General features: G+C 69.9%; 53 protein-coding genes and 2 pseudogenes (1 of these 55 running past the window's edge). 37 read left to right on the top strand and 18 right to left on the bottom strand.

Annotation, left to right across the window (positions count from 1 at the left end; translation table 11 throughout):
• From ileS to EGM46_RS05720, 5 genes are all read left to right on the top strand, one after another.
• On the top strand, positions 1-364 hold the end of the coding sequence (ileS, locus tag EGM46_RS05740) for an isoleucine--tRNA ligase (protein ID WP_125099210.1). 3,026 nt of this gene lie to the left of the window's left edge; 364 of the gene's 3,390 nt are visible here — the last part of the coding sequence; its start codon lies beyond the left edge, outside the window; the stop codon is at positions 362-364.
• Positions 361-1,710: a bifunctional folylpolyglutamate synthase/dihydrofolate synthase gene (locus tag EGM46_RS05735; protein WP_125099209.1), complete on the top strand. Its 1,350-nt coding sequence runs from the start codon at positions 361-363 to the stop codon at positions 1,708-1,710. Before ileS ends, EGM46_RS05735 begins: the two co-directional genes overlap by 4 nt.
• Positions 1,707-2,183: a DUF4233 domain-containing protein gene (locus EGM46_RS05730; protein WP_241156206.1), complete on the top strand. Its 477-nt coding sequence runs from the start codon at positions 1,707-1,709 to the stop codon at positions 2,181-2,183. Before EGM46_RS05735 ends, EGM46_RS05730 begins: the two co-directional genes overlap by 4 nt.
• A gap of 99 nt (positions 2,184-2,282) precedes the next feature.
• Positions 2,283-2,699, top strand: coding sequence for a nucleoside-diphosphate kinase (gene ndk, locus EGM46_RS05725; RefSeq protein WP_125099207.1), 417 nt, complete (start codon positions 2,283-2,285; stop codon positions 2,697-2,699).
• Between the two features lie 99 nt (positions 2,700-2,798).
• Positions 2,799-3,422 carry an endonuclease III domain-containing protein gene (locus EGM46_RS05720; RefSeq protein ID WP_164512818.1) on the top strand — a complete coding sequence of 208 codons (624 nt, stop codon included), beginning with the start codon at positions 2,799-2,801 and terminating at the stop codon, positions 3,420-3,422.
• Here the strand turns inward: EGM46_RS05720 and ilvD are convergent.
• The gene (gene ilvD, locus EGM46_RS05715; protein ID WP_125099205.1) at positions 3,419-5,278 is read right to left on the bottom strand and encodes a dihydroxy-acid dehydratase; all 1,860 of its coding nucleotides are present in this window, start codon (positions 5,276-5,278) and stop codon (positions 3,419-3,421) included. The genes EGM46_RS05720 and ilvD overlap by 4 nt on opposite strands.
• 73 nt (positions 5,279-5,351) lie before the next feature.
• Here ilvD and EGM46_RS05710 point away from each other — a divergent pair, with 73 nt between their 5' ends.
• Together EGM46_RS05710 and EGM46_RS05705 are read left to right on the top strand one after the other, a co-directional pair.
• Positions 5,352-6,239: a helix-turn-helix transcriptional regulator gene (locus EGM46_RS05710; protein ID WP_125099204.1), complete on the top strand. Its 888-nt coding sequence runs from the start codon at positions 5,352-5,354 to the stop codon at positions 6,237-6,239.
• A 10-nt stretch (positions 6,240-6,249) separates the two neighbouring features.
• A complete protein-coding gene (locus EGM46_RS05705) occupies positions 6,250-7,446 on the top strand; it encodes a winged helix-turn-helix domain-containing protein (RefSeq protein WP_125099203.1) in 1,197 nt (398 codons plus the stop codon).
• Between the two features lie 358 nt (positions 7,447-7,804).
• Here EGM46_RS05705 and EGM46_RS05700 read toward each other — a convergent pair whose 3' ends face one another.
• Positions 7,805-8,332 (bottom strand): DIP1984 family protein, encoded by a 528-nt coding sequence (locus EGM46_RS05700; protein ID WP_125099202.1) that lies wholly within the window; start codon positions 8,330-8,332, stop codon positions 7,805-7,807.
• Between the two features lie 136 nt (positions 8,333-8,468).
• On the opposite strand from EGM46_RS05700, the gene uvrB reads away from it, so the two are divergent.
• Positions 8,469-10,559 (top strand): excinuclease ABC subunit UvrB, encoded by a 2,091-nt coding sequence (gene uvrB, locus EGM46_RS05695; RefSeq protein ID WP_125099201.1) that lies wholly within the window; start codon positions 8,469-8,471, stop codon positions 10,557-10,559.
• A gap of 50 nt (positions 10,560-10,609) precedes the next feature.
• Positions 10,610-11,392, top strand: coding sequence for a helix-turn-helix transcriptional regulator (locus tag EGM46_RS05690; protein WP_125099200.1), 783 nt, complete (start codon positions 10,610-10,612; stop codon positions 11,390-11,392).
• On the opposite strand, the gene EGM46_RS05685 is transcribed toward EGM46_RS05690, so the two are convergent.
• Together EGM46_RS05685 and EGM46_RS05680 are read right to left on the bottom strand one after the other, a co-directional pair.
• Positions 11,368-11,769, bottom strand: a complete 402-nt coding sequence (locus tag EGM46_RS05685; RefSeq protein WP_125099199.1) for a VOC family protein — start codon at positions 11,767-11,769, stop codon at positions 11,368-11,370. The genes EGM46_RS05690 and EGM46_RS05685 overlap by 25 nt on opposite strands.
• 412 nt (positions 11,770-12,181) lie before the next feature.
• On the bottom strand, positions 12,182-13,045 hold the full coding sequence (locus tag EGM46_RS05680; RefSeq protein ID WP_125099198.1) for a siderophore-interacting protein: 864 nt from the start codon (positions 13,043-13,045) through the stop codon (positions 12,182-12,184).
• A gap of 193 nt (positions 13,046-13,238) precedes the next feature.
• Between EGM46_RS05680 and uvrA the strand changes: the two genes are divergently transcribed.
• The 9 genes from uvrA to EGM46_RS05635 all read left to right on the top strand — a co-directional run bounded on the left by uvrA (position 13,239) and on the right by EGM46_RS05635 (position 23,708).
• Positions 13,239-16,178, top strand: coding sequence for an excinuclease ABC subunit UvrA (uvrA, locus tag EGM46_RS05675; RefSeq protein WP_125099197.1), 2,940 nt, complete (start codon positions 13,239-13,241; stop codon positions 16,176-16,178).
• A gap of 137 nt (positions 16,179-16,315) precedes the next feature.
• Entirely contained in the window at positions 16,316-18,259 is a 1,944-nt protein-coding gene (gene uvrC / locus EGM46_RS05670; protein ID WP_125099252.1) for an excinuclease ABC subunit UvrC, read from the top strand.
• Positions 18,256-19,134: an RNase adapter RapZ gene (gene rapZ / locus EGM46_RS05665; RefSeq protein ID WP_125099196.1), complete on the top strand. Its 879-nt coding sequence runs from the start codon at positions 18,256-18,258 to the stop codon at positions 19,132-19,134. The genes uvrC and rapZ overlap by 4 nt, the downstream gene beginning before the upstream one ends.
• Positions 19,135-19,195: 61 nt before the next feature.
• Positions 19,196-20,176 carry a DNA-binding protein WhiA gene (gene whiA / locus EGM46_RS05660; protein WP_125099195.1) on the top strand — a complete coding sequence of 327 codons (981 nt, stop codon included), beginning with the start codon at positions 19,196-19,198 and terminating at the stop codon, positions 20,174-20,176.
• Positions 20,177-20,299: 123 nt separating this feature from the next.
• Complete coding sequence (locus tag EGM46_RS05655; protein WP_125099194.1) at positions 20,300-20,917, top strand: superoxide dismutase; 618 nt, start codon at positions 20,300-20,302, stop codon at positions 20,915-20,917.
• Positions 20,918-20,944: 27 nt separating this feature from the next.
• Positions 20,945-22,147 (top strand): phosphoglycerate kinase, encoded by a 1,203-nt coding sequence (locus tag EGM46_RS05650; protein WP_125099193.1) that lies wholly within the window; start codon positions 20,945-20,947, stop codon positions 22,145-22,147.
• Positions 22,144-22,977, top strand: coding sequence for a triose-phosphate isomerase (gene tpiA, locus EGM46_RS05645; RefSeq protein WP_125099192.1), 834 nt, complete (start codon positions 22,144-22,146; stop codon positions 22,975-22,977). Before EGM46_RS05650 ends, tpiA begins: the two co-directional genes overlap by 4 nt.
• A gap of 81 nt (positions 22,978-23,058) precedes the next feature.
• Positions 23,059-23,307 (top strand): preprotein translocase subunit SecG, encoded by a 249-nt coding sequence (gene secG / locus EGM46_RS05640; RefSeq protein WP_125099191.1) that lies wholly within the window; start codon positions 23,059-23,061, stop codon positions 23,305-23,307.
• Between the two features lie 35 nt (positions 23,308-23,342).
• A complete protein-coding gene (locus tag EGM46_RS05635; RefSeq protein WP_125099190.1) occupies positions 23,343-23,708 on the top strand; it encodes an RNA polymerase-binding protein RbpA in 366 nt (121 codons plus the stop codon).
• Between the two features lie 146 nt (positions 23,709-23,854).
• Here the strand turns inward: EGM46_RS05635 and EGM46_RS05630 are convergent, their stop codons facing one another.
• From EGM46_RS05630 to tkt, 3 genes are all read right to left on the bottom strand, one after another.
• Positions 23,855-25,474 carry a glucose-6-phosphate isomerase gene (locus EGM46_RS05630; RefSeq protein WP_125099189.1) on the bottom strand — a complete coding sequence of 540 codons (1,620 nt, stop codon included), beginning with the start codon at positions 25,472-25,474 and terminating at the stop codon, positions 23,855-23,857.
• Positions 25,474-26,586: a transaldolase gene (gene tal / locus EGM46_RS05625; RefSeq protein WP_125099188.1), complete on the bottom strand. Its 1,113-nt coding sequence runs from the start codon at positions 26,584-26,586 to the stop codon at positions 25,474-25,476. The genes EGM46_RS05630 and tal overlap by 1 nt, the downstream gene beginning before the upstream one ends.
• A 133-nt stretch (positions 26,587-26,719) precedes the next feature.
• Positions 26,720-28,807: a transketolase gene (gene tkt, locus EGM46_RS05620; RefSeq protein ID WP_125099187.1), complete on the bottom strand. Its 2,088-nt coding sequence runs from the start codon at positions 28,805-28,807 to the stop codon at positions 26,720-26,722.
• A 90-nt stretch (positions 28,808-28,897) separates the two neighbouring features.
• Here tkt and EGM46_RS05615 point away from each other — a divergent pair, with 90 nt between their 5' ends.
• Entirely contained in the window at positions 28,898-29,818 is a 921-nt protein-coding gene (locus EGM46_RS05615; RefSeq protein WP_125099186.1) for a heme o synthase, read from the top strand.
• A 789-nt stretch (positions 29,819-30,607) separates the two neighbouring features.
• Here the strand turns inward: EGM46_RS05615 and EGM46_RS05610 are convergent.
• Positions 30,608-31,543: a COX15/CtaA family protein gene (locus EGM46_RS05610; protein WP_125099185.1), complete on the bottom strand. Its 936-nt coding sequence runs from the start codon at positions 31,541-31,543 to the stop codon at positions 30,608-30,610.
• A 264-nt stretch (positions 31,544-31,807) separates the two neighbouring features.
• Here EGM46_RS05610 and sufB point away from each other — a divergent pair, with 264 nt between their 5' ends.
• The 6 genes from sufB to EGM46_RS05580 all read left to right on the top strand — a co-directional run bounded on the left by sufB (position 31,808) and on the right by EGM46_RS05580 (position 37,558).
• Positions 31,808-33,226, top strand: a complete 1,419-nt coding sequence (gene sufB / locus EGM46_RS05605; RefSeq protein ID WP_125099184.1) for a Fe-S cluster assembly protein SufB — start codon at positions 31,808-31,810, stop codon at positions 33,224-33,226.
• Between the two features lie 2 nt (positions 33,227-33,228).
• A complete protein-coding gene (gene sufD, locus EGM46_RS05600) occupies positions 33,229-34,407 on the top strand; it encodes a Fe-S cluster assembly protein SufD (protein ID WP_125099183.1) in 1,179 nt (392 codons plus the stop codon).
• Positions 34,407-34,739, top strand: coding sequence for a non-heme iron oxygenase ferredoxin subunit (locus EGM46_RS05595; RefSeq protein WP_125099182.1), 333 nt, complete (start codon positions 34,407-34,409; stop codon positions 34,737-34,739). The genes sufD and EGM46_RS05595 overlap by 1 nt, the downstream gene beginning before the upstream one ends.
• Entirely contained in the window at positions 34,736-35,494 is a 759-nt protein-coding gene (gene sufC, locus EGM46_RS05590; RefSeq protein ID WP_125099181.1) for a Fe-S cluster assembly ATPase SufC, read from the top strand. The genes EGM46_RS05595 and sufC overlap by 4 nt, the downstream gene beginning before the upstream one ends.
• A 16-nt stretch (positions 35,495-35,510) precedes the next feature.
• Positions 35,511-35,861 carry a metal-sulfur cluster assembly factor gene (locus EGM46_RS05585; protein WP_025132587.1) on the top strand — a complete coding sequence of 117 codons (351 nt, stop codon included), beginning with the start codon at positions 35,511-35,513 and terminating at the stop codon, positions 35,859-35,861.
• A 98-nt stretch (positions 35,862-35,959) separates the two neighbouring features.
• Entirely contained in the window at positions 35,960-37,558 is a 1,599-nt protein-coding gene (locus tag EGM46_RS05580; protein ID WP_125099180.1) for an ABC-F family ATP-binding cassette domain-containing protein, read from the top strand.
• Positions 37,559-37,567: 9 nt separating this feature from the next.
• Here EGM46_RS05580 and EGM46_RS05575 read toward each other — a convergent pair whose 3' ends face one another.
• The 3 genes from EGM46_RS05575 to EGM46_RS05565 are packed head-to-tail and all read right to left on the bottom strand — an operon-like array spanning position 37,568 to position 39,145.
• A complete protein-coding gene (locus EGM46_RS05575; RefSeq protein WP_241156205.1) occupies positions 37,568-38,476 on the bottom strand; it encodes an SURF1 family cytochrome oxidase biogenesis protein in 909 nt (302 codons plus the stop codon).
• Entirely contained in the window at positions 38,466-38,711 is a 246-nt protein-coding gene (locus tag EGM46_RS05570; protein ID WP_125099179.1) for a hypothetical protein, read from the bottom strand. The genes EGM46_RS05575 and EGM46_RS05570 overlap by 11 nt, the downstream gene beginning before the upstream one ends.
• Entirely contained in the window at positions 38,708-39,145 is a 438-nt protein-coding gene (locus EGM46_RS05565) for a DUF3099 domain-containing protein (protein WP_125099178.1), read from the bottom strand. Before EGM46_RS05565 ends, EGM46_RS05570 begins: the two co-directional genes overlap by 4 nt.
• A gap of 139 nt (positions 39,146-39,284) precedes the next feature.
• Between EGM46_RS05565 and fabG the strand changes: the two genes are divergently transcribed.
• Together fabG and EGM46_RS05555 are read left to right on the top strand one after the other, a co-directional pair.
• Positions 39,285-39,995, top strand: coding sequence for a 3-oxoacyl-ACP reductase FabG (gene fabG / locus EGM46_RS05560; protein ID WP_025134860.1), 711 nt, complete (start codon positions 39,285-39,287; stop codon positions 39,993-39,995).
• Between the two features lie 50 nt (positions 39,996-40,045).
• Positions 40,046-40,855 carry an isocitrate lyase/PEP mutase family protein gene (locus EGM46_RS05555; protein ID WP_125099177.1) on the top strand — a complete coding sequence of 270 codons (810 nt, stop codon included), beginning with the start codon at positions 40,046-40,048 and terminating at the stop codon, positions 40,853-40,855.
• A gap of 15 nt (positions 40,856-40,870) precedes the next feature.
• Here the strand turns inward: EGM46_RS05555 and serB are convergent, their stop codons facing one another.
• A complete protein-coding gene (gene serB, locus EGM46_RS05550; protein WP_125099176.1) occupies positions 40,871-41,512 on the bottom strand; it encodes a phosphoserine phosphatase SerB in 642 nt (213 codons plus the stop codon).
• 75 nt (positions 41,513-41,587) lie between these two features.
• On the opposite strand from serB, the gene EGM46_RS05545 reads away from it, so the two are divergent.
• Complete coding sequence (locus EGM46_RS05545) at positions 41,588-42,373, top strand: ABC transporter ATP-binding protein (protein ID WP_125099175.1); 786 nt, start codon at positions 41,588-41,590, stop codon at positions 42,371-42,373.
• A gap of 113 nt (positions 42,374-42,486) precedes the next feature.
• The gene (locus EGM46_RS05540) at positions 42,487-42,735 is read left to right on the top strand and encodes a type B 50S ribosomal protein L31 (protein WP_125099174.1); all 249 of its coding nucleotides are present in this window, start codon (positions 42,487-42,489) and stop codon (positions 42,733-42,735) included.
• 121 nt (positions 42,736-42,856) lie between these two features.
• Here the strand turns inward: EGM46_RS05540 and EGM46_RS05535 are convergent, their stop codons facing one another.
• Positions 42,857-43,555 (bottom strand): exonuclease domain-containing protein, encoded by a 699-nt coding sequence (locus EGM46_RS05535; protein ID WP_125099173.1) that lies wholly within the window; start codon positions 43,553-43,555, stop codon positions 42,857-42,859.
• A gap of 108 nt (positions 43,556-43,663) precedes the next feature.
• Here EGM46_RS05535 and EGM46_RS05530 point away from each other — a divergent pair, with 108 nt between their 5' ends.
• From EGM46_RS05530 to EGM46_RS05520, 3 genes are read left to right on the top strand one after another with little or no spacing between them, the layout of a single operon-like run.
• The gene (locus EGM46_RS05530) at positions 43,664-44,575 is read left to right on the top strand and encodes an alpha/beta fold hydrolase (RefSeq protein WP_125099172.1); all 912 of its coding nucleotides are present in this window, start codon (positions 43,664-43,666) and stop codon (positions 44,573-44,575) included.
• Positions 44,572-45,438 (top strand): TrmH family RNA methyltransferase, encoded by an 867-nt coding sequence (locus EGM46_RS05525; protein WP_125099171.1) that lies wholly within the window; start codon positions 44,572-44,574, stop codon positions 45,436-45,438. The genes EGM46_RS05530 and EGM46_RS05525 overlap by 4 nt, the downstream gene beginning before the upstream one ends.
• On the top strand, positions 45,435-46,247 hold the full coding sequence (locus tag EGM46_RS05520) for a phosphatase PAP2 family protein (protein WP_241156204.1): 813 nt from the start codon (positions 45,435-45,437) through the stop codon (positions 46,245-46,247). Before EGM46_RS05525 ends, EGM46_RS05520 begins: the two co-directional genes overlap by 4 nt.
• 485 nt (positions 46,248-46,732) lie before the next feature.
• On the opposite strand, the gene EGM46_RS05515 is transcribed toward EGM46_RS05520, so the two are convergent.
• A complete protein-coding gene (locus EGM46_RS05515) occupies positions 46,733-46,969 on the bottom strand; it encodes an Rv0909 family putative TA system antitoxin (RefSeq protein ID WP_206427510.1) in 237 nt (78 codons plus the stop codon).
• A gap of 249 nt (positions 46,970-47,218) precedes the next feature.
• Between EGM46_RS05515 and EGM46_RS05510 the strand changes: the two genes are divergently transcribed.
• Positions 47,219-47,584, top strand: coding sequence for a VOC family protein (locus EGM46_RS05510; protein WP_125099169.1), 366 nt, complete (start codon positions 47,219-47,221; stop codon positions 47,582-47,584).
• Here EGM46_RS05510 and EGM46_RS05505 read toward each other — a convergent pair.
• The 4 genes and pseudogenes from EGM46_RS05505 to EGM46_RS05490 form a co-directional block, all read right to left on the bottom strand.
• Complete coding sequence (locus EGM46_RS05505; protein WP_241156203.1) at positions 47,581-48,159, bottom strand: type II toxin-antitoxin system PemK/MazF family toxin; 579 nt, start codon at positions 48,157-48,159, stop codon at positions 47,581-47,583. The two genes, EGM46_RS05510 and EGM46_RS05505, sit on opposite strands and share 4 nt — an antisense overlap.
• Positions 48,156-48,830, bottom strand: a pseudogene (zapE, locus tag EGM46_RS05500) (AFG1/ZapE family ATPase); the annotation flags it as partial. The gene EGM46_RS05505 and the pseudogene zapE (EGM46_RS05500), both read right to left, overlap by 4 nt.
• A pseudogene (zapE, locus tag EGM46_RS05495) lies at positions 48,818-49,453 on the bottom strand (AFG1/ZapE family ATPase); the annotation flags it as partial. The pseudogenes zapE (EGM46_RS05500) and zapE (EGM46_RS05495), both read right to left, overlap by 13 nt.
• Before the next feature lie 17 nt (positions 49,454-49,470).
• A complete protein-coding gene (locus EGM46_RS05490; RefSeq protein ID WP_125099168.1) occupies positions 49,471-50,688 on the bottom strand; it encodes an alpha/beta hydrolase family protein in 1,218 nt (405 codons plus the stop codon).
• A gap of 84 nt (positions 50,689-50,772) precedes the next feature.
• Between EGM46_RS05490 and EGM46_RS05485 the strand changes: the two genes are divergently transcribed.
• The 4 genes from EGM46_RS05485 to EGM46_RS05470 all read left to right on the top strand — a co-directional run bounded on the left by EGM46_RS05485 (position 50,773) and on the right by EGM46_RS05470 (position 56,040).
• Positions 50,773-51,393 (top strand): DUF3000 domain-containing protein, encoded by a 621-nt coding sequence (locus tag EGM46_RS05485; protein WP_125099249.1) that lies wholly within the window; start codon positions 50,773-50,775, stop codon positions 51,391-51,393.
• A gap of 3 nt (positions 51,394-51,396) precedes the next feature.
• Positions 51,397-52,578 carry an HRDC domain-containing protein gene (locus tag EGM46_RS05480; protein ID WP_125099167.1) on the top strand — a complete coding sequence of 394 codons (1,182 nt, stop codon included), beginning with the start codon at positions 51,397-51,399 and terminating at the stop codon, positions 52,576-52,578.
• A 126-nt stretch (positions 52,579-52,704) separates the two neighbouring features.
• Positions 52,705-53,898 carry a thiolase family protein gene (locus tag EGM46_RS05475; RefSeq protein ID WP_431194068.1) on the top strand — a complete coding sequence of 398 codons (1,194 nt, stop codon included), beginning with the start codon at positions 52,705-52,707 and terminating at the stop codon, positions 53,896-53,898.
• Between the two features lie 6 nt (positions 53,899-53,904).
• Complete coding sequence (locus EGM46_RS05470) at positions 53,905-56,040, top strand: 3-hydroxyacyl-CoA dehydrogenase NAD-binding domain-containing protein (RefSeq protein WP_125099165.1); 2,136 nt, start codon at positions 53,905-53,907, stop codon at positions 56,038-56,040.
• Positions 56,041-56,072 lie beyond the last annotated feature (32 nt).

The following is a 56,072-nucleotide window of genomic DNA, read 5'->3' as shown; positions in this document are numbered from 1 at the left end:
GACCGAGACCACGCCGGAGCTCGAGGCCGAGGGCGTCGCGCGCGACGCGATCCGCGCCGTGCAGGAGGCGCGCAAGAACGCCGGCCTCGACGTCTCCGACCGGATCGTGCTCGCGCTGAACGCCGAGCCGGCGCACGCCGCCGCGCTGCAGACGCACTCCGCGCTCATCGCGGCCGAGACGCTCGCGGTCGGCATCGCGGTCCAGGAGGCGATCGGCATCGACGCGATCGTCGACGATCTCCAGTCGCCTGGCGGGGGCGTCTTCATCACCGGCGCGAAGGCGATCGGCGTCGAGAAGGCCCCGATCGTGATCACCATCGACACGACCGGGCTCGACGCGCCGGACGCGGAGGCCGCACGATGAGCGCGGTGAGCGCCGCGGAGCGCGTGTACGAGGCGCTCCTCGAGCGCGTCGGCGAGGCGAATCCGCGCCCGCGCATCGAGCCGGTGCGCCGGCTCGCCGAGCTGGCCGGCTCGCCGCAGCTCTCCGTCCCGGTGATCCAGGTCGCCGGCACGAACGGGAAGACCTCGACGAGCCGCGCCATCGAGTCGCTGCTGCGCGCGCACGGGCTGCGCACCGGGCTGTTCACGAGCCCGCACCTCGTCGACTTCACCGAGCGCTTCCAGCTCGACGGCGAGCCCATCGCCGGCGAGATGCTCGCGGCCGCGTGGGACGAGCTGCAGGCGCCGCTCGCGATCGTCGACGCCGAGCTCGAGGACGCCGGCCACGGCCGGATCACCTTCTTCGAGGCGCTCGCCGTGCTCGCGTTCACCGCGTTCGCCGACGCCCCCGTCGACGTCGCCGTGATCGAGGTCGGCATGGGCGGCGAGTGGGACGCCACGAACATCGTGGACGCGCAGGTGGCCGTGTTCACCCCGATCGACCTCGACCACACCGCGATCCTCGGGCCCGACATCGAGACGATCGCCCGCACGAAGGCCGGCATCATCAAGCCCGGCAGCGTCGTCGTGTCCGCCGAGCAGGATCCGGCAGCCGCCGAGGAGCTGCGCGCCGCGGCCGAGCGGCTCGACACCCCCTTCGCGCTCGCGGGTCGCGACTTCGCGCTGACCGACGACCGCCTCGCGGTCGGCGGACGCATGATCACGGTCTCCGGCATCGCGGGGGTGACGTACGCGCCGACGTTCGTGCCGCTCTTCGGGCATCACCAGGCCCAGAACGCCGCACTCGCGATCGCCGTCGTCGAGGCGTTCTTCGGCGCGGAGCGCGGCATCTCCGAGGAGGTGCTCGAGGAGGGCTTCGGCCAGCTCACCTCGCCCGGGCGACTGCAGCTCATCGGCACCGAGCCGGTCGTGTACGTCGACGCCGCGCACAACCCGCACGGCGCCGAGGCGCTCGCGCGGGCCGTCGCCGAGTCGTTCAACTTCGACGAGCTTGCGCTCGTCGTCGGCGTGCTCGAGGAGAAGGACGCCGCCGGCGTGCTCGCGGCGCTCGCGCCGATCGCGCACCGCGTGACGCTCACGCCGGTCGACTCGCCGCGCAGCACGGGAGCCGCGGAACTCGCGCGGGTCGCCGCTGATGAGGTGCCGGACACGCCGGTGGAGATCGCCGAGTCGCTGCCCGAGGCGCTGGACGAGGCGCGCGGGTGGGCCGGCCGCGCGCCGGGCCGCGGCGTGCTCGTCGTCGGATCGGTGCTCCTCGCCGGCGAAGCGATCGCGTTTGCACGCGCAGAGGGATGGGGGACCGTATGAACCGCGACCACGCCACGCCGAACGGCGGCGACACCCCCGACGAGCCCGAGCTCACGCTCTCGCCGTCGGAGACCGTCGCCCACAACTCCGCGATGCGCATCTCCGGTGCGCGCCGCGGCGGCACCTCAACGCAGAAGGCGCTCGCGTCGATCGTGCTCGGCTTCGAGCTGATCGTCGTCGTGCTCATCGGCCTCACGCTCTTCGGCCTCGGCACGCTCGAACCGCGCGAGCTCGGCCTGTACATCGGCGGCGCCCTCGCCGTGGTGATCATCGCCGGGCTCGCGACCGTGCGCTTCGGCCGCGTGGGCATCACGATCGGCTGGATCGTGCACGCGCTCATGCTCGCCACCGCGTTTATCCTCCCGATGGCGCTCATCGTCGGCCTCCTCTTCACCGCGCTGTGGGTCTACTGCATGGTGAAGGGCAGCCAGATGGACCGCGACCGCGCCGCCTGGATCGCCGCGCAGGAGTAACGCGCCGAGCGCCGCTAGACTAGTGCGCCGGGCGGCTGAGGCCCACGCACTCGCCCCACCCACACGACCACCCGAACCATTCCGCACGAAGGAGCCTGCATGTCCGCAGAAGAAACGCTCATCCTGGTCAAGCCCGACGGCGTGGCACGTGGCCTGACGGGGGAGATCCTCCGCCGCATCGAGGCGAAGGGCTACCGGATCACCGATCTGCGTATGCTCACCGCCAGCCGCGAGCTGCTCGCCGAGCACTACGAGGAGCACGCGGGCAAGCCCTTCTTCGAGCCCCTGCTCGAGTTCATGTCCTCCGGCCCCGTGGTCGCCGTGCGCGCCGAGGGCAACCGCGTGATCGAGGGGTTCCGCTCGCTCGCCGGCGCGACCGACCCGACGGCCGCCGCGCCGGGCACCATCCGCGGCGACCTCGGCCGGGACTGGGGCGTTGCCGTGCAGCAGAACCTCGTCCACGGCTCGGACTCCACGCTCTCGGCTGAGCGCGAGCTCGGCCTCTGGTTCGCGTAGCGAACGGAGCGCGTGCGGCGGTTCGACCCTCAGCGGGTCGGGCCGCCGCTGTGGTGTCGGGCGGTGCGCGCGCGTGATGCCGCTCGCTACGCTGGGATGATGCTCGATCTCCGCCGCGCCGCCGAACGCCTCACCGCCGCGCTCGGCCGGCAGGACTGGTGGCCGGCCGAGACCCCGTTCGAGATGATGCTCGGCGCGATCCTCGTGCAGAACACCCGGTGGCACAACGTGACACTCGCGATGACCCGGCTGCGTGAGGCTGGACTCCTCGATCCCGATCCGTGGGCTGGCGCGACGGACGAGACGGTGCTGGCCGCGATCCACTCCTGCGGCTTCCACCGCGCGAAGCTCCGCGCCACGCGCGGCCTGGCCGAGTGGATGCGCGCGGCGGGCGGCGCCGAACTGCGGCACCCGGTGCGCCCCGATCCCGAGCTGCGGTCCGAGCTGCTCGCGCTGCCGGGAGTGGGGGAGGAGACCGCGGACGCGATCCTGCTCTACGCGTTCGATCGGCCAGCGTTCCTCTACGACGCGTACGCGCGGCGCATGTTCGGCGCGCTCACCGGTGCGGAGCCTGCCTCCTACGCGGCCGCCAGGCGGACGCACGCCAGTGACGTTGCCGCCGCGGGCTTCACGCTCGACGAACTGCAGCAGCTCCACGCGCTCATCGACGAGTTCGGGAAACTCGTTGCCGACGGCGCGCGGAGCTGGGCGGAGCTCCGTTAGAACGTGTCGGGGATGACCCGCACCGCGCCCTTGTCCGCCGACTGCGCGAACGCGGCATACGCGCGCAGCGCGTCGGTGATGGGGCGCACACGATCCTTCGGGCGGTAGCCGCCAGCGGCCTCGAGCGCGGCACGGCGGCGATCCAGCTCAGCGTCCGGCACGTCGAGCGTGAGCGCCCGCGTCGGAATGTCGATGGAGATGATGTCGCCGTCCTCGACGAGCGCGATCACGCCGCCGCTCGCGGCCTCCGGCGAGATATGCCCGATCGAGAGGCCCGAGGTGCCGCCGGAGAACCGGCCGTCGGTGATGAGCGCGCAGGCCTTGCCGAGGCCGCGACCCTTCAGGAACGAGGTGGGGTAGAGCATCTCCTGCATGCCGGGGCCGCCCTTCGGGCCCTCGTAGCGGATCACCACGACGTCGCCCTCGGTGACCTGCTTGTTGAGGATCTTCTCGACCGCCTCGTCCTGCGACTCGCAGACCACGGCGGGGCCCGAGAACGTCCAGATCGATTCGTCGACGCCTGCGGTCTTCACGACGGCGCCGTCGACGGCGATGTTGCCGCGCAGCACGGCGAGGCCGCCGTCCTTCGAGTAGGCGTGCTCCACCGAGTGGATGCAGCCGTGCTCCTGATCAAGGTCGAGCTCCCGCCAGCGCTCGGACTGCGAGAACGCGGTGGAGGATCGCACCCCGCCCGGCGCCGCGTGGAAGAGCTCGAACGCCTCCTCGCTCGCGCTGCCGCCGCGGATGTCCCACTCGTCGAGCCACTCGCCGAGCGTCTGCGCGTGCACCGTGTGCACGTTCTCGTCGAGCATGCCGCCGCGGCGGAGCTCGCCGAGCAGCGCGGGGATGCCGCCCGCGCGGTGCACGTCCTCCATGTAGTACGTCTTGCCGTTCGCCACGTTGGGCGCCACCTTCGCGAGGCACGGCACCCGGCGCGACACCGCGTCGATCTCGGTGAGGCCGAAGTCGACGCCCGCCTCGTGCGCCGCGGCGAGCAGGTGGAGGATCGTGTTCGTCGAGCCGCCCATCGCGATGTCGAGCGCCATCGCGTTCTCGAACGCCGCCGGGGTGGCGATGCTGCGCGGCAGGACGCTCGCGTCATCGTCGTCGTAGTAGCGGCGCGTGATGTCGACCACGGTCTTGCCGGCGTTCTCGTAGAGCGCCTTGCGCGCGGTGTGCGTGGCGAGCGTCGAGCCGTTGCCCGGCAGGGACAGGCCGATCGCCTCGGTGAGGCAGTTCATCGAGTTCGCCGTGAACATGCCGGAGCAGGAGCCGCACGTCGGGCAGGCCGACTCCTCGATCTTCTGAATGTCCTCGTCGGAGACGTTCTCGTTCACCGCCTCGGAGATGGCGTCGACGAGGTCGAGCGTGCGCACCATGCCGTTGGCGAGCACCGCGCGGCCGGACTCCATGGGGCCGCCGGAGACGAACACCGTCGGGATGTTCAGGCGCAGCGCTGCGAGCAGCATGCCCGGCGTGATCTTGTCGCAGTTCGAGATGCAGATGAGCGCGTCGGCGCAGTGCGCGTTGACCATGTACTCGACGGAGTCGGCGATGAGGTCGCGCGACGGCAGCGAATACAGCATGCCCCCGTGCCCCATCGCGATCCCATCATCGACCGCGATCGTGTTGAACTCGCGCGGGATGCCGCCGGCCTCGGTGATCGCGTCCGAGACGATGCGGCCCACCGGGGCGAGGTGCGTGTGGCCGGGCACGAACTCGGTGAAGGAGTTCGCCACCGCGATGATCGGCTTCCGCCCGAGGTCGGCGCCGTTGACGCCGGCCGCGCGGAAGAGCGCACGCGCGCCCGCCATGTTGCGGCCATGGGTGACGGTGAAGGAACGATAGGTCGGCATGTGACCATTCAGCCACAGTGGGCGCGGGGTGGGGAGGGAGTGTTTGTACTAGTACTGCTGATACTATGATCTGATGATTCGGCCACGGACCCCGCGGGGGGAGCAGCTCGGCGAGTTCCTCACTGCGCGGCGGCGCGCCCAGCCGCGGGCTGAGCACGGCCTGCCGCCCGGCACCCGGCGCAGCGAGGTGGGCCTCAGCCGCGAGGAGGTGGCCACGCTCTCCGGGATCAGTGTCAGCTGGTACACCTGGCTTGAGCAGGGGCGCGAGATCAACGCGTCGCGGCAGGTGCTCGCCGCCGTGGCCCGCGTGCTGCGGCTCACCGACTCCGAGAGCGAGTACGTGTTCGCGCTCGCCGGGCCGGGGCGCGAGCCGGTGTCGGTTCCGGCCGACCGCGCCCCCGCGCACCTGCTCCACCTCATCGCCGCGTTCGATTTCCCCGCATTCATCCTCGCGAGCGACTGGACGATCGTCGGCTGGAACGCGGGCTACGAGTGGCTCTACGGCTCCATCGCCACCACCGCACCCGCGGACCGCAACCTCCTCCGCTTCGTCTACACGGACCCCCGGCTGCGCGACATCCTGCCCAACTGGGAGCTCGACAGCCGCAGCTTCCTCGCCGAGTTCCGCGCGGAGTCCGGCGTTCGATTGGGATCCGCGCGGCACAGCGCCGTGGTGCAGAGCCTCATCGAGGAGAGCCCCGACTTTCGCGCGCACTGGGCCGAGCAGTCGGTGGTGCGCTTCCGCTCCCGCCTGCGCACCTTCCTGCACCCCGAGGCGGGGGAGCTCGTGTTCGAGCACCACCGGCTCGTCCCGTCCGACGCGCCGGAGCTGCACATCGTGATGTACCCGCCGGCGGGGGATGGTCGCGGGGCTGGTGGCGGTGGCGGGGCTGATGGTGGTGGTGGCGGGGCTGGTGCTGGTGTTGATGCTGGTTCTGGTGATGTCGGTGGCCTCCGCTAGCGTTTCCTCCATGACCGACACTCTCAGCGCTGCGGAGGCGCGCCGCATCGCACTCGCGGCGCAGGGCTTCTCCGGCTCCCCGCGGCTCCGCACACGCCGCCCGTTCGATCCCGCGCTCGGCGCGCTGCACGTCCTGCAGATCGACTCGGTGAATGTGTTCTCCCGGAGTCACTACCTCCCCGTGTTCTCCCGGCACGGCGCGTACGCGCACGCGGCGCTCGACCGGCAGCTGTGGGAGAGCGGCGAGTACACGGAGTACTGGGCGCACGAGGCGGCCTTCATCCCGGTGGGCGACCGGCCGCTCTTCGGCTGGCGCATGGCCGACTTCCGCGCGCGGTTCGCGGCGAACGGCCGCGCCGAGCGGCTCGCGCCCGAGATCGCGCGCCTGCGTGCCCTGCTCGCCGACGGCCAGCCGCGCTTCGTGCGCGAACTCGAGGAGGGGCCGCGCGAGAAGCGCGGGCCGTGGTGGGACTGGAGCGACACGAAGCACGCCGTCGAGGTGATGTTCGCGGAGGGCGAGGTGGTGTCGGCGGGTCGCGAGGGCTTCCAGCGCCGATACACGCTCGCCGATCTCGCGCTTCCCGACGCCGCGCTCGCCGAGGTGCCGAGGGCGGAGGCGCAGCGGCGGCTCATCGCGCAGGCCGCGCGCTCGCTCGGCGTCGGCACGCTCGCGGATCTCGCCGACTACCACCGGCTGAAGGCCGCCCCGGCGCGCGAGGCCGTGCGCGCGCTTGAGGAGTCCGGGGAGCTCGTGCCCGTCAGGGTCGCCGGCTGGAACCGCGCGTCCGGCACCCCGGAGCGCGCGTGGCTGCACCGCGATGCGCGGCTGCCCGCGCGCCTCGCGCCCGACGCGCTGCTCACCCCGTTCGATCCGGTGGTGTGGTTCCGCCCGCGCGCCGAGCGCCTGTTCGACTTCCACTACCGCATCGAGATCTACACGCCGAAGGAGCAGCGCAAGTTCGGCTACTACTGCCTGCCGCTCATGGTGGGCGGCCGGCTCGCTGGGCGGATCGACTTGAAGGCGGACCGGGCTGGCCGCGTGCTGCTCGTGCAGGCCGCCTGGCAGGAGGATGGGGCGCCGGCGCGCACCGCGGAGGCGGCGGTCGCCCTGCTCGCGCGCGCTGCCGCGTGGCAGGCGCTTGACGAGGTGCGCGTCTCGGGCGTCGGAAACCTGCGGCTGCCGGCGAGCTTCGCTGCGGCGGAGTGAGCCGTCGGCGCTGCCGTGCCCGGCCGCCCGCCGATCCCGCGCCGAAACCGCGCGGATCTTTCGAGATCGCGTAGATTCAGGCGAGAATGCGAGCGTTCTCGAGAAATCCGCTCGATCTCACACGCGGAGAGTCCCCGATCCCACCCTCCCGACTCAATCCCGACACGCGGTTGTGCGCGGTGCGCGGTGGCTGGTCACCTGTGCGCAGTGCTGGGCTGCACTGTGCGGTGAGGGCTGCCCGCCACCCAACAAGAGCCAGAGTTGCCCGTCTGGCGCGGGGTGTGCCCGCTGATCGAGTCGGTACCGACTCCGCCATATGCAGTTGTGTCTGGATGCGCGGTTCGCGCCGAGCGCGTGCCTAGTCGGCAATGAGGTCGTTCGCCCAGTTGGCCTGCTGCACGCGCGCATCGAGCTCGCGCAGCTCCCTGGCGAGCTCGTCGGCCTGCGCGTGGAGGGCCGGCACCTCGAGCGCGCTGACCTCGCGCAGCTCGGAGCGCATCTGGCGGAAGCCTGCCCCGCTCTGCGCTGCCTCGGCGGCCTCGATCGTGATCGCGTGACGCAGACGCAGACTGTCGCGGCGTGCGAGCGCGTCGGTCATCGTGACCGTCTGCGCCGGTGCCGTCCCCGTGTCGCGGCGGCGACCGCCAGTGCCGCGCGTGGGCGTCTGGGGGAGCTCGAGCTCGATCGCCGAGTTCGTCGCGTTGATGCTGCGCACCAGCTGCTCGAGTTCGCCGACGGCGAGCGCGGCCTCGGTGAGCAGCGCCGTCGCGTCCTCGCTCGGCGCCTCGCCCTCCTGATAACGCGCGTTCGCGACGATGCGTGAGCGGAGCTGTGCAATGCGCTTCTGCGTGTCGGCGCGGAGCGCCAGCGCTTCTGCGAGTTTCACCCGGTGCCTCAATTCTCGTGGTGTGCGCGACGGAATCGCCAGGCTAGCACGGCACGGCACGCAAAATCTGTGCGGGATCGGGTGCTGAGCATCGATCCCGATCCGAATGTCAGAGGGTACGGCTAGTCTTTTTTGCATGGAACCCACGCGCAGTGTCCGCCCCTTCGAGGTGATCAGCGAGTACGAGCCGAGCGGCGATCAGCCCAAGGCGATCGCCGAGCTCGCCGACCGCATCAACGCAGGTGAAACCGACGTGGTGCTGCTCGGCGCGACGGGTACGGGCAAGTCGGCGACGACGGCCTGGCTCATCGAAGCGGTGCAGCGGCCAACGCTGGTGCTCGCGCACAACAAGACGCTGGCGGCGCAGCTCGCGAGTGAGTTTCGGGAGCTACTGCCGAACAACTCGGTCGAGTACTTCGTGAGCTACTACGACTACTACCAGCCCGAGGCGTACGTGCCCCAGACGGACACGTTCATCGAGAAGGACTCGTCGGTGAACGCCGAGGTGGAGCGGCTGCGCCACTCGACCACGAACGCGCTGCTCAGCCGGCGCGACACGGTGGTGGTCTCGACCGTGTCGTGCATCTACGGTCTCGGGAAGCCGGAGGAGTACTACGAGGCGATGGTGCCGCTCGTTGTGGGGGATGTGCTCAACCGCGATGTGCTGCTGCGACGCTTTGTCGACATGCAGTATCAGCGCAACGACATCGAGTTCGTGCGCGGGAACTTCCGGGTGCGTGGCGACACGGTGGAGATCATCCCCATGTACGAGGAGCTCGCGATCCGCATCGAGTTCTTCGGTGACGAGATCGAGGCGCTCTACTACCTGCACCCGGTCACGGGCGACGTGATCAAGCAGGTCGAGACCGTCTCGGTGTTCCCCGGCTCGCACTACGTCGCGAGCCGAGAGGTCATGAATCGGGCGATGGGCACTATCTCCGAGGAGCTCGACGCGCGGCTCGACGAGCTGAAGCGGCAGAACAAGCTGGTGGAGGAGCAGCGCCTGCGCATGCGCACCACCTTTGACCTCGAGATGATGGAACAGATCGGGTTCTGCTCGGGCATCGAGAACTACTCGCGCCACGTCGACGGGCGCGCGCCGGGTGAGGCGCCCCACTGCCTGCTCGACTACTTCCCCGACGACTTCCTCGTGGTGATCGACGAGTCCCACGTCACCGTGCCGCAGATCGGCGCGATGTACGAGGGCGACGCGTCGCGCAAGCGCACCCTGGTCGATCACGGATTCCGACTGCCGAGCGCGCTGGACAACCGTCCGCTCACGTTCGGCGAGTTCAACGACCGGGTGGGGCAGATCGTGTACCTCTCGGCGACGCCGGGCAAGTACGAGCTCGAGCGCGCCGACGGCATCGTTGAGCAGATCATCCGCCCCACCGGGCTCATTGATCCCGAGATCGTGATCAAGCCGAGCGAGGGGCAGATCGATGATCTGCTGGAGGAGGTGCGCGCACGCGCCGAGCGCGATGAGCGCGTGCTGGTCACCACCCTGACGAAGAAGATGGCGGAGCAGCTCACCACCTTCATGGAGGAGGCCGGGGTGCGCGTGCGCTACCTCCACTCCGATGTGGATACGCTGCGCCGAGTGGAACTCCTCACCGAACTGCGCGCCGGCGTGTACGACGTGCTCGTCGGCATCAACCTGCTGCGCGAGGGACTCGACCTTCCCGAGGTCTCGCTCGTGGCGATCCTCGACGCGGACAAGGAGGGCTTCCTCCGCTCAAGCACCTCGCTCATCCAGACGATCGGCCGCGCGGCGCGTAACGTGTCGGGCCAGGTGCACATGTACGCCGACAAGATCACGCGTTCCATGCGCGAGGCGATCGACGAGACGAACCGTCGACGCGAGATCCAGATCGCCTACAACACCGAGCACGGCATTGATCCGCAGCCGCTTCGCAAGAAGATCGGCGATATCACGGCGATGCTCGCGCGCGAGGCCGCCGACACCGAGGACGTGCTCTCGCGTTCGGGCGCGCACGCGCAGCGGAAGGGCGATTCGCCGCAGCGCGCGAAGGGCAAGGCCGCGGCGCGCGCCGGTGCGATCGCGGCGGAGGGCTCGGCGCAGCTGGAGCAGCTGGTCAGCGAACTCACCGAGCAGATGCTCGCCGCGGCGGAGGAGCTGAAGTTCGAGCTGGCTGCGCGCCTGCGCGACGAGGTATCCGAGCTGAAGCGCGAGCTCCGCACCATGGACGCCGCGGGGCACCGCTAGCCGCGTGGCGGCGCTGATGGGTGCGGGGCGACGCTGATGGGTGCGGGGCAGTGCGCGTGATCGAGGAGCGGCTGGTTCCCGGCGTCGGGACGCTCTGGTGGAGCCGGGTGGACGTGCAGGGCCGTGCGGCCCGGGGAGACGGGCCCGAGCGAGAATCCCAGGCCCACCGGTCGTTCGTCATCCCCGCGGACGGCAGCGCAGACCTCATCCTGCGGGATGACGAGCTGCTCGTCGCAGGTCCCTCGACGCGCGCCATTCACGCGCGTGGCGGGGCCGGGGGAGTCACGGTCGGGCTGCGGTTCGCACCCGGCGCGGCTGGGGTGGCGCTCGCGCAGAACGCCGCTCCGCTCCGCGATGGCCAGCTCGCGGGGGCCGCGGTGCTCACGCCGGCCCAGTGTCGCGCGGCCCGCGACCTGCTCCGCCGAGTCCGGGACGGTGCTGCGGCCGAGGGCGGCGCGGATCGTGCCTCGCGAGTGCGCCATATCGAGCGCGCGTTTGCGCCCGAGATCGCGGCTCACGCGGGGTGGCACGCCGCGGTCCGCCGGGCCGCCGCCCGCGGGCACGCCGCACACCAGCTTGCCGCTGAGCTGGGGTACTCGGAGCGGCAACTTCGGCGACGTATGACCGAGCACTTCGGCTACGGCTTCGCGAGCCTGCGCCGGGTCGTCCGCGCGGAGCGGGCCCTGGCGCTGCTCCGCGCAGGATGGGCCCCCGGGCGGGTGGCCGCGCAGTCCGGATACGCGGACCAGGCGCACCTCACCAGGGATTTTGTCGCGCTCGTGGGCGCCACCCCTGGTCAGCTCGCCGTCTACGCGGCCGGGAGCGCCGCGTAGAGGTCGACGGCGTTGCCGTCGGGATCGTGCACGGTCGCGTAGCGCTGGCCCCATGGTGCGTCCCACGGCGCGGTCGCGGCGGCTTCGGGGAACGCGGCGATGATGTCCGCGTACGCCGCATCGACGGCCGCGGGGGAGTCTGCCTCACAGGCGAAACCGATGCGCCCGGCGCCACTCGGCAGCACGAAGTCGGGGTTGAAGCTGTGGATGGTGCTGAGCGGATCCCACGCGAGGGTGGTACCGCCGGGGAGCATTACCTCGACGTGGGGTTCAGCGTCGAGGCCCTCGGGGATGTCGAGGCCGAGCTTCCGGTAAAAGGCGAGTGACGCGCCGAGGTCGCTCGTCACGATGCCGATGAAGTTGAGTGCGAGTGTCATGTGCCCAGCGTATGCGCCTCCCGGCCGCAGGCTCTTGAACAAAACGGCCGTAACCGCCGCGCCGCACCGCGCCCTCCCGAACTTCCACCGAGTGTGATCCGCTTCCCTCACCCCAAACCGCCCCAATCTCGCAGCAATCACCCGGACCGCGCCCGCTCCCGGGGTGCCCAGGCCCGGGCACCCCGGGAGCCTGAGCCCCCGTCACCGTCCCACGCCGTTCCCCACACTTTGTTGGGGTTTGAGTCACTCTTGCCCCGGCTCAGTGGATCAAACCCCCACTAAATGGGAGAAAGGTCCTGGCTGGGAGGGAGAGGGGGGCGGGGGTCAGGGCGAGAGGCTGGGGCCGGGGGCGGGCAGGGGCCGAGCGGGGCCTGGGAGGGCAGCGCGAGCCGGTGGGGGCGCCCGCCCGCGGCTACAGCTGGCCGATCGGCTCGCGCTTCTCCGCCTGGAACGCGTCCTCGCGGCGACCATATGCCCAGTACGGGGAGAGCGAAAGCTGCGCTCGGTCAAGCCCGCGCTCGTCGGTGAAGTAGGGGCGCAGCGCCTTCATCGCGCCCCGCTCGCCGTGCACGAAGACCTGCACACGGCCAGGGCGCCACTCCGCGGCGCGCACCGCGTCGACCAGCACAGACGAGGTGCCGGCCGGCGCCGCGCCGCGGTGTACCCACCGCACCGCGATCCCCTCGGGGGCCGCGAGCGCGAGCTCGTCCTCCGGTCCGCCAACCTCAATGAGGGCGGTGCCGACCGCGTCGGCCGGCATCGCCTCGAGCGCCGCCGCGATCGCCGGGATCGCCGCCTCGTCCCCGGCGAGCAGGTGCCAGTCCGCGCTGGGATCCGGGGCATAGCCGCCGCCGATGCCGCGCAGCACCACCACGTCGCCCGGCTGCGCCCGATCCGCCCACGGTCCGGCGACACCGTCGTCGCCGTGCGTCACGAAGTCGATCCAGATCTCGCCGGCCGCCGCGTCGAAGCGGCGAATCGAATAGGTGCGGGTCGACGGCAGCTGCTCGGGGGAGAGCTCGGCGCGGAGCGCGTCGAGGTCGTACGGCGGCGTGAGCGGGGTATCCGGCTGGCAGAACAGCATCTTGCTGTACGCGTCGGTCTTGCCGTTCGGCTCGATCTCCGCCAGGCCAGGCCCGCCCGCGATGATGCGAACGAGGTGCGGCGAGAGTTGGATCCGCTCGCGCACCTCGAGCACGATCTGCGGCCGCGCGGGGCGCGCGGGACGCGCGGATGCGGGCACCTGACCGGCGGGGGTGGGTGCGGAAGCGCTCATGGGAACCTCAATCGTCAGATGAATGCAGCACCCTCCACCCTGGCACACCCCGGAATTTCCCGCCAGTGCCGGCGCGGGTGCCGGCGTGGGTGCAGGCGTGGCTGAAGCGGTGCGAAACCGCGTCGCGCGCGGAAGCCGCGGGGGAATCGCACATATGTTCGAATTTTCAGCCGGCGCATCGTAAGATGGTGGGGTGAGCTCGAAGAACCCCGCACCGATCCGTTCCTCCGCCGCGCACGCGCAAATCAGCGTGCAGGGCGCCCGCGTCCACAACCTGCAGAACGTGGACTTGGCGATCCCGCGCGACTCGATGGTGGTGTTCACGGGTCTCTCCGGGAGTGGGAAGTCGAGCCTCGCGTTCGACACGATCTTCGCGGAGGGCCAGCGCCGCTATGTCGAGTCGCTGAGCGCGTACGCGCGCCAGTTCCTCGGCCAGGTGGATCGCCCCGACGTCGACTTCATCGAGGGGCTGAGCCCCGCGGTGTCGATCGATCAGAAGTCAACGAACCGCAACCCGCGCTCCACGGTCGGCACGATCACCGAGATCTACGACTACATGCGACTGCTGTGGGCGCGGATCGGCGTGCCGCACTGCGCGGTGTGCGGGGAGCGGATCGCCTCGCAGACCGTGCAGCAGATCGCAGATCAGCTGATGGAGCTTGAGGAGCGCACCCGGTTCCAGGTGCTCGCGCCGGTGGTGAGCAAGAAGAAGGGGGAGTTCGTCGATCTCTTCCAGGAGCTCGCGGCGAGCGGGTACTCGCGCGCGCACGTCGACGGCGAGGTGATCCAGCTCTCCGATCCGCCGAAGCTGAAGAAGCAGGTGAAGCACGACATCTCCGTGGTGATCGACCGCCTGGTTGCCGGCCCCGACGTGCTGGGGCGCCTCACCGACTCGCTCGAGACCGCGCTGCGGCTCTCCGGTGGGCTCGTGACGATCGACTTCGTGGACCGCGACGCGGACGCCGAGGACCGGACGCAGCTGTTCTCCGAGCACCTCTCGTGCCCCAACCAGCACCCCGTGCAGCTCACCGAGATCGAGCCGCGCACGTTCTCCTTCAACGCGCCGTTCGGCGCGTGCGGCACCTGCTCCGGCCTCGGCACGAGCATGTCGGTCGACGACGACCTCGTGCTCGGCGATCCCGAGCTGTCAATCAGTGAGGGTGTCATCGTGCCCTGGACGAGCCAGGGGAAGAGCCTCTACCAGTACTACGAGAAGCTGCTCGTCGGCCTCGCGAACGACCTGGAGTTCTCGCTCGACACCCCCTGGGGTGAGCTGAGCGAGGACGTGCGTGAGGCCGTGCTCCGCGGCAACAACTTCAAGGTCAACGTGCGCTGGAAGAACCGCTTCGGCCGCGAGGTGAAGTACTCCTCCGGCTTCGAGGGCGTCATCCCGTTCATCGAGCGGCAGTACGCGGAGGCCGAGAGCGACACGAAGCGCGACCGGTGGTCCGAGTTCCTCCGCGAGGTGCCCTGCCACGCGTGCAACGGCCAGCGCCTCAAGCCCGAGGTGCTCGCGGTCACAGTGAACGAGCAGTCGATCGCCGGCGTCGGCGAGTTCAGCCTGAGCGACGCCAAGCGGTTCTTTGACGATGTGACGCTCACCGACCGCGAGGCGAAGATCGCCGCGCAGGTGCTCCGCGAGATTCGGCTCCGATTCGACTTCCTCATCGAGGTGGGCCTCGGCTACCTGACGCTCGCTCGCGGCGCCGGCACGCTCTCGGGCGGCGAGGCGCAGCGCATTCGCCTGGCCACCCAGATCGGTTCGGGACTCACCGGCGTGCTCTACGTGCTCGACGAGCCGTCCATCGGGCTGCACCAGCGCGACAACCGCCGGCTCATCGAGACCCTCATCAAGCTGCGCGACCTCGGCAACACCCTGATCGTGGTGGAGCACGACGAGGAAACGATCGAGGCGGCCGACTGGATCGTCGACATTGGCCCCGGCGCGGGCGTCGAGGGCGGCACCGTGGTGCACTCGGGCGAGTACGCCGAGCTGATCGCGAACACGCGCTCCATCACGGGCGACTATCTCGCCGGGCGGCGCTCGATCGAGACCCCGAAAACGCGCCGCAAGCGCGACCGGAAGCGCGAGCTGAAGGTGGTGGGCGCGCGCTCGAACAACCTGCAGAACGTCGACGCGGCCTTCCCGCTCGGCGTGATGACCGCCGTGACCGGTGTTTCCGGCTCTGGCAAGTCGACCCTCGTCAACGACATCCTGTACCGGGTGCTCGCGAACCAGCTGAACGGCGCGCGCCTCGTGCCGGGCAAGCACACCCGCGTGACCGGGCTCGAGCACCTCGACAAGGTGGTGCACGTCGACCAGGCACCCATCGGGCGCACCCCGCGCTCCAACCCGGCGACCTACACTGGGGTGTTCGACAAGATCCGGAACCTCTTCTCCGAGACCCCCGAGGCGAAGACCCGCGGCTACCTCCCCGGGCGCTTCAGCTTCAACGTGAAGGGCGGGCGCTGCGAGGCGTGCTCCGGCGACGGCACGCTCAAGATCGAGATGAACTTCCTCCCCGACGTGTACGTCGCGTGCGAGGTGTGCGGTGGCTCGCGCTACAACCGCGAGACGCTGCAGGTGCGCTACAAGGGCAAGAACATCTCCGAGGTGCTGGAGATGCCGATCGCCGAGGCCGAGGAGTTCTTCGCGCCGATCTCGTCGATCCATCGCTACATGAAGACGCTCGTCGATGTCGGCCTCGGCTACGTTCGCCTGGGGCAGAGCGCGACGACGCTCTCGGGCGGCGAGGCGCAGCGCGTGAAGCTCGCAACCGAGCTGCAGAAGCGCTCGAACGGGCGCAGCATCTACGTGCTCGACGAGCCGACGACCGGCCTGCACTTCGAGGACGTGCGGAAGCTCCTGCTCGTCCTGAACGGGCTCGTCGACAAGGGCAACACGGTGATCACGATCGAGCACAACCTCGACGTGATCCGCAGCGCCGACTGGGTCATCGATCTCGGGCCGGAGGGCGGCTCGGGTGGCGGCACGATCCTCGCGGAGGGCACGCCGGAGCAGCTCGCGAAGCACCCGGAGAGCCACACCGGCCGCTTCCTCAGCGAGGTACTGGAGGGCTGGGCCGCGAAGTCCGCGCGCGCGGTGGAAGCGAGCGCGAAGGCGAGCGCGTGATCGCCGTCTCCGGCGGCATTGAGGGGCCGCACGCCGCGGCCCCGCCGGACGGCGAGCCGGCCGAGCGCGGCAGCGATCCCGCGCAGCTGGGCAGCGATCCCGCGGAGTCCATCAGCGATCCCGCACCGCAGATCGGGATCGCTGATGGCCGCGCCGCGTTCCGGCCGGCGCAGGGCGAGATCCCGACCGCGCCGGGGGTGTACCGCTTTAGCGACAAGTACGGTCGCGTGCTCTACATCGGGAAGGCGAAGAACCTCCGCGCCAGGCTCGCGAACTACTTCCAGCCGCTGCACTCGCTCATGCCGCGGACGCGGCGGATGCTCGCGCTGGCCGCGAAGCTTGACTGGACGGTCGTCGCCACGGACACGGAGTCACTGGTCCTCGAGCACACGTGGATCACGGAGTTCAAGCCGCCCTTCAACGTGCAGTTCAAGGACGACAAGACCTACCCCTACCTTGCCGTGACGCTGCGGGAGGAGTCGCCGCGGCTCATCATCACCCGCAACGAGAAGATTCGCGGGGCGCGCTACTTCGGCCCGTACCCGAAGGTGTGGGCGCTGCGCGAGACCACCGCGCTGCTGCAGCAGGCGTTCCCGATTCGCACCTGCAACGATGCCGACTACAAGCGGGCGATGTCGAGCGGGCGGCCCTGCCTGGCCGGGCAGATCGGACGGTGCAGCGGGCCGTGCTCGCAGCTGCTCACAATCGAGGAGCATCGGGCGCGCGTCGAGGAGCTCGTCGCGTTCCTCGCTGGCGGGGATACGAGTCACCTGCGGGTGCTGCAGGCCGGAATGCGCGAGGCCGCCCGCGAGCAGCGCTACGAGGACGCCGCCCGCATGCGGGATCAGGTGCAGGCGGTCGAGCACGTGCTGGAGAAGAACGCGGTCGTGCTCGGGCACGACGTGAACCTCGACGTGTTCGGGCTCCGCGCCGACGAGCTCGCCGCTGCGGCCCACCAGTTCATCATTCGCGGAGGCCGGATCCGGGGCGAGCGGAGCTGGATCGTTGACGTCGAGCTCGACGATTCGCCGAGCACCCTGCTCGAGCAGGTGGTGCAGTCGGCCTACGAGGGCGAGCGGGAGCCGCCGCCCGAGATCCTCGTGCCGCTGTTGCCCGAAGGGGCCGACGCGCTCGAGAACGCGCTGAGCGCGCAGCGCCCGCGGCGGGGCCGGGTGCGGGTGCGCGTCCCCGAGCGTGGCGAGAAGGTGCAGCTGATGGAGCGCGCCGTGCTGAACGCGGGGGAGCACCTGATCCGGCACAAGCTGAAGCGCGCCGCCGACCTCACCGCGCGCACGGACGCGCTCGCCGAGCTCCAGCGCGCACTCGGCATGGCCGAGGCGCCGCTCCGGATCGAGTGCATCGACGTCTCGCACCTGCAGGGCACCGGCGTGGTTGCGTCGCTCGTCGTGTTCGAGGATGGCCTGCCAGCCAAGGGCGCGTACCGGAAGTACCGCATCGAGGAGACCACCGACGACACCGACTCCATCTTCCAGGTGGTGTCGCGGCGCGCAGCGCAGCTGAACGCGGCGCGCGAGGCGGGGGAGCAGCCCAACGGGATCTACCGTGACCGCCCGCAACTCCTCATCGTGGACGGCGGCGAGCCGCAGGTGAAGGCCGCGGCTCGCGCGCTGCGCGAGGCGGGGATCACCGACGTCGCGCTGTGCGGCGTCGCGAAGCGCCTGGAGGAGCTGTGGCTGCCGGAGGATCCGTTCCCGGTGATCCTGCCGCGCACGAGCGAGGCGCTCTTCCTCGTGCAGCGCGTGCGTGACGAGGCGCACCGCTTCGCGATCACGTTCCAGCGCCAGCGGCGCAGCACGGCGATCGCGAGCCAGCTCTCCGAGATCCCCGGCCTCGGGCCGAAGCGCGTGCAGGGGCTGCTCAAGCACTTCGGTTCCGTTGCGCGCCTGCGTTCGGCGACGTACGATGAGCTCTCGTCCGCGCCCGGGCTCGGCCCGAAGCTCGCGGAGCAGGTGCGCGCGCACCTGGGGGCGAGCGCAGAGGATTCCGCCTCCGATGGAGGCGCTGACGCTAAGCTGGAAGGGGCGTCCACGGCGGAGCCAGGCGAGGAGGGAAGCGCATGAGCGAGGTGGAATCCACGCAGGAGATTCTGATCGTGACCGGGATGTCCGGGGCGGGGCGGAGTACCGTCGCGAACACCCTGGAGGATCTTGGCTGGTACGTCGTCGACAATCTGCCGCTGTCACTGCTGAAGACGCTCGCCGACATGGCAGATCGCTCGGGAGGTGCCCTGCCCAAGATTGCGGCCGTCGTTGACGTTCGCGGCCGTGACCTGTTCGCGGATATTCAACACACCGTGAACGAGCTTCGGGAAAACGCCACCGTGCGTGTGGTGTTCCTTGACGCAACCGATGAGATCCTCGTGCGCCGCTATGAGTCGGTGCGGCGCCCGCACCCCTTCCAAGCGGAGGCTGGCAGCCTGCTCGACGGCATCCGCCTCGAGCGCGATCGGCTCCAGGAACTGCGTGCGTCGAGCGACGTCGTGATTGATACCTCGCGGTATAACGTGCACAATCTGTCGACCGCAACCCGCGAGTTGTTCTCCGACGACAACACGCCCGGCCTGCAGCTCTCAGTGGTGAGCTTCGGCTTCAAGTACGGGGCCCCCACCGACGTCGACCTCATGGTCGATATGCGCTTCCTGCCGAACCCCTTCTGGGAGCCCGAGCTGCGCGCCCTCACGGGCGTTGACGCGGAAGTCAAGGACTACGTGCTCAGCCGAGATGGCGCGGCCGAGTTCCTCGACAACTACGTTGCGGCGCTCACTCCAGTGCTCGCCGGCTTCCAGCGGGAGAACAAGCGACACGCCTCGCTCGCGGTAGGATGCACCGGCGGCAAACATCGTTCTGTCGCCACTGCACGCGAGCTCGCTGATCGACTCGCGGGCCTTCCGGGCGTCAGTGTCAGTCTGCGCCACCGCGACCTCGGTCGCGAGTAAATTCTGCAGTGCTGCGCAGGCGCCCCGCCTTCCCATTCCTGATTTTTGAGAGGACTCATTCGTGCTGTCGACCCTTGAGGTGAAGAGTGAGCTGGTACGTTTCCCCGTCCAGCGCACTGGAGAGCGTGTCGCCGAGGTCGCAACGATCCTCCGCCTTGCTGGCGGACTCCACACCATTTCCGGGCGCATCGCGCTCGAAGCGGAGCTCCACACGCCGCAGATCGTGCAGCGGGTCCGCAAGGACCTCGCCGAGCTGTACGGCGTGCGCTCCGAGGCCAAGCAGCTGCCACCGTCGAGCACCCGCCCGGGTGCGCCCCAGTTCCTCGTCCGGGTGCTGGACGGCGAGACGCTCGCCCGCCAGCTCGGCCTGCTGGATCCCCGTCGCCGCCAGATTCGCGGCCTGCCGAACCGTCTGACCACCGGCGCGCAGCCGGAGCTCGCCGCGGTGTGGCGCGGTGCGTTCATGGCGCGTGGCGGGCTCACCGCTCCCGGCCGGTCTGCGAGCCTCGAGGTCGTTTGCCCGAGCAACGAGGTGGCCATGGCTCTCGTCGGCGCGGCGAGCCGACTCGGCATCGACGCGAAGAGCCGCGAGATCCGCGGCCAGAACAAGGTGCTCATCCGCGACGCCGAGGCGATCGGCGCGATGCTCGGCGCGATGGGCGCGGAGCAGGCGCGCACGAGCTGGGACGAGCTGCGCCGTGCGCGCGAGACCCGCGCGACCGCGAACCGCCTCGTGAACTTCGACGACGCGAACCTGCGCCGCTCGGCGCAGGCCTCGGTCGCGGCGTGCGCGCGCGTCGAGCGCGCGCTGGAGATCCTGGGCGACGAGATCCCCGAGCACCTGAAGTACGCCGGCGAGCTCCGTCTGCAGCACCGCGAGGCGAGCCTCGACGACCTCGGCGCGCGCGCCGAGCCGGTGCTCACGAAGGACGCGATCGCCGGCCGCATTCGCCGCCTGCTCGCGATGGCAGACAAGGAGGCCGCGGCGCGCGGCATTCCCGGCACTGAGGCGAGCCTCCCCGAGGAACTCGACCGGATGTGAGCGAAGTGTGGGGTCCATCGCGGCCCCACGCTTCTCCGTTTTGCCTGAGATTCCCGCCCTTGCGGCGGGTGTCGTCGATAGACTGAACCCGACCACTGCCCGTCGCAGAGATTGGAGCGCCTGATGGCTGCCTATTCACTTCCTGAACTTCCGTACGATTACGCTGCCCTCGAGCCGCACATCAGCGGCAAGATCATGCAGCTGCACCACGACAAGCACCACCAGGCGTATGTGACGGGCGCGAATACCGCGCTCGACCAGCTCGCTGAGGCGCGCGATTCCGGCAACCTCGCTGCCGTGAACAAGCTCGAGAAGGATCTTGCCTTCAACGTTGGCGGACACGTCAACCACACCATCTTCTGGAACAACCTCTCGCCCGAGGGTGGCGAACGCCCCGAGGGCGAGCTCGCCGCGGCGATCGATGAGTTCTTCGGCGACTTCGAGAAGTTCCAGGCACACTTCACCGCGACCGCGCTCGGCGTGCAGGGCTCCGGCTGGGCCGTGCTCGCGTGGGACGCGCTGGGCCAGCGCCCGAACATCGTGCAGCTCTTCGACCAGCAGGGCAACCTCCCTGCCGGCACCGTGCCGCTGCTCATGCTCGACGTCTGGGAGCACGCCTACTACCTCGACTACCTGAACGTGCGCGCTGACTACGTGAAGGCGTTCTGGAACATCGCGAACTGGCAGGACGTCGCCAAGCGCTTCGATGCTGCGCGCACGCAGACGCCCGGCTTGATCTAACTGCTACCCGAGGAGCCCGCCGCACCCATGCGCACCATCGAATCCCTGGGGTCGCTCGCCGCGAAGACGGTGATCGTCCGCTGTGACCTGAACGTTCCACTCGCCGACGGCGTGATCACGGACGACGGGCGCATCCGCGCCTCGCTCGCCACGATCACCGAGCTGCGCGATGCTGGAGCGAAGATCGTTCTCATCAGCCACCTCGGTCGCCCCAAGGGCGAGCCTGAGCAGCGCTTCTCGCTGCGCCCCGTCGCGGCGCGGATGGCGGAGCTCCTCGGTGCGCCGGTGCAGTTCGTGTCGGAGACGGTCGGGGAGGCGGCGACCGCTGCGGTCGCGGCCCTCACCCCGGGTGACGTGGTGTTGCTCGAGAACCTCCGCTTCAACGCTGGGGAGACGAGCAAGGACGACGCGGAGCGCGGCGCGTTCGCGCAGCAGCTGGCCGCCCTCGGGGACGCGTTCGTCTCCGACGGCTTCGGGGTGGTGCACCGCCGCCAGGCGAGCGTCTACGACCTCGCCCAGCTGCTGCCGAGCGCTGCCGGCCGCCTCGTCGCGGCCGAGCTCGAAGTGCTGCAGCGCCTCACCGAGTCCGCTGAGCGCCCATACACGGTGGTGCTCGGCGGCTCGAAGGTGTCGGACAAGCTGGGCGTGATCTCCCACCTGCTTGAGCGCGTCGACACGCTGCTCATCGGCGGCGGCATGCTTTTCACGTTCCTCGCTGCCCAGGGGCACCGCGTTGGCGCGAGCCTGCTGGAAGCCGAACAGCTCGACACCGTGCGCGGGTACCTGCAGACGGCCGCCGAGCGCGGCGTGCAGATCGTGCTGCCGAGCGACGTCGTGGTTGCGGACGCGTTCGCCGCAGACGCCGCGACCGAGGTCGTCTCGGCAGACGCGATCGAGTCCTCGGCCTTCGGTGCCGCGGGCATCGGCCTCGACATCGGCCCGGAGTCGGCGCTCGCGTTCGCCACGGTCATCGCCGAGTCGCAGACGGTGTTCTGGAACGGCCCGATGGGCGTGTTCGAGATGCCGGCGTTCGCGAACGGCACCCGCACGGTCGCCGACGCGCTCACGAAGACCGCGGGCTTCACCGTGGTCGGCGGGGGCGACTCCGCCGCCGCGGTGCGCGCCCTCGGCTTTGCCGACGACCAGTTCGGCCACATCTCGACCGGCGGCGGCGCAAGCCTGGAGTTCCTTGAGGGCAAGCAGCTCCCCGGTCTGGAGGTCCTCGCATGAGCGACGCAACAACGTCCGCCCCGGCTCGCGAGCCGCTGCCGTTCGTCGCCAGGACCCCGCTCATCGCGGGCAACTGGAAGATGAATCTCGATCACCTGCAGGCGATCGCGCTCGTGCAGAAGCTCGCCTGGTCGCTTAAGGATGCTCGCCACGACTACGCCGACGGCGAGGTTGCGGTGTTCCCACCGTTCACGGACCTCCGCTCGGTGCAGACGCTCCTCACCGCGGACAAGCTCCCGCTCGCCCTCGGCGCGCAGGACCTGTCGCCGCACGAGGCCGGCGCGTACACGGGGGACATCTCGGCGGCGATGCTCGCGAAGCTGGACGTCCGCTACGCCCTGGTCGGTCACTCCGAGCGCCGGCAGGGTCACGCCGAGTCCGACGAGCTGGTCGGGGCCAAGGCGCTCGCCGCGCATCGCGCGGGCCTGATCCCCATGATCTGCGTCGGCGAGACCGCGGAGGACCTTGAGCAGCACGGTGCTGCTGCGGTGCCGCTCGCGCAGCTTGCCGCCGCGCTCGCGCCGCTGCCGCAGGGCGCCGAGTACGTGATCGCGTACGAGCCGGTGTGGGCGATCGGCAGCGGCCAGGCCGCAACCGCCGAGCAGGCCGAGGAGGTCGCTCGTGCCCTGCGCGAAGCGCTCCGCGAACTGCGCGACGACGCCGAGGCGTCGGCGACCCGCATCCTGTACGGCGGTTCGGTCACCAGCCAGAACATCGCCGGCTTCCTGAAGCAGCCGAACGTGGACGGCGCACTCGTCGGCGGCGCGAGCCTGAAGTCCGACGAGTTCAGCCGGATCGTGCAGTTCAAGAAGCACGTCACCGCCGCCTAGCCTGTCGCGGCACCGTTCCGCGCTGCCGCCGGTATACTGGCAGCTGGCGCTTCACGCCCTCAACTCCGAAAGGTGCTCTGCGTGCTCATCCTCAAGATCGCACTGATCGTGATTCTCGTGCTCACGAGTCTCCTGCTCACCCTGTTCATCCTCCTGCACAAGGGACGCGGTGGCGGGCTGTCCGATATGTTCGGCGGCGGGGTGACCTCAAGCCTGGGCTCGTCAGGGGTCGCGGAGCGCAACCTCAATCGTATTACCGTGGTTGTGTCGATCATCTGGGTCGCTTCGATCGTCGGGCTCGGGCTGATCGCCCGGTTCTCCGTCGTCTAAGCACCAGATCAGCACACCACTCAGAAAGGGATTCCGTGGCAGGCAGTAACGCCATCCGCGGCGCCCGCGTCGGTTCCGGCCCCATGGGGGAGAAGGACCACGGCGCGCGCGCTGAACGCACTCAGGTTTCGTACTGGGACGCTCTAGGCAACGAGACGGTCCGCTATTTCGCGGCAGACGTCTCCGACGACGAGATCCCCGAGCAGATCGACTCGCCGACCTCCGGGCTGCCCGCAGGTCGCGACAAGGCGAACCCGCCGCAGCTGCTCAAGAACGAGCCGTACAAGACGCACCTCGCGTACGTGAAGGAGCGCCGCACCCCCGAGGAAGCCGAGGAGCTCCTCGAGGCCGCGCTCCAGAAGCTGCGCCAGCGCCGCGGCACCGCGCGCGCGACGGCATAGCTGCGCGACGGCATAGCTGCTCGACGGCAGAGCCTCGCGGCACGCGCCGCACGCACACGACGCGGCCCCCACGATCCTTCCTGGATCGCGGGGGCCGCGTCGTCGTTTCTGGGCGTCGCTGACGGCTGAGCCGCGCGTCGTGCGCGCTAGGCGAGGGCCCTGAGCAGCTGCGCGATGAGCGCGTCCGGCGCGGGCGTGACGAGCGCGAAGACCGGGCGCCCGCGCGAGGCGAGCACCTCGCGGTCCCCGCGTGCCTGCGCGGCGATCAGCGTCGCGAAGCCGGAGTCCGAGCCGGGGATCGGTACCTCCTCGGACCCGCCGCCGCTCAGCTGCAGGAACGCGCCGAGCGCAGGGCCACCCTTGTGGAGCTGGCCGACCGAGTGGAGGTACCGCGGCCCCCAGCCGAGCGCGACGGGCACCTCGAGCTCCTGCGCGAGCGCGTCGCGCAGCCGTTCGAGGGCCTCAGCGTACGGCGCCGTCGGATCCAGATACGCCTGAATGGCGAGATAGCCGTTCCGCGGGATCGAGGAGCGAATCGCGGCGAGGAGTTCCGCGCAGTCGGCGGGGGACGGCGTGACCGGGCTCGCGAGCAGACGAGCTGGCAGATCGACGATCCGCGTTGCGGCGGCAGCAGATCCCGGCGCGGCGTCCGCGGTCAGCACGGCGCGCGCGGCAACCTTCGCCGATTCGACGTCCGGCTGGTTGAACGGGTCGATCTCCATCAGATGGCCGAGCAGCGCCGTCGCGGTCTCCCAGAGCAGTAGCTGCGCGCCGAGCCCGCCGACGACCTCGAGTTCGCCTGCCTCCTCGCGCGCTTCGTGCGCGATTGGCGCGGTGGCGACTCGCACCCGCTCGAGGTTCGCCGGGGGCGCGCTCGCCTCGGGCGCACCGGGGTGCAGTGCGATCGGGAGCACCCCGGCACCCGACTTCCCCGTCGACTCGGCGACGAGCTGCTCGATCCAGGTGCCGAGGCCCCACGAGAGGTCCGCCTGCTCAATGATCCCGAGCACGTACTGCTCGGGCAGGCCGGCGAAGATCGCGGCGGCGAGCTGGAGCGCCGGATTCTCGGGAGAGTCCTCGACGAGCAGCGGGCGGAGCTCGCACGCCTCCGCGAGGAGCGCACGCACGTCGATGCCGGCGAGCGCGGTGGGCACGAGCCCGAACGCGGTGAGCGCGGAGAAACGGCCACCCACATCGGGATCGGCGAAGCACACCCGCTGCCCCGCGGCGCGAGCCGCGGCCGCGATCGGGGACCCGGGATCCGTGACGACGATGATTCGCTGCGCGGGATCAAGCCCGGCCGCGGTGAACGCTGCGGTGAACGCGGCCCGATGGCTCTGCGTCTCGATGGTGCTGCCCGACTTGGAGCTGATCACCACGAGGGTGCGGGACAGATCCGCGCCGAGCGCGGCCGCGACGAACTCCGGGTGCGTCGAGTCGACCACGGTGAGTGGCGTGCTGGCCCACCGCGCGATCACCTCCGGGGCGAGGCTCGAGCCCCCCATGCCGCAGAGCACCACGCGGTCGATCCCCTGCGCGTCGAGCTCGGCGCGGATCTGCTCGGCGGCCGAGATGGCGGTGAGCGCGTTGCGCTCGAAGTCGGTCCAGCCGAGGCGATACGCGGCGGAGGAGGTGACGGGCCACAGCGTCGTGTCCCGCGCAAACAGGCGGCTCGCGGCCCGTTCAGCGATGAGCGCCGCGAGCGTGTCGGCATACGTCGCGGCAGGGGCCGAGACGGTCACCGTGAGCGGGGCAGCGGAACCCATTAGGCCGCGGCCTCCTCGAGCGCACGGGCAACGGTCGCGCAGAGCTCCGACCAGGAGGCGTCGAACTTCGCGAGGCCCTCGCGCTCCAACTGCTCGGTCACCGCGACGTAGTCGACGCCGAGCCCGTCGATGGCGTTGAGGAGCTGGTTCGACTCGAGGTACTCGGACGTGATCGTGTCGCCGCGCACCTCCCCGTGATCGGCGAAGGCCCGCAGCGTCGCGTCCGGCATCGTGTTCACCGTGTCCGCGGCGACGAGCTCGGTGACGTACAGGGTGTCGGGCAGATCCGGGTTCTTGACGCCCGTGGACGCCCACAGCGGGCGCTGCGGGTTCGCGCCGAGGCCGAGGAGCATGCGCGCACGCTCACTCTCGAACATCTCCGCGTAGATCTCGTACGCGAGACGCGCATTCGCGATCCCGGCCTGGCCGGTGAGCGCGGCGGCCTCTGGCGTGCCGAGCGCGGTCAGCCGTGCGTCAACCTCGGTGTCGACGCGCGAGACGAAGAAGGAGGCGACCGAGTGGATATCGCCGAGCGAGCGCCCGGCCGCGCGGGCGAGCTCGAGCCCGGCGAGGTACGCGTTGATCACCTGGCGGTAGCGCTGCAGGCTGAAGATGAGGGTGACGTTGACGCTGATCCCCTCGGCGATGAGGGCGGTGATCGCGGGGAGTCCCTCGACCGTCGCTGGCACCTTGATCATCGCGTTCGGGCGGTCGACGCGCGCCCAGAGCTCGCGGCCCTGCGCGATCGTCCCCTCGGTGTCGCGGGCGAGACCGGGTTCGACCTCGATGGAGACGCGCCCATCGCGGCCGCCGCTCGCTGCGTAGGTGTCTGCGAACAGCTCGCACGCGTCGGCGACGTCGCTCGTGGTGAGTTCGACGATGGTCTCGGCCACGCTCATGCCGCGCGCGGCGCAGTCGGCGAGGCGCGCACCGTATCCGACCCCGCCCGCGAGCGCCGACGCGAAGATCGTCGGGTTGGTGGTCACTCCAACGACGTTGTGGCTCGTGCGCAGCGCGTTGAGCTCCCCGCTGTCGATCCGGCTGCGCGACAGGTCGTCGAGCCAGATGCTCACGCCAGCCTGGCTGAGGGCTGCGGTGGGGGAGATCGTCATGGGTGGTGCTCCTTGCAGTTCGTGGGTGGCGGGGCGCCGGGCCTCGTGGGCCTTGGCGCCCCGCCGGGGTGCGCGGTGCGCGTGACGCGGGTTCGGCGCGGGGTGTCCTGCGCCGTACGCGCGGCGCGGAGCGCTAGGCCGCGAGCGACGCGTGCGCCGCGGCGATCACCGCGTCGCTCGTGATGCCAAACTCGCGGAAGAGGGTCTCGAAATCGGCGGAGGCGCCGAAGTGCTCGATCGACACCGAGCGACCGCGGTCGCCGACGAAGCGCTCCCAGCCGAGGCTGAGACCAGCCTCGACACTAACACGCGCGGTCACCGCGGCGGGGAGGACGCTCTCGCGGTACTCGGGCGTCTGCTCCGCGAACCACTCGAGGCACGGAGCCGACACGACGCGCGCGCCGATCCCCTCGGCCGCGAGCTGCTCTCGCGCCGCGACCGCGAGCTGCACCTCGGAACCCGTGGCGATGAGGAGCACGTCGAGCGAGTCGGTGGGGGAGTCGGCGAGGACGTATGCCCCGCGTCGCACGCCCTCCGCGGCCTCCTCGGCCGTGGCGAACTCGCCGCCGCGCGGCAGCACGGGAACGTTCTGTCGCGTTAGTGCGAGCCCGGCGGGGCCCGCGTGGCGGGTGAGGATCTCGTGCCACGCGATCGACACCTCGTTCGCGTCGGCCGGACGCACCACCGCGAGGTTCGGGATCGCGCGGAGCGTGGCGAGCTGCTCGATCGGCTGGTGGGTTGGCCCGTCCTCGCCGAGGGCGATGGAGTCGTGCGTCCACACGAACACGCTCGGCACGTTCATGAGGGCCGCGAGGCGGACGGCCGGCCGCATGTAGTCGCTGAAGATCAGGAAGGTGCCGCCGTAGCTGCGGGTCTTGCCGTGCAGCTGGATGCCGTTCAGGATCGCGCCCATGGCGTGCTCGCGGATGCCGAAGTGCAGCACGCGGCCGTAAGGATCGCCCGACCAGGTGCTCGTCGAGTGGCTCGCGGGCACGAAGGAGGGCACGCCGGGGATCGTCGTGTTGTTCGAGCCGGCGAGGTCGGCCGAGCCGCCCCACAGCTCCGGCATGATCGGGCCGAGGGCCGCGAGGACCTTGCCGCTCGCCGAGCGGGTCGCGACGCTCGCGCCGGGCTCGAAGGTCGGGAGCGCCTCGAGCGCTCCAGCAGGGAGCTCCTGGGCCTCGACGCGATCGAACAGCGCCTTCCGCTCGGGGTTCGCCGCGGCCCACGCGTCGAAGCCGCGCTGCCATTCGGCGCGGTTCGCCGCGCCGCGATCGACGGCCTGGCGGGTGTGCGCGATCACCTCGGGGGCCACCGCGAAGTGCTCGGCCGGATCGAAGCCGACCGCTTCCTTGAGGCCGGCCAGCTCGTCCGCGCCGAGCTTCGCGCCGTGGATGCCGCCGGTGTTCTGCTTGCCAGGCGACGGCCAGCCGATGATGGTCTTCAGGATGATGAGGCTCGGCTTCGTGGTCTCGGCCTTCGCGTCCTCGATCGCGCGGTTGAGCTCGACGAGGTCCTCGACGTACGCGCCGGTCTTCTTCCAGTCGACCTCGATGACCTGCCAGCCGTAGGACTCGTAGCGCTTCGCGACATCCTCGGAGAACGAGATGTCCGTGTCGTCCTCGATGGAGATCTGGTTCGAGTCGTAGATCGCGATCAGGTTGCCGAGCTCCTGGTGACCGGCGAGCGAGGAGGCCTCGCTCGTGACGCCCTCCTGCAGATCGCCGTCGCCCGCGACGACGTAGATGAAGTGGTCGAACGGGCTGGTGCCAGGCGCGGCCTCCGGATCGAAGAGTCCCCGCTCGTAGCGAGCCGCGTACGCGAAGCCGACCGCCGAGGCGAGGCCCTGGCCGAGCGGACCCGTGGTGATCTCGACGCCGTCGGTGTGACCGTACTCCGGGTGCCCGGGCGTCTTCGAACCCCAGGTGCGCAGGGCGCGCAGGTCGTCGAGCTCCAGGCCGTAGCCCCCGAGGTAGAGCTGCACGTACTGGGTCAGCGAGGAATGCCCGACCGAGAGGATGAAGCGGTCGCGGCCGATCCACGCGCTGTCGCTCGGGTCGTGCCGCATCACCTTCTGGTGCAGGAGGTACGACACCGGAGCGAGACTGATCGCCGTACCGGGATGCCCATTCCCGACCTTCTCGACGGCGTCGGCCGCGAGGACGCGCGCGGTATTCACCGCGAGATCGTCGATTTCATCCCACTGCAATTCGATTCCCAAGACTGACCTTTCATTGGGGAAGAGATACGGAGGCGCCGCCCGGCGGTCCACGGACAATCCTAGCCGGAAGGGGGTACCATGGGGGATGTGATGTCCACGCAGATCCCCACGCAGGAAGCGAAGTCCCGCCGCTCGTTCGGCCGCACCGTCAAGAACTACGTTGCGCTCACCAAACCTCGAGTGATGGAGCTCCTGCTCGTTGTCACCGTCCCCGCGATGATCCTCGCGCAGGGCGGCCTCCCCGATCTGTGGCTCGTGGTGGCCACGCTCATTGGCGGGGCGATGAGCGCGGGATCCGCTGGCGCGTTCAACTGCTACATCGACCGCGACATGGATCGCAAGATGAAGCGCACGGAGAACCGACCGCTCGTCACGGGTGAGATCTCTGACCGCAACGCGCTCGTGTTCGCGTGGGTGCTCGGCGTGCTCTCGGTCGTGTGGCTGCTCGCCACCACCAACTGGCTCGCCGCTGCGCTCTCCGCGGCCGCGATCTTCTTCTACGTGGTGATCTACACGCTGCTGCTGAAGCGGCACAGCGAGCAGAACATCATCTGGGGCGGCATCGCCGGCTGCTTCCCGGTGCTCATCGGCTGGGCTGCCGTCACCGGTTCGCTCGATTGGCCGGCGTGGGTGTTCTTCCTCATCATTTTCCTGTGGACCCCGGCGCACTACTGGCCGCTCTCGATGCGCTACCGCGACGACTACGCTGCGGCTGGCGTGCCGATGCTCGGCGTGGTGCGTGGCCGCGCGACGGTTGGCCTGCAGGTGATCCTGTACGCGTGGGCCACCGTGGTCTCGAGCCTGCTGCTCATCCCGGCGCCCGGCATCGGGTGGCTGTACACCGCGGTTGCCCTGCTCGCCGGCGGCTACTTCATCCTCCAGTCGCACCGCCTGTACGGCAGCGCGATCCGCGGCAAGGAGGGCAAGCCGATGCAGGTGTTCCACGGCTCGATCACGTACCTCTCGGTGCTCTCGATCGCGATCGCGGTCGACCCGCTGCTCCCGTTCTAGCCGAGGCTGAGCGGCGGGCGTCCCGCGCGCGTCGCCGCAGGCACCGTCCAGCGCACTCCGCCCGCTTCGCACCTCCCGCGGGCGTCGCACCCTCCGGCCCTTCCGGCCTTCCGGCCTTCCGGCCTTCCGGCCCCAAACTCCCACTAAGTAGGGGTTTGGGTCGCTCAGTGGGCCCCAGAGCGGATCAAATTCGCTCGAAGTCGGGGGGGGTCTGAGCGGCCGCACGGAGTGCCGGTGGTCAGCTGGCTTCGTTGGGCTGACTGACTGGCTGGCTGGTCGGCTGGTTGGGTGGTTGGCTGACTGGACCCCGTCGGCCCGGCGCCTGCTCGTTGGTTGCCGGAAGGCTGCTTCCGCCTCGCCTTCCATTGCGCCCCAAACCCACACTAAGTGAGAGAAAGGGGCGCGAGGCAGGGCCGAGAGCGGATCAAACTTGCTCGAGGTCGCGGGTCGCGGCGGACCGGCGTGTCAGGGCCGGCCTGCGCGGGGCACCCGGCACATCGCATCCTGGGAAGCTTCGCCCCAAACTCAAACTAAGTGTGAGGTTGGGGCGTTGGCCCTGGCGGAGTGGGGATCAAACTCGCACGAAGTTGGGGGACGGGTGGCGGCGGGCTCGATGGGTGGCGTGTCTGGCGCCGGTGTGGCTGACTGGCCAAGGGTGGGTAGCCCGGGAGTCTCGACGCGGCGGCTCGAACGCCAAAATGCCTCGACTTTGCTTCGGAAACCTGGCGGAATCCGCAGCAAAGTCGAGGCAAATTTGGGGGAGCGGGAGGCCCGGGGCCGAGCCGGGGCCTACGCGCGGGGCACGCGCTGGCGCGTCTCCACGAGAGCGAGGAAGAGGCCGGCTGCGAGCAGGCAGGCCAGCACCATGTGGATGCCGACGAGGATCGGGGGCAGCGCCATGCGCGCCTGCAGCACGCCGACGATGATCTGCCCGATCATCACGACGATCGACCAGCCGGCCCAGCGGGCGACCCCGTAGGCGCGCTCACCGCGCGCGAGGAACGCCGTCAGCGCGGTGAACAGCAGCGTTCCGTACGCGGCCACCGCGTGCACGGTCTGCAGGGCCTCCGAGTCGAGGCCATTGCGCGCGGCCCCGCCGTCGCCAGCGTGCGGGCCCGATCCGGTCGTGAGGATGCCGAGCACCACCGCGATGAAGCCGAAGATCGCGGCAAGCCACACCGTCTGGAGCAGGGGAGCGGATACCACTCGGCGGCGCGGCCCCGGGCCGCTGTACACGCGCAGCACGAGCAGCGCCGCGAGCATCACCAGCACCACGCTCGAGAGGAAGTGGAGGCCGACGACGTACGGGTTCAGGCCGGAGAGGACCGTGATGCCACCGATGATCGCCTGGATGAAGACGCTGAGCGCCGGCACGACCGTGAGCCAGAAGAGATCACGCCGCTCCTTCCGGAAACGCCACACGGCGATGACCGCGAGAATCGCGACGACCTCGAGCAGGAAGAAGAGCGTCCGGTTGCCGAACTCGATGTACGAGTGGATGCCCATCGCCGGGTTGTTGACGAACGACTCGGCCGTGCACTTCGGCCAGGTGTCGCAGCCGAGGCCGGACCCCGTGAGACGCACGGCGCCACCCGTTGCGACGATCAGCACCTGCGTGGCGAACACCCACCAGGCGAGCGCCCGGACGCGAGACGTCACCCCATCAGGCATCCAGCCGGAGAACCGGCGTGCAGTGGTCGCTTCGGTCGTGGTGGCGCTGGACACCGGGACTCCTCTCGGGTGCCTCTCAGTGGTTGCTGAGGCGCTGCGCGCGCCCCTCCCGAAATCGGGGCAAAACCTGTAGAATGAGAAGCTGTGGTTGCGTACGGCGAACCCGTGTCAGGTGCAGGGCACCGGATCGGTTCCGTCCGAAGCCCAGACTACTGCACCGCTGCAGGGAACCCGTTGCGTGCACACCGCACCTCGCGAACCGGACGCTCCGGTTTCCGCGCTGGGTTGCCCGGCGAGACGAATAATGAGGGAGGGATCATGCCAGAGGTATTGATCGACCGACCCGAGCTTGAGGGCTTGGGCCAGTACGAATTCGGCTGGCACGACAGCGACAAGGCCGGCGCGGAAGCGAAACGCGGCCTGAGCGAGCAGGTCGTGCGAGAGATTTCGGCACTGAAGAACGAGCCCGAGTGGATGCTGCAGCGCCGACTGAAGGCGCTCCAGATCTTCGACCGGAAGCCGATGCCGGCGTGGGGCGCTGACCTCACCGACATCGATTTCGACAACATTAAGTACTTTGTGCGCTCCACGGAGAAGCAGGCCACCTCCTGGGAGGAGCTGCCCGAGGAGATCAAGGAGACGTACGAGCGGCTCGGGATCCCCGAGGCCGAGCGTCAGCGCCTCGTCGCTGGCGTCGCGGCGCAGTACGAGTCGGAGGTCGTGTACCACCAGATCCGTGAGGATCTGGAGGAGCAGGGCGTGCTCTTCCTCGACACCGACACCGCGCTCAAGGAGCACCCGGAGATCTTCGAGGAGTACTTCGGCACGGTGATTCCGTCCGGCGACAACAAGTTCGCTGCGCTGAACACCGCCGTGTGGTCTGGCGGCTCGTTCGTGTACGTGCCGAAGGGCGTACACGTTGAGATTCCGCTCCAGGCATACTTCCGCATCAACACGGAAAACATGGGCCAGTTCGAGCGCACGCTCATCATCGCTGACGAGGGCAGCTACGTGCACTACATCGAGGGTTGCACGGCCCCCATCTACAAGTCCGACTCGCTGCACTCGGCCGTCGTCGAGATCATCGTGAAGAAGAACGCACGCGTGCGCTACACGACGATCCAGAACTGGTCGAACAACGTGTACAACCTCGTGACCAAGCGCGCGATCGCTGAGGCGGGCGCGACCATGGAGTGGGTCGACGGCAACATCGGCTCGAAGGTCACGATGAAGTACCCGTCGATCTACCTCACGGGTGAGCACGCCAAGGGCGAGACGCTCTCCGTCGCGTTCGCTGGCCCCGGGCAGCACCAGGACACCGGCGCGAAGATGATCCACCTCGCACCGCACACGAAGTCCTCGATCCTCGCGAAGTCGATCGCGCGCGGCGGCGGCCGCAGCGGCTACCGCGGTGAGGTCCGCGTCGAGGCGAACGCACATCACGCCGCCAACTCGGTGGTCTGTGATGCGCTGCTCGTGGACACGATCTCGCGCTCGGACACGTACCCCGCGATCGATATCCGCACCGATGACGCGACGCTCGCCCACGAGGCGACGGTGACCCGCGTGAGCGAGGAGCAGCTGTTCTACCTGATGAGCCGCGGTCTCTCGGAGGAGGAGTCGATGGCGATGATCGTCCGCGGCTTCATCGAGCCGATCGCACGCGAACTGCCGATGGAGTACGCGCTCGAACTGAACAAGCTCATTGAGATGAGCATGGAAGGATCCGTCGGTTAACGATGACAACGCTTCAGACTGAACAGCACGGCGCGAAGGCGCACAGCGACGGCGATTGGGAGAACCGCGCCCCGGTGCAGACCCGCTCGGAACGCCTGAAGTCGGCGAACGTCGCGGACTTTGCCGCGGTCACCGGCCGCGAGGTGAACTGGAAGTACACCCCGGTCGCGGAGATCTCGTCGCTCATCGACGGCACCCTCGCGGCCGGCGCCTCGGCGCTCGAGATCTCGGACTCCGCGGGCGTCGAGGTCTCCTCGATCCCGATGGATTCCGAGCTTGTCGGCCGCGGCGGCCTCCCCGAGGACCGCGCGGCCGCGAACGCCTGGGGTCAGGCCGGCACCGCGCAGCGCGTCCTGCTCACGAGCGAGGAGCGCCAGACGGTCACCGTGAAGCGCTCGGCGCTCACGGACGCTCCGACCGCGGCGCACACGATCATCGAGGCGGCCGCGCAGGCGAACGCGCTCGTGATCCTCGAGAACACCGGCGACGCGAACCTCACGGAGACCGTCGAGATCGTGGTCGGTGAGGGCGCGAACCTCACCGTCGTCTCGCTGCAGGAGTGGAACGAGGATGCCGTGCACCTCGCGAGCCACAACGCGGTCGTCGCGCGCGACGGCAACCTCCAGCACATCGTGGTGTCGCTCGGCGGCAAGATCGTGCGCGTCAACCCGTCGATTCACCTCGACGGCCCCGGCGCGAACGGCGAGGCGTACGGCGCATACTTCGCCGACGCCGGGCAGCACCTTGAGCACCAGGTCTACATCGACCACAACGCGCCGCACACCCGCAGCCGCGTCGCGTACAAGGGCGCGCTGCAGGGCGAGGGCGCGCACGCGGTCTGGATCGGCGATGTGCTGATCCGTCGCGTCGCGACCGGAACGGACAGCTACGAGGAGAACCGCAACCTCACCCTCACCGAGGGCACGCGCGCCGACTCGATCCCGAACCTGGAGATCGAGACCGGCGACATCGAGGGCGCAGGCCACGCGTCGACGACCGGCCGCTTCGATGAGGAGCACATCTTCTACCTGCAGAGCCGCGGCATCTCCGAGGACGAGGCGCGCAAGCTCGTGGTGCGCGGCTTCCTCTTCGAGGTGATTCAGCGCATCGGAAACGAGCAGATCGAAGAGCGCCTGCAGGCGGCCATCGAGGCCGAGCTGCAGCAGAGCGTGCTGGCGTAATGTCCCGAATGAAGGCGCTCGATCTGAGCGATCTTGTGCAGGATCAGGCGACCCGGGTCGTCCTGGATGGCGTGCCGATGGCCGTCGTCCTCGACGGCCAGGGCGCCGTCCACGCCATCGGCGACGTCTGCACGCACGGTGACATCAGCCTCTCCGAGGGCTTTGTCGAGGGTGACACGCTGGAGTGCTGGGCGCACGGCTCAGCGTTCTCCCTGTGCACCGGCAAGCCGCTCAACCTCCCGGCGTATGAGCCGGTTCCCGTGTACGTCGTCGAAATCGAAGACGGCGTCGTATACATTGACCCCCACGTTACGAAAGAGATTGCCGTATGACTTCTGTGCTTGAAATCAAGGACCTGCACGTCAGCGTTGAGACCGAGCAGGGGCCGAAGCCCATTCTGATGGGTGTCGACCTCACGATCCGCAAGGGCGAGACCCACGCGATCATGGGCCCGAACGGCTCGGGGAAGTCGACGCTCGCGTACGCCGTCGCCGGCCACCCTCGCTACGAGATCACGAGCGGGCAGATCCTGCTCGACGGTGAGGACATCACGGAGCTCGGCCCGGACGAGCGCGCACAGGCTGGCCTGTTCCTCGCCATGCAGTACCCCGTCGAGATCCCCGGTGTCACGAACGCGAACTTCCTGCGCACCGCGAAGACCGCGATCGACGGTGAGGCGCCGGCAATCCGCACCTGGATGGGCGAGGTGAAGGACGCCATGGCGAACCTGCGCATGGATGAGTCGTTCGCGTCGCGCAACGTCAACGAGGGCTTCTCGGGCGGCGAGAAGAAGCGCAACGAGATCCTCCAGCTCGAGCTCCTCAAGCCGAAGTTCGCCGTGCTCGACGAGACCGACTCCGGCCTCGACGTCGACGCGCTGAAGGTCGTGTCGGAGGGGGTCAACCGCGCGAAGGAGAACACCGGCCTCGGCGTGCTCCTCATCACGCACTACACCCGCATCCTGCGCTACATCAAGCCCGACTTCGTGCACGTCTTCGTCAATGGCCGCGTGGCCGAAGAGGGCGGCCCGGAGCTCGCGAACCGTCTCGAGGAAGAGGGCTACGACCGTTTCCTCGAGACCGCGTAGGGCGTAGGCTGATCGCATGAGCGAGGAAGCAGCAGTCGTTCCGCAGTCCATTGACCCGGAGTTTCGCGAGCAGGCGCTCGACGCGTTGAAGAACGTGTCGGACCCTGAGCTCGGCGTGAACATCGTCGACCTTGGCCTGATCTACGATCTCGCCTTCGACGAGGAACACGACGCGCTCGTGATCAGCATGACGCTCACGAGCGCCGGCTGCCCGCTCACCGACGTGATCGAGAACGACATCGCCGAGGCGCTGGATGGGCTCGTGACGGCGTTCCGCATCAACTGGGTGTGGATGCCGCCGTGGACGCCAGAGCGGATCACGGACGATGGGCGCGATATGATGAGGGCTTTGGGCTTTTCCATCTAGGGATCGCAACATCGATGTTCGGCCCGGGGCAGGTTTCCTGTCCCGGGCCGAACCGCGTGCGGGGCCCAGCTCCACCACCACACACAGAAGAAGGACCCATGATTATCGTCGAGGATCTCGCGATCGACGTTGGTGCACGCCGACTCATGTCCGGCGTGAACTTCCGGGTGAATCCCGGCGACAAGATCGGCCTCGTCGGCCGCAACGGCGCGGGCAAGACCACGCTCACGCGCACCCTCTCGGGGGAGCTGCAGCCCGCCGAGGGCAAGATCACGATCTCGGGTGAGCTCGGCTTCCTCCCGCAGGATCCGCGCACGGGCGATCCCGAGCAGATCGCGCGCCACCGCATTCTCGATGCGCGCGGACTCGGCACCCTGCAGCAGAACCTTGCGAAGGCCTCCGCCGATATGGCGTCCGAGGATCCCGCGGTGGCCGAGAAGGCGATGAAGCGCTTCGGCAACCTCACCGACCGTTTCCAGGCACTTGGCGGGTACGCCGCCGAGTCCGAGGCGGCGTCGATCTCGCACAATCTTGGGCTGCCCGATCGCATCCTCGATCAGCCGCTGAAGACGCTCTCGGGCGGTCAGCGCCGCCGCATCGAGCTCGCGCGGATCCTGTTCTCGGACGCGGACACGATGATCCTCGACGAGCCGACGAACCACCTCGACGCCGACTCGATCGTGTGGCTCCGCGAGTTCCTGAAGACCTACAAGGGCGGGGTGATCGTGATCAGCCACGACATCGACCTCGTCGGCGAGACCGTGAACCGCGTGTTCTACCTCGACGCGAACCGCCAGGTCATCGACGTGTACAACATGGGCTGGAAGCTGTACCAGCGCCAGCGCGCCGCCGACGAGGAGCGCCGTCGCAAGGAGCGCGCGAACGTCGAGAAGAAGGCGTCAGCGCTCAAGGACCAGGCCGCGAAGTTCGGCGCGAAGGCCTCGAAGGCGGCCGCCGCGCACCAGATGGTCGCGCGCGCCGAGAAGATGCTCTCCGGCCTCGAAGAGGTGCGGCAGGTGGAGCGCGTGGCGAAGCTGCGTTTCCCGGACCCCGCACCGTGCGGCAAGACGCCGCTCATGGCCGAGGGGCTGTCGAAGTCGTATGGCTCACTCGAGATCTTCGCCGGCGTTGACCTCGCGATCGACCGCGGCTCGAAGGTGGTGGTGCTCGGCCTGAACGGCGCGGGCAAGACGACCCTGCTGCGCCTGCTCGCCGGCGTTGACGAGCCGGACACCGGCCAGCTCGTCGCCGGGCACGGCCTCAAGGTCGGCTACTACGCGCAGGAGCACGAGACGCTCGACGTGAAGGCCAGCGTGCTGCAGAACATGATCTCGGTGTCGCAGCACCTCACCGAGATGGAAGCGCGGAAGGTGCTCGGCTCGTTCCTGTTCACCGGCGACGACGTGCACAAGCCGGCCGGCGTGCTCTCGGGCGGCGAGAAGACGAGGCTCGCGCTCGCGATGCTCGTGGTGTCGAGCGCGAACGTGCTGCTGCTCGACGAGCCGACGAACAACCTTGACCCGGCGAGCCGCGCCGAGATCCTCGACGCGCTCGCGCACTTCACCGGCGCGGTGGTGCTCGTCTCGCACGACGCCGGGGCGGTGGAAGCGCTCAACCCCGAGCGCGTGCTCATCATGCCGGAGGCGACCGAGGATCACTGGTCCAAGGAGTACCTGGAGCTCATCGAGCTCGCGTAGCGCACGGGGCTAGCCCAGCAGCGCGTCCTCGACGTCGGCGTCGCTCGGGCCGCGGCGCTCCTTGCGCGCTGCGGCCCGGCGATCCTGCTCCTGCACGACGCCGCTGTCGGCGTTCAGGCTGCGGTACTCGCGGCGCGCCGCGATGGCGACCCCAACGCAGGCGATGATGATGAAGACGTACCACTGCAGCGCGTAGGACAGGTGCGGGCCCTCGTCGCGCTCCGGCTCGGGCGGCAGCACGCCGTGCTCGCCCGCGGGGGACTCGGACACGAGCATCCCGTACGCGCCGGTGTATGCCTCGCCCTCGGTGCCCGTGAGCCGCGCGAGCTCGGGCAGCTCGATGCTCGCGACCGTGATCCCCACGCTCGTGCGCCCGGCGATCTCCGGCTCGGACGCGCGCAGCCGCGCCTCGACGCGCACGGGGCCCACTGGCGGCGCGGGGAGGTCTGCGATCTGCACGTCGCCGCGCTCGGCGGAGCCGCCGTCCACGCTCACCCAGCCGCGATCCACGAAGAAGATCTCACCGTCGTCGGTGCGGAGCGCCTGGATGAGGTCCGAGCCGACGCCGCCCGGCCCCGGCCGGTTGCGCGCGAGGAACGGGTCGCCCTCGTACTCGCCGCTGACCCACACCGTGCGCCACTTCTGGTGGTCCGAGTCGAAGGCTGCGCGCTCGGGCAGCTCGTCCGCGAGCGGCGCGGCGGGTGAGCCGTAGTTCGAGTCGAGCCGCTCGATCTCGGCCCGCGCCTCCGCGCGGCGCTCGAACTGCCAGTTGCCGAGCAGCACGCAGGCGATGGAGAAGATCACGAGCATCGTGAAGTAGCCGAACCAGCGCCCGGAGCGCAGGAAGGACCACCCGACCGCTGGGGCGGCGGGGGAGTGATCGGTGGGCTGCTGCGGCATCTGGTCCTCAGTGGTCAAGCTCAGTCACGGGGACGACCTCGAGCGGGAAGTCGCGCGCCGCGAGGAAGTCGTGGAGGGTCTCGCGGTGCGCGTCGCACGCGAGCCAGGTCTTTCTGCGCTCCGAGGAGTGGATCTTCGGGTTGCGCCAGTGGATCGCCCACGCGGCCTCGTCGCGGCAGCCGGCGCTCGAGCAGCTGAAGCGGTGCTCCGGCGGCAGCCCGAGTGTGACCTGGGGGTGCACGACGCCGCTCATCGCTCGGCTCCGTTCGGCGAGCCAGCCTCGTCTGGCGCGCCGGCCTCGTCTGGGGATCCAGCCCCGCCAGCTCCGTCTGGCGATCCAGCCCCGTTCGAGCGGCGCGTCGGCTCAACATCGATCACGATGACCTCGGGCGCGCGCTCCTCGGACATCTGCGCGGGATCGTCCTCGGCCGAGGCGAGCTGCAGCGGCTCGGGGGCCTCCGGCGCCTCGCCGTCGCCGTGCGCGACCGCGTTGCCCACCATGACGGCGAACCAGGGGAGGAGCACCGCCCCGGCGGCGACGAGCAGGATCCACCAGCCGCGCACCCAGAACAGCGACACCACGCACAGGACGCGCAGCACCATCGCGATGAAGTACATGCGCATCCGATGGGCGCGATCGTCAGCCGGGTTCACTCCAGCTGACGTGACGCTCACACTCTTGGCCATGCGCTCCCTCTCGATCCGAGGGTCAAGCCTACGCTGCTCAGCTGAACCCTGGCGCATCGTGCGCTGGCAGCGCGTCTCCTGCCAGGAGCATGGGGGCTCCCGTAGGCTTGAGGCGAACTGTCTGGATGGAAGGACCCCCATGACCACCTCGCGCACCGTACTCATCACCGGCGGCAACCGCGGCATCGGCTACGCCATCGCCGAGCGGATGATCGCTGACGGGCACCGGGTGGCCGTCACCTCCCGCTCGGGCGAGGGCCCGGCGGGCTCGCTCACCGTCCGCGCGGAGATGACCGACGCGGCGTCGATCGACGCGGCGTTCACCGAGGTCGAGGCGCAGCTCGGGCCCGTCGAGGTCGTGGTCGCCAACGCCGGCATCACGAAGGACACCCTGCTGCTGCGCATGACGGAGGAGGAGTTCACCTCGGTCATCGACACGAACCTCACGGGCACGTTCCGCGTCGTGAAGCGCGCGGCAAAGGGGCTCCTGAAGGGCCGCTTCGGCCGCGTGATCCTGATCTCGAGCGTGGTGGGCCTGTACGGCGGCCCCGGCCAGATCAACTACTCGTCCTCGAAGGCCGCCCTCGTCGGCTTCGCGCGCTCGCTCACCCGCGAGCTCGGCAGCCGCGGCATCACGGCGAACGTGATCGCCCCGGGCTTCATCGAAACGGACATGACGGCGGAGCTCCCCGAGGCGCAGCAGCAGCAGTACCTCGCCTCGATTCCCGCCGGGCGTTTCGGGCAGGTCGCCGAGATCGCCGGCGCGGCCTCGTTCCTCGCTGGCGACGACGCCGCCTACATCTCGGGCGCCGTGATCCCCGTCGACGGCGGCCTGGGCATGGGCCACTAATCCGCTGAACACCCCTGGTCACGCGGGTGGGGCGGGCGTAGCCTGAGGAGATGAACACTCACGCACACCACCGCAGCCCCACCCGCGTCGCCGTCGATGCGCAGGCTCTGGCAGAGCTCTACGCAGCGCCAGAGATTCTGCGCGTCGTGAATGTCTGGGACCCCGTCAGCGCGCGCACCATCGCCGAACTCCCCGGCACCCGAGCGATCGCCACGGCCGGCCACGCGATCGCGGCGAGCCATGGCTACGGCGACGGCGAGCAGATCCCGCTCGAGCTGATGCTCGCGGCGATCGAGCGCATCGCCGCGGCCATCGACCTGCCCGTGAGCGCAGACCTCGACGGCGGCTACGGCGACGCGGGCGAGACCGTGCGCCGAGCGATCGGGGCCGGCGCAGCCGGCGCGAACATCGAGGATCAGCTGCTGCCGCTCGACGCGTCGGTCGCCCGGATGCGCGCGGCGGTGCGCGCAGGGAACGCCGAGCACGTCTCCTTCGTGCTGAACGCGCGTACCGATGCCCTCGTGCGCGCGGGGGAGCGGCCGCGCGCAGACTCGATCGCCGACGCGATCGAGCGCGGGCGCGCCTACCTCGCCGAGGGGGCCGCGTGCGTGTTCGTGCCCGGCGTGCTGAACCGCGCGGAGACGGCGGAACTGGTCGCCGGGATCGGGGAGCGCAAGGTCAGCGTGATCGGGCTCCCGGGAGCGCTCACCGCCGCCGAGTACGAGGAGCTCGGGGTCGCCAGGATCTCGTACGGCCCGGCGCCCCAGAACGTCGCGCTCACGGCGCTGCGGCGGCTGGGGGCGAGCCTCCTCGACACCGGCGTGATTCCCGCCGACACCGAGCAGCTCAACAACTTCTAGCTCGGCCCTGCCGCGCTACGCCGTGAGTCGGTCGAGGAGCGGGATCGCTGCCGCGAGGTCCGCCTCGATCGACACGTCGGCCTGCTCGCGCACCACCGGCTTCCCGTTGAAGGAGACGCCGATCGCGGCCGCACGCATCATCTCCAGGTCGTTCGCCCCGTCGCCGATCGCGATCGTCGCGGAGAGCGGGATCCCGGCCTCCTCCGCCCACTCGCGGAGCGCCGCGGCCTTCGCGGCGGCGTCGATGATCGGGCCGACCGTGCGTCCGGTGAGGGCGCCGCCCGCGAGCTCCAGGCGGTTCGCGCGCCAAAAGTCGAGGCCCAGATCCTTCGCGAGCGGATCGAGCACCTCGTGGAAGCCACCCGACACCACCGCGACCTTGCCGCCGCGCGCGTGCACCGCGGCGATGAGCTCGCGGATCCCCGGCGTGAGGCGCACGCGCTCGTAGGTCTCCTGGAACACGGACTCCGGCGTGCCGGCCAGCGTGGCCACCCGCTCGCCGAGGCTCGCCGAGAAGTCGAGCTCCCCGCGCATGGCGCGCTCGGTCACCTCGGCGACCTCCGCGCGCGTGCCTGCGACGTCGGCGATCAGCTCGATCACCTCATCCTGGATGGTCGTGGAATCACAGTCGAGCACTACAAGCGGGGAGACGGTCATGCGCTCCAGTTTAGGCACTCGGCGCGCTCTGGCGTGGCGCGCTGCGCCCCGGGATGCACTCGCTAGGCTGGGCGCATGGTCAATGTGCTGCGCCTCACCGATGTGTCCTATGTGCGCGACCGCCGCCCGATCCTTGACGGGGTCTCCTGGTCGGTCGACGAGTCGGAGCGGTGGGTGATCCTCGGCCCGAACGGCGCAGGGAAGTCCACGCTCCTGAAGCTCGCGACCTCGGCGGATCACCCGACGAGCGGCACCGTCGAGGTGCTCAGCGAGCGGCTCGGCAAGGTGGACGTGTTCGAGCTGCGCAACCGGATCGGCTTCGTGTCGTCCGCGACGGCGCGCCGGATCCCGCCGACCGAGACCGTGCGCGACATCGTGCTCACCGCCGCCTACTCGGTCGAGGGGCGCTGGAACGAGCAGTACGACGAGATGGATGTGCGACAGGCCGATCGCGTGCTCGCCGAGTGGGATCTCGCGCACCTCGCCGATCGCACCTTCGCGACGTTGAGCGACGGCGAGCGGAAGCGCACCATGATCGCCCGCGCCGTGATGACCGACCCGGAAATGCTGCTGCTCGACGAGCCGAGCGCCAGCCTCGACCTCGGCGCGCGCGAGCGTCTCCTGCAGATGCTCTCCGGCTTCGCGGCGTCGCCGTCCTCGCCGGCAATGGTGATGGTGACGCACCACGTCGAGGAGATCCCGCCGGGGTTCACGCACGTGCTCATGCTGCGCGACGGCGCGATCGAGGCCGCTGGTCCGATCGCCGACACGCTGACCGCCGACACGCTGCAGGCCACGTTCGGGATGGCGTTCGAGCTGACGGTCAGTGGCGGACGCTACGCCGCCGTGGCGCGCCCCTGACCTCAATCGCGGAAATCGGCGCCCTCGTCTGCTAAAGTGGATCCGTGGCGCGGTAGTACCGCAAGACTTCGGTGCGCTGAGCGCATCATCATCACGCGAAAATAAGGACACTCATGAAGACCGACATCCACCCCGAGTACAACGCAATCGTGTTCCGCGACCTGGCGTCGGGGGAGACGTTCCTCACTCGCTCCACGCTGACCAGCGAGAAGACCGTCGAGCTCGACGGCGTCACCTACCCCGTGCTCGACGTTGAGATCTCGAGCGCTTCGCACCCGTTCTACACGGGCAAGCAGCGCATCATGGACTCGGCCGGCCGCGTCGAGAAGTTCAACCAGCGCTTCAAAGGCTTCGGCGCCTAAGCACTCGGTACCCCAACGGGCGATCCGGATCGAAAGATCTGGATCGCCCGTTGTGCGTTGTATGGGCGGTTCCCGTGGCGCCAGGCGTGCCCTGGGAACAGGCGTTCCCCGGGGCGCTCGTTCAGCGCGTCGGCCAGCGCCCGTCCGCGACGAAGTTCGGGTCGCGCTGGCGGCGCATGTAGTCCTGGAAGCTCGCGGCCTGCGCTGCGGCCCAGCCCACCTGGGCGGCGTGCAGCGCCTCGAGGTCGTCCGGGATCACGTCGGCGTACTTCCGCGCGAGCACCTGCAGCACGCGGCCGGCCGCGATCGCATCGTCGCCGGCGTCGTGCGCGGTCCCGAGCTCAACGCCGTGGTGCGCGGCGACCGCGTCGAGCGTGCGCTTGCCCTTGCGGTAGCGGTCGAGCTGCTTGTCGAGGATCAGCGGATCGATGACGGGGGAGAGGGTGTCCGGCAGCGCCACGCCGTGCCGGCGCGCCTCGGCCTGCAGGAGCGTGAGGTCGTACGGCGCGTTGTACGCCACGATCGGAAATCCGCGCTCGATCATCTCGAGCAGCTGCGCGACGATCTGCTGCACGCCGACCGCGGCAGCGATCCCGCTCGCGCGTGCCACGTCGGTCGTGATGCCGTGCACGCGCGCCGCGGCGTCGGGAATCACGACGCCGGGGTCGAGCAGCCAGTCGTAGCGCTCGCTCACCTCGCCAGCCGGTCCGATCAGGGCGATGGTGGCGCTGACAATGCGTGCCTCAGCGGTGTCGATGCCGGTGGTCTCGGTGTCGAACACGGCGAGGTTCGCGGCCCAGAGGGGGAGTTGCGCGGTCACGGCGCTCCTTTCGTTTCCCTCGATGGTATCGAGCGGCGCCACGCCGCGTGCGGTTCGCCCACCGCGTGGCCTCAGCTGCCTGACAGTGGCCGCCAGTAAGATCGCTTCGTGAGCATCGTCCCCGTTCCCCGAATCGACGCAGCGCTCGGGATCGAGACCCGCGCCTGGCAGTACGGCGCGCCGGAAGGCCCCACCCTGATCCTGGTGCACGGTTTCCGCGGCGACCACCACGGGCTGGAGGGCATCGCGGTGCGACTCGCCGAGACCGCGCCCGAGCTGCGCGTCATCGTGCCCGATCTGCCAGGTTTCGGGGAGACCCCCGCGGTGCCCGGCCGCACGCACGACCTCGCCCTCTACGCGGAGTGGCTGTGCGCGTTCGCCGCGGCCGTCGCCCCGGACGGAGCCGCCATCCTCGGCCACTCGTTCGGCTCGCTCGTCGTGTCGGCGGCGATCGACCGCGGCCTGGATCCGCGGCGCACGATCCTGATCAACCCGATTTCCGCGCCCGCGCTTGAGGGACCGCAGGCGGTCATGACGCAGCTCGCGATCGCCTACTATCGCGCCGCGGATCGGCTGCCGGAGCGCGCCGCGCGCGGCCTGCTCGGCAACCCACTGATCGTGCGGGTGATGAGCGAGGTCATGGCCAAGACGAGCGACCGCGAGTTGCGCTCCTGGATCCACGCGCAGCACGGCGCGTACTTCAGCACGTTCTCGGATCCCCGCACCCTGCTCGAGGCGTTCCGCGCGTCGGTGTCGCACACCGTGCCCGAGTTCGCCGCGGCGTTCACCGCGCCCACCCTGCTGATCGCGGGGGAGCGGGACGACATCACCCCGCTCGCCAAGCAGCTCGAACTGCACCACCGCATCCCCGGATCGCGGCTCGTGATCCTGCCGGGCACCGGCCACCTCGTCCACTACGAGGCCGTCGACGAGGCGGTCGCGGCGATCGCCGCGTTCCTCGCGCAGACGACGGAGACCGCCGAGGCGGCTGGGGCGACTGAGTCGGGGTACGGCGCGTGAATCTGATCCAGATCGAAGATCTCTCCGCCCCGGAGCTCGCGGATTTCACCCAGCTCACCGACGTGGCGCTGCGCCGCGTGCGCGAGCCGGCTGAGGGCCTCTACCTCGCGGAGTCGCCGAAGGTCATCGAGCGCGCGTTGCGCGCCGGGCACCGACCCCGCGCGCTGCTCACCGTCGCGGAGTGGCTGCCTAGGTTGGCACCCGCGCTCGCCGAGCACCCCGAGACGCCCGTCTACGTCGGCCTGCCCGAGCAGCTCGAGCAGCTCACCGGCTTCAACATGCACCGCGGCGCGATCGCGTCGATGCATCGCCCCGCCCCGCTCGATCCGGAGCGGCTGCTCAGGGACTCACGGCGTGTCGTGGTGCTCGAGGATCTGGCGGATCACACCAACGTCGGCGCCGTCTTCCGCTCCGCCGCCGCGCTGGGCGCGGATGCCGTGCTCCTGACTCCCGGCTGCGCGGATCCGCTCTACCGGCGCGCCGTGCGCGTGAGCATGGGAGCCGTGCTGCAGGTGCCGTGGGCGCGCCTGCCCGACTGGCGGGACGCCGGCCCACTGTTCCGTGACGAGGGGTACGAGCTGACCGCGTTCGCGCTCCATGACGACGCGGAGGATCTCGCGACGTTCGTCGACGACTTGCCCGACCGCCTCGCCCTCATGTTCGGCACTGAGGGGCCGGGCCTCAGCCGTCGCGCGCTCGCGTCGTCGTCCCGAACCGTCATGATTCCGATGGAGCACGGCGTCGACTCGCTGAACGTCGCCACCGCGGCGGCGCTCGCGATGTGGGCCGTGCGCTCGGGGGATCAGCGCGCGGCGCGCGTGCCGGCCGGCGCGGCCGTCGCAGGGGAGGGGAACCCCCGGTGACGGCGGTGACCGCCGGTCCTGGTATCGCCGCGGGGGGACGCAGCCGGGCGCTGTGGGCGACCCTGTTCTGGCTCGTGGTGGGCATTGGCTCCTACGTGCTCGGGGTGCGGAACGCGATCGGGCAGCGCGCGGAGAACAGCGTGCTCGACGCCGCGGAGTTCACCACGAACCCGCCGCCACCGCTGAACCTCGTGTCGATCCCCACCGTGGCGCTCGCGCTCGTGGCGATCGGTCTGCTGGCGCTGTGGGTGCACGGGGTGAAGCGCGCCCTCGTGGTGACGACCGTGCCGGCGATCGCCGTGCTGGCGTCGCAGCTCCTGAAGCTGCAGCTGCTCACGCGGCCGCAGCTGTTCGAACTCGACGCCGCGAACACGTTCCCGAGTGGGCACATGACGGTGTTCACGGCGCTTGTCGGCGCGCTGATCTGGGCGGTTCCCGCGCAGATTCGCGCGCTGCTCGCGCTCGGCGGCTCGGCGCTGCTCGGTGCGGTCGGGTGGCAGCTGCTGGCCTATGGCTGGCACCGGCCGAGCGATGTGTTCGGTGGCGTCGCGCTCGTCTGCTGCGTGTTCGCCGTGGCCGGGCTGATCCGCCCGGCGCACGCGCGCGGCCACATGGTCGCCGGTCGCACGGTGTCTGTTGGGCTCGCCCTCGTTGGCTGGATCGTCGCGGGCGCCGCGGTGGTGCTCGCCATGGTGGCCGGCCTGCAATCCAACGCGGATCTGATGCTGAGCGCCGGCGAGTTCGGCGCGGTGGCTGCCGGGGCGATCGCCGCACGGTCGCTGCTGCGGCTGAGCGCCGGGCAGGAGTAGCCCGAGGGCGTTGCCGGGCGAGCTGCACGTTATGTCAGCTTCGCCTGCGTGTGATGTGCTGGGCGTCAAGCTTGGGGCATGATGGGCTCGCCGCTGGGCGCGCGTGCGTGGCAGCCGCCACAGCGACCGCCGTCGCCGTGTCAGGCCTCACTGTGCCAGGCCTCACTATGCCAGGCCTCACTGCGTCCGTGCATCCCAAGTGATTCGGCCAAACCCAGCGGCGCTGGCGCAGGGCGGCTTGGTTTCGCCGAATCGCTTGTGGTGGCGGCGGCGTCTGGTGGCGGCGGCGTCTGGTGCTCGTGGCCGCAGGGCGCGCACCGCGCCGCGCGTTGATAATCTATATTATGTCAGCTCAAGTGGGCGTAGCCAGCAATTCCGGCCTTGCCTGGCGCAGCTCTGGGGTACAACGCCCCAGCTGAGGCACCAACACCGCGGGCCCGGCTCCACTCGTGTGGAACCGGGCCCGCGGTGCGTGTGCGCGCGACTTACTCGTTGCCGAGCTTGCCGTCGATGTTGTCGCGCACTTCCTGAATCTTGTCGGCGTGTGCGCCGCCGGAGACCTTGTTGGCGAGGTCCGCGGCGCCGTCGAGGATCTTGTCGCTGATCGACTCGGCCTGGTCGCTCTTCAGCGCCTCGCCAACCTTCTCAGCGTTCTCCTTGGCGAACTCCCCCACCTTGCCGACAACCTCGGTTGCCTTCTTGCCCAGTTCTTCGATGCCCATTATCTATCCTTCGGAGTCGACGTGCCGCCGAGGTTTCGGCCTGCTGTTGCCAGTATGCCGGGTTTGTGTGCGCTCGGAAAGACCCGAACCGCATTTTTGTGCGCCTGGCGGGCCGTGCCGGGCGCCGTCCATACCCCGAGCGCGAGAGAAGTGCGTGACGGCGCGCGAAATTCGCGCCAGACTGAGGGGCAAGCCGCGCGCAGTGGTCCGGCCAGCGCGGCATCGCACGCCCCCAGTGAGGAGATTCAGATGTCCGCACACGCACCCATCGGCGCACTCTCCACGGTGGTCTTCGACTGCCCCGATCCCGCGCTGCTCGCCGCGTTCTACCAGGCCGTGCTCGGCGGTGTGCTCGAGCCGGACGACGACGATTGGGTCGACCTGATCCTCCCGGGCGGCGGCCTGCGTCTCGGGTTCCAGCGCGCCCCCGGCTACCTCGCCCCCGAGTGGCCGGGCGACGACGGCGCGCAGCAGCTCCACCTCGACATTGCGGTCGCTGAGCTGGGGCGCGCGCACGAGCGGTTGCTCGACCTCGGTGCGCGGCTCGTCGACGTGCAGGCGACGTTTCGGGTGTACCTCGATCCGGTCGGGCACCCGTTCTGCACGATCTCCTAGGAGTTGCCCCCGCGGTGCGCGTTCAGTACCGCGCGCACGGCTGGCTCGAAGCGCTCGCGCGGCAGCACGGTCCCCTCGCGGCGCATCCCGTCGTGGGTGACGCGCAGGAACCGCTCGGGTGAAATGAAGCTCTCGCGGCCTTGGCTGTCCCACGGGCCCGAGCCGATCGAGACGAAGCCGCGGTGCTCCTTCGTGCTCAGGTAGCAGCCGACCGTCGACTCGTGGTCCAGCCGCGCGATGATGAGCACGGGGCGGTCCTTGCCGCGCCCGTCGTTCTCGACGTACGGCACCCACGTCCACACGATCTCACCGGGATCGGGATCCCCGTCCACCTGCGGGGCGTAGCTGGGTGACACACCGGCCAGCTCCGCGCTCGTGAGATCGCGCGTTGCGCCCGGCCCGTACTGGCCGGGGCTCTCCTCGAAGCCGCGCTCGCCGGCACCGCTCCCCTGCCGGGCAGGCGCGCTCGGCCTCGGCTGCGCGCTGGTCTTCCCGGACGACTTCCCCGCCGCGCGGAGAAACGCGTTCACGAAGGAGCGGATGAACTCCGTCCAGCCTCCGGAAGACCCGCTCACGCCGCGGTCTCGCTCGCGGTGAGTGCGTTCAGACGCGAGATGCAGCGGAGGTACTTCTTGCGGTACCCGCCGTCGATCATGCCCCCGCCGAAGATGGAGGTGAGCGAGAGCCCGGTCGCACGGATCGGGATCTGCGCGTCGTACACCCGGTCGATGAACGCGACGAAGCGGAGCGCCGCGGACTGGTCGGTGAGCTCCTGCACGTCGCGGAGGCCGATGCACTGCACGCCGCTCAGCAGGCCGGAGTACGCCGACGGATGGACGGTCGCGAGGTGGGCGATCAGCTCGCCGAACTCGTCGTCGGTCATGCGCTCCCCCGCGGCGGCTACGTCCGCGAGCGCGAAGCGGTACGCGTCAGCTGACAGCACGCGCGCATCACCCTCGATGTCGCGCTGGCGATAGTCGACCCCGTCGATGCGGATCGTGCGGAAGCGATCCGACATTGCTTGAATCTCGCGCATGAAGTCCGAGGCGGCGAAGCGCCCCTCGCCGAGGGCGTTGGGCGGAGTGTTCGACGTTGCGACGATCCGCGAGCCCGTGGACGTGAGGTCGCCGATGAGACGCGTCATGAGCATCGTGTCGCCCGGGTCGTCGAGCTCGAACTCGTCGATGCAGATGAGCTTCGCGCCCTGCAGTACGCCGACCGCCCNATCGTGCGGAAGCGATCCGACATTGCTTGAATCTCGCGCATGAAGTCCGAGGCGGCGAAGCGCCCCTCGCCGAGGGCGTTGGGCGGAGTGTTCGACGTTGCGACGATCCGCGAGCCCGTGGACGTGAGGTCGCCGATGAGACGCGTCATGAGCATCGTGTCGCCCGGGTCGTCGAGCTCGAACTCGTCGATGCAGATGAGCTTCGCGCCCTGCAGTACGCCGACCGCCCCGGCGTAGCCGAGCGCGCCGACGAGCGCGGTGTACTCGATGAACGTGCCGAAGTACTTGCGGCCGGCCGTCGCGTGCCAGGTGGCCGCGAGCAGGTGGGTCTTGCCGACGCCGAAGCCGCCGTCGAGGTAGACGCCTGGCTTCGTGGGTGCCGGGGCCTCCGCCGGCTTCTTCTTCCCGAAGCCGAAGAAGCCGCCGCCGCCGTTACGCGGTGCGGCCTTCGCCGGGCCCGAGAACGCGCTCAGAATGTCGCGCGCCTCGGCCTGCGACGGGTAGTCGGGATCCGGCCGGTAAGACTCGAACGACGCGTGGTCAAACTGGGGCGGCGGAACGAGGGTCGCGACGAGTTCGGTTCCGGAAACGCTCGGGCGCCGGTCTACCAGGCGGGCGGCGCTGTGCTGCTTGTCAGAGGACATCGAAAGGTAGTCTAGCCCTATGACACGCCCCACGCGGTGTCGGGCAGTTCCCCTCGCCAACCAGGCCGGGGCAGGGCGCGGACAAACGCCTCGGTCGAGTCTTCCCACCCGATGGGGTCCGTATTCCAGATCTTGACGTGCTCGCCGGCCGTGGTGAGCCGCAGCTGCACGAGATCCGGTCGCTCCGCGGCGAATCGCTCGGCCCCAGCGCTCGGCACAAAGGTGTCACCGCGGCTCGCGTGCAGCAGCACCGGAACCGTGAGCGAGTCGGCGACGGCCTCGGGGCTCAGGCTCGCGAAGTCGAGGCCTGCGGCCTCCCCACCGCGCACGACGCCGCGCTCCAGCAGCGAGATCCCGACGTCCGCGAGCGTGCTCGGCACCCGCATGGTGTTCGCCTGGTGGCGCAGCAGCGCTGGCCAGTCGACGGCTGGTGAGTCGAGCACGATCCCGTCGACCGCGGTGCGCAGCGGCCCGCTCGTCGCCGAGCGCAGCACTGCCGTGCCGCCCATGGACCAGCCGACGAGCGTGACGCGGTCCGCGCCGCGGCGCACGGCCTCGGCGATCGCCGCGTCGACGTCGCGGCTCTCCGCGATCCCGATCCCGTATCTGCCGTGCTCGCCGCGCGGGGCGCCGGGGTCGTTCCGGTAGGAGATCACGAGGCTCGTGACCCCGGCGCGCGCGAGCGGCAGCACGCCGCGCAGCGTCTCCGCCGGCAGTGCGCCCCGGCCGTGCACGTGGACCGCCCAGCGGCCGCGGCTCCCCCGCCGCACGCGGTTCGGGTGGATGATCCATGCCTCGGCCTGGCCCAGCTCGGTGGCGTACTCGATGCGCTCGGTGCGGAGCCCGGTCTCCTCCGGCTCCGTGTACCACCAGCCGGTGATGCGGCCCGACACGCCGGGCGCCAGCGATCCGCTCGGGACGCCGAGCACTTCGCGGCGCGCCTCGATGCCGGAGCGGCCGATCACGGGCCCGAGCCTGGCGTGCCCGGCACCGCCGGCGAAGAGGAACGAGTACTGGCCAGGGAGCGCAGCGTGCGCGCCGCGCAACTGCACGACGAGGCGCTCCCCCTCCCGCTCGATCCGCGTGACCGTGACCGGCTCCTCCGGTGCCAGTTCCGGTGTGACCAGGATTCTGGCGAGCGTCGCGCCGCCAAATCCCACGACTGCCGCCCCCGCGGCCGCGATTCCAGCGCCCACCCCGAGCGCGCGTCCGAGTGTGCGTTGCCAGTTCTGCATCATCCGTCCTCACCTCCGTGATCCGGCGGAACCCGGCGTGGCTCCGCGTGATGGTTCACAGCAAACTCTAGTGTCACGAGTGTGATGGCAATGATCGGCGGGACCTCGCTCGAGTTTGATGTCGCGGCAGCGCAGCTCCGAAGCGCGCGGCTGCGCAGCGAACTCGTGTCCGAGGAGATCCCGGCCCCCGAGCGGATCGCTCCGCGCTCGATCGCGCTTGCCGCCGGCATCGTGCGCGGGCCGCGGCGTGAGATCGATCGCGCGGCCGCGCTCGAATCCGCGTACGGCGCCGGCCGCATCGTGCTGATGCACGATCCCGACTCCGCCGAGGAATGGGGCAGCCCGTTCCGCATCGTGTGCTTCGCGCACGCGCCGCTCGAGGTCGAGATCGGCGTCGACCCGTTCATCTCGGACGTCGCGTGGTCGTGGCTCGTCGACGCGCTCGACTCGCGGGACGCCGAGTACACCGCGCTCTCGGGGACCGCGACGAAGACGCTCTCCACCGGGTTCGGTACGCTGGAGTCGAGGGGCGATGCCGCTCAGATCGAGCTGCGCGCCTCATGGACGCCGCTCGGAGCCGATTTCACCGCACACGCGGAGGCCTGGTCGGAGCTGCTGTGTCTGCTCGCCGGTCTCCCGCACGCGGAGGGGGTCGACTCGATCGCGGCGCGACGGGCGCGCCCGACACCCGAGGGAGCCGAGTAGAGCGTGGTAGAACAGTCGGAACTTGAGACCAACTGGTCGCTGATCACCGACAATGATGGACTCGCCAGCGCGGCGGCCGCGCTGGCAGCGGCCTCCGGGCCGGTCGGGGTCGACGCGGAGCGCGCCTCGGGTTTCACCTACGGCTCCGAGGCGTACCTCGTGCAGGTGTTCCGGCGCGGCGCCGGCCCGTACCTGTTCGATCCGACCGGGATCACCGACTTCACGCCGCTCGCCGACGCCTTGCGCGGCGAGGAGTGGGTGCTGCACGCCGCGAGCCAGGACATTCCCTGCCTCGCGGAGCTCGGGCTTCACCCCGACCACCTGTTCGACACGGAGCTCGCCGCGCGCCTGCTCGGCTACGAGCGCGTCGGCCTTGGTGCGATCGTCGAGTCGCTGCTCGGGATCCATCTCGAGAAGGCGCACTCGGCGGCCGACTGGTCGAAGCGGCCGCTCCCCGAGTCGTGGCTCGACTACGCGGCGTTCGACGTTGCCCTGTTGCCCGATCTGCGCGATGCGGTGGCCCGCGACCTGGACGCGCAGGGCAAGGCCGAGTACGCCGCGCAGGAGTTCGAGGCGGCGCGCACGAAGGAGCCCAAGCCGAAGGCGGCCGAGCCGTGGCGCAAGCTCTCCGGCGGGCACGCCCTCCGCACGCCGCGGAGCCTCGCCCTCGCCCGTGAGCTGTGGGAGGCGCGCGATGCGCTCGCGCGGGAGCGCGACGTCGCGCCGGGGCGCCTGATCCCCGACTCGTCCGTGGTGGCCGCGGCGACCGCGAACCCGCGCTCGAAGGGCGACCTCGCGCGCCTCCCCAATTTCAAGGGGCGCGCGAGCCGCACGGAGATCGACCGCTGGTGGCAGGCGATTCTCGTGGGCAAGACGACGGAGAATCTGCCCGGGGCGAAGCCCCGCGATCCCGACGCGATCCCCCACCACCGCGGCTGGGCCCAGCGGCACCCCGAGGCGGCGGAGCGACTGGCCGAGGCGCGCGCCGTGGTCGAGGCGGAGGCCGAGCGCCAGGCGATCCCGCTCGAGAACCTGCTCACGCCGGATCATCTCCGCCGGCTCGTGTGGCGGCTGCCCGCCGACCACTCCCCCGAGGGCATTGCACTCCGTCTCACGGAGCTCGGTGCGCGGCCCTGGCAGGTTGGGATTGTCGCACCAATTCTCGCACCCGTTTTTGTAGACTAGTTCTAACGGGCTCCGCGTTTTTGCGGCAAATCTCGGGGATCGCGCACCGCCTCTTCTGCGTTTGAGACTCCGTCTCTAATATGGTGGAAGACCGATCACATACCTGATGGAGGCGAAGTGGCCGCAATGAGAGAAGTCGTGTTTGTTGATGGGGTGCGCACCCCCTTCGGACGCGCTGGCGAAAAGGGCATGTACGCGGGAACGCGGGCCGACGATCTCGCCGTGAAGGCGCTGCAGGGGCTGCTCGCGCGGAATGAGTCCCTCCCCCTCGACCGCATCGACGATGTCGGCATCGCCGCGACCTCGCAGCAGGGCGACCAGGGCCTCACGCTCGGCCGTACCGTGTCGATCCTCGCCGGGATCCCGCTCAGCGTCCCGGGCTTCGCGCTCGATCGCATGTGCGCCGGCGCGCTCACCGTCGCGTCCTTCATGGGCGCGGCGATCGGCTCCGGCCAGTACGACATCGCCGTCGCCGGCGGCGTCGAGCCCATGGGGCGCCACCCGCTCGGGCTCGACGCAGATCCGAACCCGCGCTTCGTCGCGGAGAAGCTCGTCAGCCCCGACGCGCTGAACATGGGCCTCACCGCCGAGCGCCTGCACGACCGCTTCCCCGCACTGACGAAGGAGCGCGCCGACCGCTTCGGCATGCTGAGCCAGCACAAGGTTCAGGCGGCCTACGATCGCGGCGACATCCAGGCGGACCTCGTGCCCGTCGCGACGCGATCCGCAGCCGGGTGGGGCCTCGCGACCGAGGACGAGGGCCGTCGCCCGGAGACCACGATGGAGGGCCTCGCCGGCCTGAAGACCCCGTTCCGCCCCCACGGCCGCGTCACTGCGGGCACCTCGTCCCCGCTGACCGATGGAGCGACCATGTCGCTCCTCGCGGGCGCGGACACTGCGCGCGAGCTCGGCCTCGGCGCGAAGATGAAGCTGGTGGGCTTCGGCTTCGCGGGCGTCGAGCCCGAGGTCATGGGGCTCGGCCCGGTGCCGTCGACGGAGAAGGCGCTGAAGCGCGCCGGACTCACGATCGAGGACATCGGCCTCTTCGAGCTCAACGAGGCGTTCGCTGTGCAGGTGCTCTCCTTCCTCGATCACTTCGGGATCGACGACGAGGATCCGCGGGTCAACCCGTGGGGCGGCGCGATTGCGCTCGGCCACCCGCTCGCCGCGTCCGGCGTGCGCCTCATGATTCAGCTCGCGCGCCAGTTCGCCGAGCGCCCGGACGTGCGCTACGGCGTCACCGCGATGTGCGTCGGCCTCGGCCAGGGCGGCACTGCGATCTGGGAGAATCCTCACTTCAACGGCAAGAAGGGCAAGTAACCCGTCATGACTGATTACACCGCTATCGACTTCTCGCCGCTCCTCGCTGCGGCGGCGGACGAGGTCATCACGGAGATGTTCGTGCGCGACGTCGCCCTCGCATCGGGCGGCACGCTCGCGCTGATCACGATGGACAACGGCCGCGACCACACGCGCCCCAACACGCTCGGGCCGCGCACGCTTGAGCGCCTCGGGAGCGTGCTCGATGAGCTCACCGCGCGCGCCGCGGCCGGCGAGATCACCGCTGTCGGTATCACCGGGAAGCCGTTCATCTTCGCGGCCGGCGCCGACCTCTCGAAGGTCTCGACGCTCGCCACCGCGCAGAACGCCCGCCTCATGGCGCAGTACGGTCACTTCATTCTCGGCAAGCTGGGCACCGTCGGCGTGCCGTCGTTCGCGTTCGTGAACGGGCTGGCGCTCGGCGGCGCGATGGAGATTGCGCTGCACTGCGACTACCGCTCGCTGGACGCCTCGGCCGCGGCCCTCGCCTTCCCCGAGGTGTTCCTCGGCATCATTCCCGGCTGGGGCGGCGCCACCATCGTGCCCAATCTGATCGGGATCGAGCAGGCGCTCGAGATCATCGTCTCCAACCCGCTGAAGAACAACCGCATGCTCAAGCCGAAGCAGGCGAAGGACATGGGCCTGTTCGACGAGCTGTTCGGCTCGGCGAGCTTCCTCGAGGAGTCGCTCGCCTGGGCAGACGCCGTCGTGAGCGGCGCGAAGAAGGTCGAGCGGCCGCACGTTCCGGGGAAGCTTGAGCGCCTCACCAAGTGGCCGGCCGCGATCAAGATCGCGCGCGACACGCTGAAGGCACGCATCGGCACCGCGGCGAAGGCGCCCTACATCGCGCTCGATCTGCTGAGCGCCGCGAAGGACAACGATCTGCAGCGCGGCTTCGAGCGCGAGGACGATGCGCTCACCGAGCTGATCTCGGGCGACCAGTTCGTCGCCTCGATCTACGCGTTCGATCTCGTGCAGAAGCGCGCGAAGCGGCCGGCCGGCGCCCCGGACAAGGCGCTCGCGAAGCCGGTGCAGAAGGTGGGCGTCATCGGCGCAGGCCTGATGGCGAGCCAGTTCGCGCTGCTATTCGCGCGGAAGCTCCGCGTCCCAGTGGTGATCACGGACCTCGATCAGGGGCGCGTCGACAAGGGGCTCGAGTACATTCGCGGTGAGATCGACAAGCTGCACGACAAGGGACGCCTCTCCCCCGATGACGCCAACCAGGTGAAGGCGCTCGTGAGCGGCACGACCGACAAGGCGCAGTTCGCGGACTGCGACTGGGTGATCGAGGCCGTGTTCGAGGAGCTCGGCGTCAAGCAGCAGGTGTTCGCGGAGATCGAGCCGATCATCTCGGAGACCGCGGTGATCGCGACGAACACGTCGTCGCTCTCGGTCGAGGAGATCGGCGCGAAGCTCGCGCACCCCGAGCGCCTCGTCGGCTTCCACTTCTTCAACCCGGTCGCGGTGATGCCGCTGATCGAGGTCGTAAAGACGCCGAGCACCGACGACGCGACGCTCGCCACCGCGATGGTGACCGCGCGGAAGCTCGGCAAGAGCGCCGTGATCACGGCCGACCGTCCCGGCTTCGTGGTGAATCGCCTGCTCGCCAAGGTGATGGGTGAGGCGGCGCGCGCCCTCGACGAGGGCACGCCGCTGCCCGTGGTCGAGCGGGCGCTCGCCCCGATCGGGCTGCCCATGGGCCCGTTCGAGCTCATCGACCTGGTCGGCTGGAAGGTGGCCGCGCATGTGCAGGACACCATGGTGGGGGCGTTCCCTGAGCGATTCTACGCATCGCCGAACCTGCACGCGCTGGCGGACGTCGAGGCGCCGCTCGTGAAGTCGAAGCAGGGCAAGGTGGAGGACCTCTCGAAGGCCGGCCGCAAGGCGCTCAAGCTGGGCTCCACGGCAGTCTCGGAGGCGGAGATCCTGCGCCGCGTCGAGGACGAGCTCGCCGGCGAGATCAAGATCATGCTCGACGAGGGCGTGGTCGCCGCGGCGGAGGACATCGACCTCTGCCTCATCCTCGGCGCCGGCTGGCCGTTCCAGGCCGGCGGCGCGACGCCCTACCTCGACCGGGTGGGCGCGAGCGAGCGCACCTTCGGCGGCACGTTCCACGACCCGCGGGTCGCGGCGGCGGGCTAGCTTCGTCGACTTGCTGTGCTGCGGTGGCCCGT

It is taken from the genome of Leucobacter chromiireducens (assembly GCF_003917135.1).
Taxonomy (GTDB): Bacteria; Actinomycetota; Actinomycetes; order Actinomycetales; family Microbacteriaceae; genus Leucobacter; species Leucobacter chromiireducens_A.
Note: the sequence above shows the minus strand (reverse complement) of the source record. Positions and strands in the feature narration are given on the sequence as shown.

Coding starts and splice junctions, on each gene's coding strand:
- EGM46_RS05735 (WP_125099209.1), top strand. CDS start 361: ATGAGCGCGGTGAGCGCCGCGGAGCGCGTGTACGAGGCGCTCCTCGAG.
- EGM46_RS05730 (WP_241156206.1), top strand. CDS start 1,707: ATGAACCGCGACCACGCCACGCCGAACGGCGGCGACACCCCCGACGAG.
- ndk (WP_125099207.1), top strand. CDS start 2,283: ATGTCCGCAGAAGAAACGCTCATCCTGGTCAAGCCCGACGGCGTGGCA.
- EGM46_RS05720 (WP_164512818.1), top strand. CDS start 2,799: ATGCTCGATCTCCGCCGCGCCGCCGAACGCCTCACCGCCGCGCTCGGC.
- ilvD (WP_125099205.1), bottom strand. CDS start 5,278: ATGCCGACCTATCGTTCCTTCACCGTCACCCATGGCCGCAACATGGCG.
- EGM46_RS05710 (WP_125099204.1), top strand. CDS start 5,352: ATGATTCGGCCACGGACCCCGCGGGGGGAGCAGCTCGGCGAGTTCCTC.
- EGM46_RS05705 (WP_125099203.1), top strand. CDS start 6,250: ATGACCGACACTCTCAGCGCTGCGGAGGCGCGCCGCATCGCACTCGCG.
- uvrB (WP_125099201.1), top strand. CDS start 8,469: ATGGAACCCACGCGCAGTGTCCGCCCCTTCGAGGTGATCAGCGAGTAC.
- EGM46_RS05685 (WP_125099199.1), bottom strand. CDS start 11,769: ATGACACTCGCACTCAACTTCATCGGCATCGTGACGAGCGACCTCGGC.
- EGM46_RS05680 (WP_125099198.1), bottom strand. CDS start 13,045: ATGAGCGCTTCCGCACCCACCCCCGCCGGTCAGGTGCCCGCATCCGCG.
- rapZ (WP_125099196.1), top strand. CDS start 18,256: ATGAGCGAGGTGGAATCCACGCAGGAGATTCTGATCGTGACCGGGATG.
- EGM46_RS05655 (WP_125099194.1), top strand. CDS start 20,300: ATGGCTGCCTATTCACTTCCTGAACTTCCGTACGATTACGCTGCCCTC.
- EGM46_RS05650 (WP_125099193.1), top strand. CDS start 20,945: ATGCGCACCATCGAATCCCTGGGGTCGCTCGCCGCGAAGACGGTGATC.
- tpiA (WP_125099192.1), top strand. CDS start 22,144: ATGAGCGACGCAACAACGTCCGCCCCGGCTCGCGAGCCGCTGCCGTTC.
- EGM46_RS05630 (WP_125099189.1), bottom strand. CDS start 25,474: ATGGGTTCCGCTGCCCCGCTCACGGTGACCGTCTCGGCCCCTGCCGCG.
- tal (WP_125099188.1), bottom strand. CDS start 26,586: ATGACGATCTCCCCCACCGCAGCCCTCAGCCAGGCTGGCGTGAGCATC.
- EGM46_RS05615 (WP_125099186.1), top strand. CDS start 28,898: ATGTCCACGCAGATCCCCACGCAGGAAGCGAAGTCCCGCCGCTCGTTC.
- sufB (WP_125099184.1), top strand. CDS start 31,808: ATGCCAGAGGTATTGATCGACCGACCCGAGCTTGAGGGCTTGGGCCAG.
- sufD (WP_125099183.1), top strand. CDS start 33,229: ATGACAACGCTTCAGACTGAACAGCACGGCGCGAAGGCGCACAGCGAC.
- EGM46_RS05595 (WP_125099182.1), top strand. CDS start 34,407: ATGTCCCGAATGAAGGCGCTCGATCTGAGCGATCTTGTGCAGGATCAG.
- sufC (WP_125099181.1), top strand. CDS start 34,736: ATGACTTCTGTGCTTGAAATCAAGGACCTGCACGTCAGCGTTGAGACC.
- EGM46_RS05585 (WP_025132587.1), top strand. CDS start 35,511: ATGAGCGAGGAAGCAGCAGTCGTTCCGCAGTCCATTGACCCGGAGTTT.
- EGM46_RS05580 (WP_125099180.1), top strand. CDS start 35,960: ATGATTATCGTCGAGGATCTCGCGATCGACGTTGGTGCACGCCGACTC.
- EGM46_RS05570 (WP_125099179.1), bottom strand. CDS start 38,711: ATGAGCGGCGTCGTGCACCCCCAGGTCACACTCGGGCTGCCGCCGGAG.
- EGM46_RS05565 (WP_125099178.1), bottom strand. CDS start 39,145: ATGGCCAAGAGTGTGAGCGTCACGTCAGCTGGAGTGAACCCGGCTGAC.
- fabG (WP_025134860.1), top strand. CDS start 39,285: ATGACCACCTCGCGCACCGTACTCATCACCGGCGGCAACCGCGGCATC.
- EGM46_RS05555 (WP_125099177.1), top strand. CDS start 40,046: ATGAACACTCACGCACACCACCGCAGCCCCACCCGCGTCGCCGTCGAT.
- serB (WP_125099176.1), bottom strand. CDS start 41,512: ATGACCGTCTCCCCGCTTGTAGTGCTCGACTGTGATTCCACGACCATC.
- EGM46_RS05545 (WP_125099175.1), top strand. CDS start 41,588: ATGGTCAATGTGCTGCGCCTCACCGATGTGTCCTATGTGCGCGACCGC.
- EGM46_RS05540 (WP_125099174.1), top strand. CDS start 42,487: ATGAAGACCGACATCCACCCCGAGTACAACGCAATCGTGTTCCGCGAC.
- EGM46_RS05515 (WP_206427510.1), bottom strand. CDS start 46,969: ATGGGCATCGAAGAACTGGGCAAGAAGGCAACCGAGGTTGTCGGCAAG.
- EGM46_RS05510 (WP_125099169.1), top strand. CDS start 47,219: ATGTCCGCACACGCACCCATCGGCGCACTCTCCACGGTGGTCTTCGAC.
- EGM46_RS05490 (WP_125099168.1), bottom strand. CDS start 50,688: ATGCAGAACTGGCAACGCACACTCGGACGCGCGCTCGGGGTGGGCGCT.
- EGM46_RS05485 (WP_125099249.1), top strand. CDS start 50,773: ATGGCAATGATCGGCGGGACCTCGCTCGAGTTTGATGTCGCGGCAGCG.
- EGM46_RS05475 (WP_431194068.1), top strand. CDS start 52,705: ATGAGAGAAGTCGTGTTTGTTGATGGGGTGCGCACCCCCTTCGGACGC.
- EGM46_RS05470 (WP_125099165.1), top strand. CDS start 53,905: ATGACTGATTACACCGCTATCGACTTCTCGCCGCTCCTCGCTGCGGCG.